Below are 52997 nucleotides of genomic sequence, written 5' to 3'. Positions count from 1 at the left end.
TGCGCGCGCCTTCGCCGACCGAGACGATCTCGCCTTCGGCAGGTTTCTCTTTCGCGCTGTCGGGGATGATCAGGCCGCCCTTGGTCTTCTCGTCCGACTGGACGCGACGGACCAGAACGCGGTCGTGCAGCGGTTTGAAAGCCATGTGAACACTCCGGTGTTACAGGTTGCTGTTTTTATTGTTGGCACTCGATCTTGGTGAGTGCCAGTGCAGCCCATCTAAGATTGCCCCCCGGCTCTGTCAACGAGATGATGGCGAAAATCCACGCCGAAGATGCTTGACGCAAAATCCCGCGGACGGCTACGCCTCGGGGACCGGACGGGCAGGAGCGGATGTTGGAACGGCGGATCAGGGCGCTTGTACTGGCCGAGGCGGCCAATCCCGAATGGGTATCGGTTCCACTGGTGGGCTGGTCGCTGGCCAGTGCCCTGCGCGAGGTGGCGGATGTCCATATCGTGACCCAGATCCGCAACCGTGACGCCTTTCTGCGCGCCGGGTTGGTCGAGGGGCGCGATTTCACCGCCATCGACAGCGAAAAACTGGCCGCACCGCTGTGGAAACTGGCCGAGCGTCTCAGCATGGGCAAGGGCGTGGGCTGGACGATGAAGACGGCGGTCACGACCCTGGGCTATGGCTATTTCGAGCGTTTGGTGTGGCGTCGCTTCGGCGCCGCGATCCGGGCGGGCGAATATGACATTGTGCATCGCGTCACGCCCCTGACGCCCACCGCCTCAAGCAGCATCGCGCCCAGATGCAAGGCGGCACGGGTGCCGTTTGTCCTTGGGCCGCTGAACGGCGGGGTGCCCTGGCCGAAGGGGTTCGATGCCGAAAGACGGCGCGAACGGGAATGGCTGTCCTATGTCCGGGGCGCCTACAAGGCGCTGCCGGGGCGTACATCGACGCTGGCCGCGGCCAGTGCGATCATCTGCGGCTCTGCCCATACGCGCAGCGAGATCCCCGCGCGGTTCCGGGAAAAGACCGTCTGGTTGCCCGAAAATGCCGTGGACCCGGCCCGCTTCACGCGGATCGCGCCCCAGCCCGGCACGCTTCCCCTGCGCGGATGCTTCATCGGGCGGCTTGTCCCCTACAAGGGCGCGGACATGGCGATCGAGGCGGCGTTGCCGCTGCTTCGCGCTGGCAGCATGACGCTCGACATCATCGGCGACGGCCCGCAGGCGGCGGACCTGCATGCGCTGGTCCAGCGCGAAGGTGTCGGCGAGCGGGTGAATTTCCACGGCTGGCTCGAACATGGCGCGGTGCAGGATGTGGCCGCGCAGGCGCAGCTTCTGGTCTTTCCCTCGGTGCGCGAATTCGGCGGCGGAGTGGTGCTTGAGGCGATGGCCTTGGGGGTCGTGCCGGTCGTCGTCGATTACGCCGGGCCGGGCGAGCTTGTCTCGGATGCGACGGGCTATCGCGTGCCCCTTGGCCAAAGGCCCCGGATCGTCGCCGCGCTGCGCGACAGGTTGCAGGCGATTGCCGCCGATCCCTCGGTCCTGCCGGCGCAGGCTCGCGCGGCGCGGACCCAGATTGCCGAGCGTTTCACCTGGGCGGCAAAGGCCGGGCAGGTCGAACGGATCTGGCGCGCGGTCCTGGACGGCAAGTCCCCGCCGCAGGAATTGCCGCCACCGGGTTAGGCCGCTGACCCGGGCAGGGGCGCGCTGCGGGCTGGCAAGGCTGCGACGCCCGTGCCATGCTTCCGCGATAATTCAAGGAATCCTGCCATGCGCCTGTCCCGCCTGCTTCCCGCCCTTCTGATCGCCGCAGGGCTTGCCCTGCCGGCCGCGGCGGAATGCGTCGGGCGCAACCTGCTTGAGGCGCTGCCCTCGAAATCGCAGGCCGAATTGCGCGCCGCGGCCGAGAGGGTGCCCTATCACCACGGGCTGTTCTGGCAGGCGGTCAAGGGCGACCAGCGGATCACGCTGATCGGAACCTATCATTTCGACGATCCCCGCCACGATCTGACGCTGGCGCAATTCGGGCCAGATCTTGATACCGCGGGCGCGCTGCTGGTCGAGGCCGGCCCGAAGGAGGAGGCGCGGCTGGCCGATGCGATGCGCAGCGATCCCGCGCTGATCATGGACGCGACCGGCCCAACGCTGCCCGAACGCATGTCCGAAGACGATTGGGAGGCGCTGTGGAAGGCGATGGAGGTCCGGGGCATTCCCGCCGTCGTGACCAGCCGGATGCGGCCCTGGTATGTCTCGGTCCTGCTCAGCATCTCGCCCTGCATGCTGAAGCAGGTGCGCCAGTCCGGCGAGACCGGGGGCCTTGATCATCTTCTGGTCCAGCGGGCCGAGAAATCCGGCGTTCCGGTCAAGGCGCTTGAGCCGTGGGACACCGTATTCTCGCTGTTCGACGGCATGTCGCCCGGGGAAGAGATCGACATGATCCGAGCCGCCATGCCCGCTGCGGAATATGCCGACGATTACGCCGTGACGCTGACCGACGCCTATTTCGCCGGTGACAGCTGGCTGATCTGGGAGTTCGGCCGCTTCGATGCCTATCGCAATTCGGGCCTGTCGAGGGCCGAGGTCGACCGGCAGGTCGAATTCGCGCAGCGGACGCTGATGGATCAGCGCAACCGCCACTGGATCGGGCCGCTGGAAAAGACCGCAGCGCAGGCGGCACGTCAGGGCAAGGGGATCGTCGCGGGTTTTGGCGCGTTGCACCTTGCAGGCGAGGGGGGCGTCCTGTCGCTGCTCGGCAAGTCGGGCTGGACCATTACTCAGATCAAGCCGCAGGGAGGGTTGGCGAATGGCGGATGAGCTTTGGCGCGAGGAACGGGACTTCTGGCTGGCCGGAGTGGCCGAGGCGGTCCGCAAGCTTGACGAAACCTGCGTCATGGCCTTCGCGCCGACCGGCATCCTCAGCCGGCGCAAGGTGGTCGAGCGGCTTGGCACGGTTCCGCGCTGGCAGGAAATCAGCATGACCGAGCGCGCCGTCGTCGAGACGAACGAGGTCTGCGTCCTTGCCTATCGCGCGACGGCGCGCCGTTCGGGGGCCGATGCCTATCGCGCGCTTTGCACGACGACCTGGATCCGGCGCGACGGCGACTGGCGGATCCTGCAGCACCAGCAGACACCCGTCTGATGCTTCACGACCTGCGGCGGCATCGGCGTTTCCTGCTGAGCTTTCTGCTGGGGCTGGTCATCGGTCTTGCCGCGCACGGATTGCAGGCGGTGGACCGGCTGCTGCTGTTCTCGGTCATCTTCTGCCTCAGCTATCTGGTGCTGACCGCCCTGCTGATGCGCCGGCTGGACGCCGAGATGCTGCGCCGCACCGCCGATGCCGATGACGAGGGCATGAGGATCATCGTCCCCCTCGCCATGATCTCGGTCGCGATCAGCCTTTATGCGATCATGCTGACTTTGCGCGCTCCCCATGCCGGGCTGGCGCTGCGGCCCGCGTTGGCGCTGGTGCTGGTCCCGCTGGGCTGGGCGATGATCCACACCGTAATGGCCTTTCACTATGCCAGCCTTTGGTATGCACGCGACCGCCATGGGGCCGAGACGCGGGGGCTTGGCTTTCCGGGACTTGGCGCGGGCGAGGATGCCGGGATCTGGGATTTCCTTTACTACAGCTTCACGCTGGGCATGGCGGCACAGACTGCGGATGTCACCACGCTGGACAGCCGGATGCGGCGCATCACGCTGGCGCATTCCGCCTTTTCCTTCTTCCACAATACGGTGCTTCTGGCGCTGGCGGTGAATGCCGGCCTGTCGCTCAGTCAATAGACATCCCTGCCGCCAAGCCCTATAAGGCCCGCGACTTTTTCCGCTCTCGTGAAGGTAGCTTCCATGATCAAGGTTCTCGGCCACAAGGCACCCGATACCGACTCGACCGGCTCTCCCGTCATCTGGGCGTGGTACCTGTCCGAGGTCCGCAAGGAGCCCGCGGTCGCCGTGCTGCAAGGCGAGCCGAACACCGAAGCCGCCTGGATGCTGTCGAAATGGGACATCGCCAAGCCCCAGATCATTTCCGACCTGGCGCCGGGCGAGAAATGCGTGATCGTCGACACCAACAACCCGGCCGAGCTGCCCGCCTCGATCAACGAGGCCGAGGTGATCGAGATCATCGACCACCACCTGCTGGCCGGCGGCATCAAGACGCGCCTGCCGATCAACATCACCATCCGTCCGCTGGCCTGCACCGCGACGATCATGCACGACCTGATCGGCGACGAGGATCTGGCGCGCGCGCCCCGCGCGATCAAGGGTGCGATGCTGACCTGCATCCTGTCGGACACGCTGGAATTCCGCAGCCCGACCACGACCCCGCATGACCGCTTCGTGGCCGAAAAGCTGGCCAAGGATCTGGGCATCTCGATCCCGCAATTCGCGGCCGAGATGTTCGCCGCGAAATCCGATGTCTCGGCCTTCTCGGAAGAGGCGCTGCTGCGCATGGACAGCAAGGAATACGAGCTGGGCGGCAAGCAGCTGCGCGTCTCGGTCCTTGAGACCACTTCGCCCAAGGTCGTGCTGGACCGCAAGGCCGCGCTGATGGCCGCCATGCCCGCCGTCGCGGCTGCCGATGGTGCCGACGAGGTGCTGCTGTTCGTCGTCGACATCCTGAAGGAAGAGGCGACGCTGCTGATCCCGAACGACTTCGTGAAAACCGTGGCTGAGAAAAGCTTCAACGCCACCGTTTCGGGCGACACGGTAGTTCTGCCCGGCATCATGTCGCGCAAGAAGCAGATCATTCCCGCCCTCTCGATCTAATCAGGCAGGCCCTCATGACGCAGATCATCAATTCGCTGGCCGATATTTCGGCCGATTACGACGTGCTGTTCTGCGACCTGTGGGGCTGCCTGCACAATGGCGTGGCGGCCTATCCGGCTGCCGTCGCAGCACTTCAGGGATTCCGCGCAAGGGGCGGGCGCGTCGTCCTGCTGACCAACGCGCCGCGCCCGTGGAAATATGTCGAGGCGCAGCTTGATCGCATGAACGTGCCGCGCGACGCCTGGGATCTGATCGTCAGTTCGGGCGATGCGGCGCAGGATGCGATGTTCGCGGGCGCGGTCGGTCACAAGGTCTGGGCCATCGCGATGGAAAAGGACGAAGGCTTCTTCGCCGACATCCCCCCCGAATGGCAGGGCGCCGAACCGATCCGCCGCGTTCCGCTGGACGAGGCCGAGGGCATCGTCTGCACCGGTCTTTTCGACGATACCACCGAGACGCCCGAGGACTATCACGCCCGTTTGATGATCGCGAAGCAACGCGGGCTGAAACTGCTTTGCGCCAACCCGGACGTGATCGTCGACCTTGGCGAGACGCGGCTTTACTGCGCCGGTGCCCTTGCCGAATATTATGAGCAGATGGGCGGCACCTCTCTTTACTTCGGCAAGCCCCATCCCCCGATCTATGACCTTGCGCGCCGCAAGCTGGGGCTGGACGCGGATGCGCGCATTCTTGCGGTGGGCGACGGGATTGCGACCGACATCCTTGGCGCGGCGGGCGAGGGGATCGATGCGATCTTCATCACCGGCGGTCTGGCCTTCGACCAGTTCGGGGTGGATGTCGAGAACCCGGAACATCCGCTGTTGCTGGACTGGCTGAACCAGCGCGGGGCTGGCCCGCGCTACAGCATGGGTCGGTTGCGCTGACGCCCCGGTAACATCTGCGACGAATTTCCTATCCTGACGTAATATCCTTGCGCGTCAACCGCGATGCTGCTATGCAGCGGAACGGAGAGGCGGAGGCGTGGATGATGCTGGACAATCAACCCCGTGGCACAATCGTCATCGAGGATCTTGAGATCGGGATGTCGCGGTACCTGCTGAAGGTGGTGACCGACGAGGATATCGAGCTGTTCGCGCAGGTCTCGACCGACCACAACCCCGTGCATCTGGACGAAACCTATGCACGCGACACCATCTTCGAGGGGCGGATCGCGCATGGGATGCTGACTGCGGGCCTGATCTCGGCCGTGATTGGTGAACAATTGCCCGGTCATGGCACCGTCTATCTGGGGCAGACGCTGAAATTCATGGCTCCCGTCCGGCCCGGCGACATGGTGCGCGCCGAAGTGACAGTCGAGGCGATCGAACATGCGCGGCGGCGCGTCACCCTTGCAACCCGGTGCCTCGTCGGCGATACGGTCGTGCTGAAGGGCGAGGCGCTGGTTCTGGCGCCAAGCCGGAAATTCGACTGACCGGGCCATCTGCTGGCCCATCGGGGGCCTGATTGCGCATCCATCACGACTGGAAGGGGCTGCCGCTTGCGGCCCGTGGTGCAACCGTCGCCATGGGAAACTTCGACGGCGTGCATCTTGGACACCGTTCGGTGATCGATGCCGCGCGCGCCGCCGCCGATGCGCCACTTGGAGTAATCACCTTTGAGCCGCACCCGCGCGAGGTCTTTCAGCCCGATTCTGCCCCATTTCGCCTGATGAACGCGGAATCGCGCGCGAACCGGCTGGCCCGGCTGGGGGTCGAGCATCTTTACGAGCTCCCCTTCGATACCGTGCTGGCGGGCCTTGCCCCCGAGGATTTCGCGCGCGAGGTGCTGGTCGACGGTCTGGGGGTCAGCCATGTCACGGTTGGCGCGGATTTCTGCTTCGGGCGCAAGCGGTCGGGCAATGCGCAGACGCTGACGCAACTGGGGCGCGAGATGGGCTTTGGCGTCACCATCGCGCCGCTGATCGGTGACGGGCAGGACGAATACAGCTCGACCGCGATCCGCACTGCGCTGACCGAAGGGCGGACCCGCGACGCGGAACGGATGCTGGGCCATTGGCACCGTATCGATGGCGAGGTGCTGCATGGCGACAAGCGCGGGCGCGACCTTGGCTATCCGACCGCGAACATGGCGGTCAGTGGCTTGCATTTGCCCCGTTTCGGCATCTATGCGGTTCAGGTCGACGTGCTGACCGGTCCCGAACGCGGCAGCTATGCCGGGGTTGCCAATCTGGGCGTGCGGCCGATGTTCGGCGAGAACCGCCCCAATCTTGAAAGCCATATCTTCGACTTCAAGGCCAACCTTTACGGCGAGCACCTGTCCGTTGCCCTGGTCGAGTTCCTGCGCCCGGAAATGAAGTTCGACAGCCTTGAGGCCCTGATCGCGCAGATGGATCAGGACAGCGCCCGCGCGCGCGAGATTCTGGCGGTGCGCTGATGAGAGAGCATTTCTGGGAGTTGCCGCTGAACCGCCTGAAGCCCGACGAATGGGAGGCGCTGTGCGACGGCTGCGGCAAATGCTGCCTGAACAAGATCGAGTATGAGGATACGGGCGAACTGGCCTTTACGCGTGTCGCCTGCAAGCTTCTGGATGGGCATAGCTGCCAATGTTCGAACTATGCCGAAAGGCACAAGTTCGTGCCCGATTGCATCGTTCTGACGCCGAAGAAGCTGAAAGAGATCGCATGGTGGCTGCCCGCAACCTGCGCCTATCGCCTGCGGTCCGAGGGGAAGCCGCTTTATCCTTGGCATTACCTGATTTCGGGCGACCGCGAATCCGTCCATCAGGCCGGGATCAGCATTCGCGACCGGACGGTCAGTGAGCTGACCGTGACCGAGGACGATTGGGACGATTACATCATCGAGGATCTGGCATGAATTTCGCATCGGACAATGTGCATGGCGTTCACCCGAAAGTCCTGAAGGCATTGTCCGACTGCAACGATGGCGCGATGGGGTCCTATGGCGCGGACCCCGTGACCGCCCGCGCCGAGGCCGCCTATCGCGAGCTTCTGGATGCGCCCGATGCGGTCGTCCGCTTTGTCGCGACCGGGACCGGGGCGAACGCGCTGGTCTGTGCGCAGCTTTCGCCCAGCTATGGCCGGATCTATTGTCACGACAGCGCCCATATCCATCGCGACGAATGCGCCGCGCCGGAGTTTTACAGCCACGGCGCAAAGCTGGTGCCGTTGGCGGGCGAAAACGGCAAGTTCACCCCCGACACCCTGGCCGAGGCGATCCGCTTTGGCGCCGCGGGCAGCCTGAACGACGGACAGAACGCGATGGTCTCGATCACCAACGCGACCGAATGGGGGACCTGCTATGCCCCGGACGAGGTCGCGGCATTGGCCGGGATCGCGCATGACGCCGGGCTGAAATTGCACATGGACGGCGCACGCTTCGCCAATGCGGTTGCCGGTCTGGGATGCGACGCCGCAGACTTGACCCTGCGCGCCGGCGTCGATGCGCTGTGCTTCGGCGGGACCAAGAACGGCGCGCTTGCCGCCGAGGCGGTCGTCTTTTTCGACCCGGCCGATGCGAAGGGGTTCGACTACCGTCGCAAGCAGGCCGGTCAAGTCTATTCCAAGCAGCGTTATCTGGCAGCGCAGATGCTGGCGCTGGCCGAGGACGGGTTGTGGATGGATCTGGCGCGCCACGCGAATGCGATGGCCAGCCGCCTGGGGCAGGGGATCGAACAGGCCGGGGGCACGCTTGTCGTCCCGGTTCAGGCGAACGAGGTCTTTGCCCGGATTCCTGCCGCGGCCCATGACCGTGCGCGGGCGCATGGCGCTGCCTATCACCTGTGGCAGGATCGCCCCCCCGCAGCCGGAGAGCCGGTCACCGTGCGTCTGGTCACAAGCTGGGCGACGCATGAGGACGATGTGGGTCGCCTGATCGACCTGCTGCGCGGGGCCTAGCCCCGCAGCGCGGCCGCCAGCAGTCGCAGCGCGTGATCGACGGTCGCGGCACGCACCTCGGCACGGCCAATGGCGCCGAATTCGACGGTCTCGGTCCGGACGCCCCAGGCATCGGCAATACCGAAGCAGACGCGACCCTCGGGCTTGTGTTCGGACCCGCCGGGCCCGGCGATGCCAGTGACCGAAACGGCAAGCCCCGCTTGGGACCGCGCCAAGGCCCCTTGCGCCATCTCGGCGGCGATTTCTTCGCTGACAGCGCCATGCGCCTCAAGCGTCTCGGGGCGGATACCCAGCATCTCGATCTTGGCGGCGTTGGAATAAGTGACGAAGCCGCGCTCGACCACGTCCGATGAACCGGCGATGTCGGTCAGCCGCCCCGAGATCAGCCCGCCGGTGCAGCTTTCGGCGGTCGCGATCATCACCCCGCGCGCGCGGGCCAGGTCCAGAACTTCGGCGGCGGTCACAGCATCGGCTCCAGCAGCCCGTGATACAGCCCGGCAAGGATCACCGATACGACGCCCGCGAACAAGCCCGCCCACAGATCGTCCAGCATCACGCCCGCGGCGTCCCCCCTGCGATCGGCGCGCCCGACCAGCCACGGCTTCCAGATGTCGAACAGCCGGAACAGCAGGAACGGCGCGACGAAGCCCGGCCACGCGTCCAAGATCGACACGCCGTGCCGCCACAGCGGGATGACGGTGAAGCACATGGCCAGCCATTGCCCGGCTACCTCGTCGATGACGATTTCGGACGGATCCTTGTCCGCACTGGCGGCGGTCACGCGGGGCACCGCCCAGAAGCCCAGCAGCGTCGCCAGGACGACACCCACGGGAACCAGCAGCGATGCACCCAACTCGCAGGCAAAGACGGCCAGCGCGACCGCCGCCGCCGATCCCCAGGTGCCGGGTGCGGGGCGCAGCAGGCCCACGCCGAAGAATGTCGCGATCTGGCGTTCCATGTTCACCCCTTGACCAGCGTGGCCGTCGCGATCGAGGCGATGCCTTCGCCGCGTCCGGTAAAGCCCAGCCGTTCCGAGGTCGTCGCCTTGACGCTGACACGGTCGGGCGTGATCCCGAGGATCTCGGACAGACGCAGCTGCATCGCGCCGGCATGGGGGCCGACCTTCGGCTGTTCACAGATCAGCGTCACGTCGGCGTTCGAAATGGTATAGCCCATCTCGCGCGCAAGCTCGCCCGCGTGGCGCAGGAAAATGTGGCTTTCCGCCCCCTTCCATTGCGGGTCCGAGGGCGGGAAGTGGCGGCCGATATCCCCCTGCGCCAGCGCGCCATAGATTGCGTCGGTCAGTGCGTGCATCCCGACATCGGCGTCGGAATGACCCAGCAGGGCCTTGTCATGCGGGATCCTGACCCCGCAAAGCCAGACATGGTCCCCTTCGGTAAAGGCATGCACGTCGAAACCGTTGCCCAGGCGAATGTCCATAGCGGCCCCCAGAATGCGTTCGGCGCGCCGGAAATCCTGCGGCCAGGTCAATTTCAGATTGTCTTCGTCCCCGGCGGTGGCGGTCACGGCCAAGCCGGCGCGCAGCGCCAGTTCGACATCGTCCGCCCCGCCTTCGGGAAATGCGCGATGCGCGGCAAGAATGCTGGCCAGATGGAAACCTTGGGGGGTCTGCGCGCGCAGCAACCCCTCGCGGCTGGCGGTGCCAGTGACATGTCCGCCCTCGGCCCGCCACAGCGCGTCGGTCACGGGCAGGGCGGGTGCCGCAGCCTCGGCCCCAGCCTCCAGCGCGGCGACGACGCCCTCGATCACATGGGGCGGGACCAGCGGGCGTGCGCCGTCATGGATCAGCACATGGGTGACGCCGCTTCCGTCCAGCGTCTCAAGCGCGGCACGGATGCTGGCGCTGCGCGTCTCGCCCCCGGCGACCAGCACGACGGGACCGGCCAGTTCGGCGACGCCGCGGGCCATGTCATCGGGCGGCAGGGTGACGACGATGCGGGGGAATTCCGCGAAAGCCGCGATGCTGCGCAGGATGACGCTTTCCCCGGCAAGGTCGCGCCATTGCTTGGCGACATCACCGCCCGCGCGCGTGCCCCGGCCCGCGGCCGTGATGACCACGGCATATGTGTCAGGTATCTTCATGCCGGCATGATTAGGCGAGCCCGCGCCCCGAGGCAATCGCGCCCACGTCGCAGGCGAGCGGCCCTTCGGGTGTTTTTTCGGCGCGCGGCAGTTGGCCCGCAGGCGGGCTTCTGCGTATAAGGATCGCGACTGCCCGCATGGGCCAATCCCTGCAACAGAATTCCCGCCTTCGGAGCTGCCGCCATGACCGACCCCGCAACCATCGATCTTTCCAAGGACGCCGCCGCCCGCGCCGCCGTACAACTGGTCGAGAACGGCATGAAGCTTGGCCTTGGCACCGGCTCCACCGCCAAGGTCTTCGTTGACCGCCTGGCCGAGCGCGTCCACGCCGAGGGGATGGACCTGCGCTGCGCCTCGACCTCGAAGGCGACGGCGGACCAGGCCCGCGAACTGGGGCTGGTGGTGATGGAGCTGGACGATCTGGGCTGGCTTGACCTGACCATCGACGGCGCGGACGAGGTCGATCCCGACCTGAACCTGATCAAGGGCGGCGGTGCCGCGCATCTGCGCGAAAAGATCGTCGCCACCGCCTCGGACCGGATGGTGGTCGTCGCCGATCAGGGCAAGGTCGTGGACTGCCTTGGCAAGTTCAAGCTGCCGGTCGAGGTGATCCCCTTCGGCTGGCAGTCGACCCGCACCCATATCGAGCGCGTGCTGGAGGAACTGGGCATGGCCGAACGCCCGGCGATCCTGCGCGAAAGGGATGGCAAACCCGTCCTGACCGACGAAAGCAACCTGATCCTCGACCTCGCGCTGGAGCAGATCCATGATGCCCGCGCGCTGGCCCGCGGACTGTCCTCGATCGCGGGGGTGGTTGAACACGGGCTTTTCCTGAATATCTGCAGCCTTGCCATCATCGGTTGTCCCGATGGCTCGGTCGTCGAGTTGCGGCGTGAGGATCTGGAATGACTTTCGATTATGATCTGTTCGTGATCGGCGGGGGGTCGGGCGGAGTCCGCGCCGCGCGGATCGCGGCCAGCGAATACGGCGCACGCGTCGGACTGGCCGAGGAAAGCCGCATGGGCGGCACCTGCGTCATCCGTGGCTGCGTTCCGAAAAAGCTGATGGTCTTTGCCTCGCAGGCCGAGGCGCTGGCGACCGAGGCGCGCGGCTATGGCTGGACCACCGCCAGCGCCGGGCCCTTCGACTGGGTGATGTTCCGCCACAAGCTGGACGCCGAACTGACCCGGCTTGAGGGGGCCTATACCGGCGGGCTGGTCGCCGCCGATGTCGAAATCCACAAGCAGCGCGCCCGCCTGCACGACGCGCATACGGTCGAGCTGGCCGATGGCACCCGCGTCACCGCCAAGCATGTGCTGGTCGCGACGGGCGGCCACCCGCAGCGCCCCGGCATTCCCGGCGAGGAGCTGGGGATGATCTCGGACGACCTTTTCCTGATGGAAAGCCTGCCGGGCCGGGTCCTGGTGGTCGGCGGCGGTTTCATCGCCTGTGAATTCGCGACGATTCTGGCCGGGCTGGGGGCCGAGACCGTGCTGACCTATCGCGGCGACGCCGTGCTGCGCGGCTTTGACGAGGAACTGCGCCGCCACGCGACCGAACAGTTGCGCGTGATCGGGGTCGAGTTGAAGCTGGAAACCACCCCTGCGGCGCTGGAAAAGGACGGCGACAAGATCCGCGTCCTGTGGCCCGATGGCAGTGCCGAGATCTATGACGCGGTCATGTTCGCGACCGGTCGCGTGCCGAACACCAAGGGCCTTGGACTTGCCGAGGCGGGCGTCAAGCTTGGCCGCAAGGGCGAGGTGCTGGTCGATGAATGGTCGCAAAGCTCGGTCCCTTCGGTCTTTGCCGTGGGCGACGTGACCGACCGCGTGAACCTGACCCCGGTTGCGATCCGCGAAGGCCACAGCTTCGCCGACACCGTCTTCGGGGCCAATCCGCGCAAGGTCGATCACCGGCTGGTCGGCTCGGCCGTCTATGTCCGCCCGCACGAGGTCGCGACCATCGGCTTGACCGAGGAAGAGGCCGCGGCAGCGGGTCCGCACAAGGTCTATCTGGCCAGCTTCCGGCCGATGCGGTCGATCTTTGCCGGATCGGATGCGCGGGCGGTGATGAAGCTGCTGGTCGATGCCGAGACGGACAAGGTCGTCGGTTGCCACATCTTCGGACCCGAGGCGGGCGAGATGATCCAGCTGGTCGCGATCCCGATGGGAATGGGCGCCAGCAAGGCCGATTTCGACGCCGCCATCGCCGTTCACCCCACCCTGGCCGAGGAAATGGTCACGATGCGGCGTCCGGTGCGGCATATCGGCGGCGCACATGCTGACAAAACCGTTGGTTCGGCTTGATTATTTGCCGCCCGGCACCAGTTTGAACCTGAAACAGTCGCAAGAGTATCAGACGAGGCAAGAGACGCATGGCGGGACAAGGCCCATGGGGCAGCGGAGGAGATGACGGCAAGGGGGGCAACGAGCCTCCCAAAGGGGGCCAGCGCCCCTGGGGCAATGCCGGCGGCAACCGGGACGAGGAGCCGCGCGGCCCCCGTCGCGGCGACCAGCAGATGCCCGAGATCGAGGAGTTGGTCCGCAAGGGCCAGGACCGGCTGCGCGTCCTGATGGGCGGCAAGGGCGGGCAGGGCGGCGGTGGCGGCCCCCGCGGCGGCGGTCCGCGCCGTTCCGGACCGCAACTGTCCATGAGCCGGGGCAGTTGGGGCCTTGTTGCCCTTGGCGCGGTGGCGGTCTGGGCATTCATGTCCTTCTATACCGTCAACCCCGAGGAACGCTCGGTCGAGCTGCTGTTCGGCCGTCCCTTCGCCACCGGTGAAGAGGGCCTCAACTTTGCCCCTTGGCCGGTCGTCAAGGCCGAGGTCGTTCCGGTTTCAGCCGAACGCACGACCGAGATCGGGACCGGCCGCGCCGGACCGATGGACAGCGGTCTGATGCTGACCCGCGACCAGAATATCGTCGACATGGCCTATCAGGTGGTCTGGAACATCTCGGACCCCGAGAAATACCTGTTCAACCTGGCCGATCCGGACGACACCATCCGCGCCGTTGCTGAATCGGCGATGCGCGACATCGTCGCGCGTTCGGAACTGGCACCGATCCTGAACCGCGACCGCGGCACCATCGGCGAGGATCTGAAGCTTTCGGTGCAGAACACGCTGGACGCCTATGAGGCCGGGATCAACGTGGTCCGGGTCAACCTTGACCGCGCCGACCCGCCGCGCGAGGTCATCGACAGCTTCCGCGAAGTGCAGGCCGCCCAGCAGGAACGCGACCGGCTGGAGAAGGAAGCGGATGCCTATGCGAACCGCGTCCTTGCCAGCGCGCGCGGCGAAGCCGCCGCCGTGATCGAACGGTCCGAAGCCTATCGCGCCGAAGCCGTGAACACTGCCCAGGGTGAAGCCGCGCGCTTCAACTCGGTCTATGACGAATACATCAAGGCGCCCGACGTGACGCGTCGCCGCATGTACATGGAAACGATGGAGAAAGTTCTGGGCCAGGCCAACAAGATCATCCTGGACGGAAATGCCGGACAGGGCGTCGTGCCCTATCTGCCGCTTGACCAGCTGCGTCCCCGCCCGACCACGAATACCACGACCACCACCACCGGCAGCGCCGGCACCGCCACCGGGGGGAACCAGTAATGCAGCGAGCGCTTTCCATTCTGGTCCTGCCCTTTGTCGCGGTCGTGGTCCTGATCGCCTCGGCCTCGATCTATATCGTCGATGTGCGCGAAAAGGCCCTTGTCATGCGCTTCGGCGAGGTGGTCGACGTGCGGGAAAATCCAGGCATGGGCCTGAAGGTGCCCTTCATCGACAACATCGTGCGCTATGATGCGCGGATCCTGGGCATCCCGACGCCCCCGATGGAGGTGACGCCCCTGGATGACCGCCGGCTTGTCGTCGACGCCTTCGCGCGCTGGCAGATCACCGATGTCGTGCAGTTCCGCCGCGCCACCGCCGCGGGCGGCATCCAGTTCGCCCAGCAGCGTCTGGCCGACATCGTGACCAACGCCATTCGCCAGGTGCTGGGTTCGGTGCCCTCGACCACGGTGCTGTCCGACGACCGCACGCCGCTGATGAACCAGATCCGCGATCTTGCGCGCGAAAACGCCAAGGATCTGGGCGTCCGCGTCATCGACGTCCGCCTGACCCGCACCGACCTGCCCGAGCAGAACCTGACCGCGACCTATGCCCGGATGCGTGCCGAGCGTGAGCGCGAAGCTGCGGACGAGATCGCCCGTGGTGGTGAAGCGGCGCAGCGCGTCCGCGCCGCTGCCGACCGGACCGTGGTCGAGCTGACCTCGGAAGCGCGCAAGAAGGCCGAGATCGTCCGTGGTGAGGCCGATGCCCGCCGGAACGCGATCTATGCGGAAGCCTTTGGCCGCGATCCCGAGTTCTTCGCCTTCACCCGCTCGATGACGTCGTATGAGCGCGCGTTGAAGGGCGAGAACAGCTCGCTTGTGATCCAGCCCGAGGGGCAGTTCTTCGACTATCTGCGCAATGACGGCGCGGATCGCGCGAACCCTGTGCCCGGTGCCAGCACCGCCGCGCTGTCGGTCGTCACCGCCAGCCCCTTGGTCGAAATCGCCGCGCCCGAGGAAGAGCCTGTGGCCCCCGACGAAACCAACCGCGAGGGCCAGCCCTTGGGCGAGAATGCGGGCGTCAAACTGACCCCGATGCCGGAATCCCTGGCCAGCCCGCCCCAACCCGAAAGCGTTGTGCCGGCGACCCCGCCAGCCAACTGAACGGGACCAGAGACAATGGAAAAGGGGCGAAGCATCGGCTTCGCCCCTTTTTCGTATGTCCAGTGTCGTCGTGCCTGCGGTCAGGCGTGGCGCCGGTCAGCGGGTGGCTTCGGTCTCAGCTACGGGTTGGTTTGCCAGCCTAAGCTCGTCCTCGGAAATCTCGCGCTGCCATTCGCGCCAGATCGAGACCAGCAGCGCCATCAGCACCGGGCCGACGAACAGCCCGACGATGCCCATGGTCTTCACCCCGCCGATCAGGCCGAAGAAGGTCGGCAGGAACGGCAGCTTGACCGGCCCACCCACCAGAAGCGGGCGGATGGTCTTGTCGACGACGAAAAGTTCGCAGGTGCCCCAGATGAACAGCGCCAGCCCCGCCACCGGATTGCCGCTGGCCGACAGATAGATCGAGACCAGCGTGAAGCACAGCGGCGCGCCACCCGGAATCAGCGCCATGAACCCCGTGATCACCCCGAACGTGACCGGAGAGGGGACGCCCGCGATCCAATAGGCGATGCCCAGCACCAGCCCTTCGCCAATGGCGATCAGGGTCATGCCGGTCACGGTCGAACTGATCGTGGCCGGGACGACGCGGGACAGGCGGTCCCAGCGCTCGGGCAGGATGCGCGCGCCGACGCGGTCAAGCTGCGCCACCAGTCTGTCGCCGTCGCGATACAGCACGAACAGCGTGATCAGCATGAACAGCAGCGTCAGCGCCAGGTTGAAGGCCAGGGATCCCGCCGTCACCGCGCCGCGATAGATCGTGCCGATATTCGAGCCCGAGATCGCCTGAACGATCTCGCTGATCCCGCCGGGATGCCCGATATAGGTGCGCCAGTTCTCGTCCAGCCAGGGGCCGATCTGCGGCAGTTCGATCATCCAGTGCGGTGTCGGTGCGCCCGCCGCGTTGACGAGGATGGCCCAGCTGATCCAGTCCCGCAATTCGCGGAAGGCATAGACCAGCGCCATCGCAATGGGGATGACAAGGAAGCAGACCAGCACCAGGACCATCACTGCCGCGGTCATCGTGCGGCCCGCGCCCAGCTGGTGCACGCCCTTGTTGCGCAGGGGCCAGCTTGCCAGCGCAATGACCGTTGCGGCCAGGACTGGAACCAGGAACCCGTGGAAGAAATAGATCGAGGCCAGGACGATCGCCAGCAACAGCCATCGCGCCGCCGAGATATTCGTCAGAAGCGGCTGTCGATGTGGTCGAAGCCCGGTTGCCCGCGTTGTCCCCGAAGGGATGCGGGCCTTGGTTGAATTTCTGTCGGCTGCCTCGGCTGTGCTCATTTATCTCGTCCGGATACGCCGTTTTACATCATAGCAGATCGCCCAGGGCTTCAAGCCCGGATTGCCCGTGCCCGCGCGCAGTCGGACGCTTCGCTTAGGGTTCGGGAAGGGCGTGACATGGCGATGACGATACCGCGAAAAGGCGTTGTTCAGGCGCTGACCGTGCTGGATGCGCCCATATGTGCTGTCGCCAGCGCAAGTCCGTCGACGACGGCGGTGAATGCCTCGGACCGCATCAGCTGGGCGGTCGGGCAAAGCTCGGATGACATCTGCGTGACCAGACCCATCAGGCTGGAACCGCCGACCAGGATCACGCTGTCGATCGCCGGGGCCGCGACGCCCGACATCTCCAGCGTCTCGGCCGCCGCCGTCAGCAGATCGGCGTGATACTGGGACAGAGCGGCGTCCAGCGTTTGCGGCGTGACCGGACGCGACAGGCCCGGTTCGATGAAGCCCATCGCGATTCGGGCCTGGCCGTCACCGCCATTGGCGGCGATCTTTCCATGCTCGACCGCGAATGCCAGTTCGTGACCCAGTTCTTCGTCCAGAACGGTGGAAAGCCGGCGCAGTGCGTCGCGGTCAACCGCAAGCTTGACCATGTCCTGAACCATGCGCCGTGTTTCGGGCGTATAAAGGAACGGGATGCGCGCCCAGGTCGCCAGTTCGGCAAATATTGCGTTCGGGACCGGCAGCAGGCCGTCCCCCATCTCGCGGCGCAATTCGCCACCATGGCCAAGGGTGGGCATGGCGTGGGTCATCGATACGCTGTGGTCGAAATCGGTGCCGCCCAGGCGGATCCCGTGATTGGCGAGGATATCGACGCTGTTGCCCGTGCTGCGGAACACAGAGAAGTCCGAGGTGCCGCCGCCGATATCGACGATCAGTCCCAGCCCCCCGCTGCGGCCCAACCCGTGCGAGGCGATTGCCGCCGCTTCGGGTTCGGGCAGGAACGCCACATCCTCGAAGCCCGCGGCCAGATAGCAGCCGCGCAGGTCCGCCTCGGCCTGTGCATCGCGTTCGGGGTCGCGGGAATGGAAATGGACCGGCCGCCCGGACAGCGCGCGCGAAAATCGCCGCCCCGTTGCCTTTTCGGCCCGCGATTTCACCTCGGCCAGGAATTCGGCGATGATTTCCGCGATGCTGCGGCGCTTGCCGCCTATCAGGCGTTTTTCATGAACAAGCGAGGTGCCCAGCACGCTTTTCAGGGCGCGCATGTAGCGGCCTTCCTCGCCATCTATCAGGGCTTCGGCGGCGGCCGAGCCGATCTTCATGGTGCCGCCCCGGACTGGAAAGAACACGGCGGTCGGCAGGGTCTCGGCCCCGTCCTCGATGCTGATGCGGCGGATGTGGCCGTCCTCGACAATGGCGGCGGCGCTGTTCGACGTGCCGAAATCGATGGCGAGAATGTCGTCCTGCATGGCGCGGCCCCTTATGTCGGAAAGCCGGGGCTGATACCGCCTTTCCTCGCGCGCGGCAAGGTCTTCGCGCCGATCGCCGTTGTGAAACCCGGATCCGCACCAAAACGAAGGCTGGACAAACGAGAAAATATGGAATAATTGCTGACCTATCCGGATTGAGCTAATTCCCTTTCGCAATCCGGCTATGCAAACGCAATTTTCTGACCGCCGCCGTGTTTTCATCCCGGCGGTGATCCGCTATGGCGCGCGATGGCCGCGTCGCGTGCGATGCTGGCACCCCCGGAAATTGCGGACAAGAACATGACAGACCAGACATACGGCGCGACGCCATCCGCGCGCGCCAAGCCCGTCAACTCTCCAGCACGCGTCCTGCTGGCCAGCCTGATCGGCACGACTATCGAATTCTTCGACTTCTACGTCTATGCCACGGCCGCGGTGCTGGTCTTCCCGACGCTATTCTTCCCGGCCGAGGATGCGACGACGGCGCTTCTTGCCTCGTTCGCGACCTTCTCGATCGCCTTCTTCGCGCGACCCTTCGGCGCGATCGTGTTCGGCCATTTCGGCGACCGTATCGGGCGCAAGGTGACGCTGGTCGCCGCGCTGCTGACGATGGGCGTTTCGACCGTGATCATCGGCCTGCTGCCCTCCTATGCCCAGATCGGCGTTGCCGCGCCCGCGCTGCTGGCGCTGTGCCGCTTTGGTCAGGGCTTTGGCCTTGGCGGCGAATGGGGCGGTGCGGTCCTGCTGGCGACCGAGAACGCGCCCGAAGGCAAGCGCAGCTGGTACGGGATGTTCCCGCAGCTTGGCGCGCCCGTCGGGCTGTTCCTGTCTTCGGGCTTCTTCTGGGTGCTGCTGCATTTCATGTCTCAGGAAGATCTGCTGGCATGGGGCTGGCGCCTGCCGTTCCTGGCCTCGATCCTGCTGATTGTGCTGGGCCTGTGGGTGCGGCTGTCGATCACCGAGACCCCGGAATTCGCCGAAGCCATCAAGCGCGACCAGCGCGTCTCGGTGCCGGTGGTCGAGGTCTTCCGCAATCACAAGCGCAGCCTGTTCCTGGGCACCTTCGTCGCGCTGGTGACGTTCGTGCTGTTCTATATCTGCTCGGCCTGGCTGCTGTCCTATAACGTCAAGGTGCTGCAGATCCCGTTCCTGGACGCGCTGAAGATCCAGATCTTCGGTTCGGTCATCTTCGGGATCGCGATCCCGCTGGCGGGCAAGGTCGCCGATGCCGTTGGGCGCCGCCCTTTCCTGATCGTGGTCACGGTGCTGATCGGGGCCTTCTCGTTCCTGCTGGCGCCGCTGATGAGCGGGGGTGAAGGTCCGCTTTACCTGTTCGTCGCGCTTGGCATGTTCCTGATGGGCCTGACCTATGGCGTCATCGGTGCCGCGTTGGCCGCGCCTTTCCCGACCAAGGTGCGCTATACCGGCTCGTCGATCACCTTCAACTTCGCCGGCATTTTCGGCGCCTCGCTTGCGCCCTATGCCGCCACCTGGCTGCAAAAGACCTATGGGCTCAGCCACGTGGGCTATTACATGCTGGCCGCCTCGGTCATCACGCTGCTCTGCATCCTGGCATCTGGCCGGGACGAGGTCTGATCCCGACCGCGGTCCGTCAGGGTCGCAGGCATGACATCGAAGGGCCCCGGCAATCGTGCCGGGGCCTTTTTGCATAGGGTCGCAAGCTCGCAGGACAAGGGCGCTGCCGGAAACGGCAGAGCGTCGGTTTGTCGATAAGGGCGAGCAGGACGTCACGGGGCGATCCCACCGGGGCGCGCGCGACGGATGGCGAAAGGGCCCCGGCTTGCTACCGGGGCCCTTTGACGCTTGGGCTTCAGTTCTTCTTCTTGTCGGCCAGCTTTTCGGGGCCGGGCAGCTCGATGTTGATTTCGAGGCTCGAAAGTTCGTTGCCGCGCTCCAGCTTGACGTCGACGGCATCGCCGTCGATCTCCATGTGCCGGCGCACGACCTCAAGGATCTCGCGCTGCAGCGTGGGTAGGAAGTCCGGGCTGGTTCCTCCGGCGCGTTCATGCGCGAGGAGGATCTGGAGCCGTTCCTTGGCGGTCTGGGCGGAGCCGTTCTTTCGCGGGCGGAAGGAGAAGCCGAACATGGTCAGGCCGTCCGTCCAAGAAGGCGCTGAAGGAAGCCGCGGCGCTCGGCCGGGTTCACGCGCAGTTCGATCTGTTCGCCCACAAGCCGGCCGACCGCGTCCTCATAGGCCTTGGCGGCGGGGGACTTGTCGTCCATCACGACCGGCATGCCAAGGTTCGATGCCTTGAGCACGGTGGTGCTTTCCGGGATGATGCCGATCAGCGGGATCGCCAGGATTTCCAGAACGTCCTCAACGCTCATCATCTCGCCATTGGCCGAACGCTGCGGGTCGAAGCGCGTCAGCAGAAGCTGTGCCTTGACCGACCGCTCACCGCCCTTTTCCGCGTGATAGGTCTTGCTGTTCAGCAGGCCCAGCACCCGGTCGCTGTCACGGACCGAGGACACTTCCGGGTTCGTCACGACCACGGCCTCGTCGGCGTAATACATCGCCAGATGGGCGCCGCGCTCGATCCCGGCGGGGCTGTCGCAGATGATGTATTCGAATTCCTCGCGCAGTTCGTCCAGGACGGCCTTGACGCCTTCCTTGGTCAACGCGTCCTTGTCGCGGGTCTGCGAGGTCGGCAGCACGAAGAGGTTCTCAAGCCGGCGATCCTTGATCAGCGCCTGCTTCAGCTTGGCGTCGCCCTGGATCACGTTGATGAAGTCGAAAACCACGCGGCGTTCGCAGCCCATGATCATGTCGAGGTTGCGCAGGCCCACGTCAAAGTCGATCACGACCGTCTTGTGGCCGCGCATGGCAAGCCCTGCGCTGATGGCGGCCGAGGAGGTGGTCTTGCCGACGCCGCCTTTCCCCGAGGTGACTACGATGACCTTGCTCACGACAGGCTTCCTTTCGATCAGGTGTTACTTGAGGGACAGGACGCGCAGTTTCTCGCCTTCCAGGCAGACCTGCACGTGTTCCCTGGGGATGTCGGCCCCCAGATTCTCGCTGGTCCGGTAAAGACCCGCGATGGCCAGCAATTCGGCGTCAAGGCTGTGGCAGAAGATCCGGGCCGAGGTATCGCCGTTCACACCCGCAAGTGCCCTGCCGCGCAGACGGCCATAGACATGGATATTGCCCGCCGCGATGATCTCGGCCCCCGAACTGACCGGACCCAGGACGATCAGGTCGCCGCGGTCGGCAAAGACCGTCTGGCCCGACCGGATGGGCTGGGTGATGGTGCGGGTGATCGGCTGCGCCGCCTCTTTCTCGACCTCGGGGGTCGTGGCGGCCGCGGCGGCATTCGCCGAGGGACGTTCGGTCCGGGTCACGCGGTCCAGGGGGACATTGCGCCCGCCGGGCAGGGCGATCAGCCCGGCCTTGGCAGCGGCTGCCACCTGCGCGGGGCTGCCGTTCTGGATGCCGAAGACCGACAGGCGGCGCGACCGCATCTCGGAGGCCAGGGCCACCATCTCGCGCTCTCCGTCCAAGCCCTGCGCGTGTTCAAGGTCGATGACCAGGGGCGCATTCTCGAAGAACAGCGGGGTCTGGTGCAACTTGGCATCCAGCGCCGCAAGGAAGTCTCGGTCCGCCGGACCCGAAAGATGCAGCGCGACCGCCGTGAAGAAGCGGCCGCGAATCTGCACCGGCTTCACCGTCGCGACCTTTTGGGTCGGCATGTGTTTGGAATCCTGTATTTGCACGCTCACTCTGCCCGGATTCTTACACGCACAGGTTGATTCCTGCGCGCGGATGTTTTGAATCATTCCTAATACGCAGAAACCCCAGCGTCCATCGGCCATGCAGGTTCCAGCATCATTCGGCGGAGAGATGCCGCCCCGTCGGCGGCAAATCGTGGGCTTTCGCCTCCAAAAGCGAGCATTCTGCCGTCTAAATCGCGCCTTGGTTGTGGCTGAAAGCCGAAAGCCGCCGATCACGGCTCGTTCGGCCGATCGTGATCGCATTGTCCCGCAAGCCATTCGCGAAAGGCGGCCAGCGGGCGACCCATCTGCCGGGTGTCGGGCCAGGCCAGCATATAGGCGCCACCCGCACGCACCGCGGGAAAGGGCAGGGCAACCAGGCGGCCTTCTCGCAATTCGTCCTCGGCCAGATATTCGGGAAGAAGCGCGACGCCCAAGCCCTGGATCGCCGCCTGAATGATCATCGAAAACTGGTCCATCATCATGCCGCCGCTGCCCAGCCGGGGGGCGTGGCCCTGCGCGCGGAACCAGTCCTCCCACGCAGTCGGGCGGTTTTCCAGATGCAGCAGGGTCAGCGCTGCGACCTCGTCCAGTCCCGAAATCCTGCGTCCTTGCAAAAAGCGGTGCGCCACGCAGGCGACATGGCTTTCGTCGAACAGTTTCTGGTGATGGGCATCGGGCCAGTCCGCGTGGCCATAATAGATGACGGCGTCGAACGGCTCGGTCCCGAAGCTGAACCGGGGCACGCGCGTCGACACGTTCAGCGAGATGCCGGGATGGCAGGACAGAAAGTCCTTGAGCCGGGGCGCCAGCCAACGCGTGCCGAAAGTCGGCAGGATTGCCAGCGACAGCGTGCCACCGGCAGGGTTGACCGCTATCTGCATGCTGGCATGCTGGATGATGTTCAGCGCCCGCGTGACTTCGGCCACATAGCCGGTGGCCAGTTCCGAGGGCCAGAGCCGCTTGCGGCGCCGGTGAAACAGCGGGCTGCCCAACTGTTCCTCAAGGCTTTGCACCAGCCTGCTGACGGTGCTTTGGGTCAGGCCCAGCTCTTCGGCGGCGGCAGTGCTGGAGCCGCTGCGCATCACGGCCTCGAAGGCAAGGAGTTGCTGTATCGACGGAAGATAGCGGCGTGGTCGCAAGTTCATTCATCCAATGCATGATCTTGCAGAAAATATGAGTTTCCGGTTCCTCGGACAATGATCTAGTGCATGACCTCAGGGCGATGGAACAGGCAGGACATGACGGACGCACCGCTGAAAGATCTGAAGGTGGTCGAGCTGGCGCGCATTCTGGCCGGTCCATGGATCGGCCAGACGCTGGCCGATCTGGGGGCGACGGTCATCAAGGTCGAGGCACCCGAGGGGGATGACACCCGCCGCTGGGGGCCGCCCTTCATCCAGCGCCCGCGCCCGGATGGCGGGTCCGAGACGGTCGCCGCCTATTTTCACGCTGCGAACCGGGGCAAGACCTCGGTCATCTGCGACTTTGGGAATGCCGATGATCTTGACCGGCTGAAAGACCTGATCGATCAGGCCGATGTCGTGATCGAGAACTTCAAGCTGGGCGGGCTGAAACGCTTCGGATTGGATTATGACAGCCTCGCGGCCCGCAATCCGGGGCTGGTCTATGCCTCGATCACAGGCTTTGGGCAGACCGGGCCGCGGGCGGCGCAGCCGGGCTATGACTTCCTGATCCAGGGCATGAGCGGCATCATGGACCTGACCGGTGACCCCGAGGGGGAGCCGCAGAAGATCGGGGTCGCCTGGATCGACATCTTCACCGGGCTCTACGGCGTGATCGCGGTGCAGGCAGCGCTGGCCGAACGCGCCCGCACGGGGCTGGGCCAGCATCTGGACCTGTCGTTGCTGGACAGCGGTGTCGCGGTCCTTGCCAATCAGGCGACGAACCATCTTTTGGGCGGGACCGAACCGCGGCGGTTGGGAAATGCGCATCCGAATATCGTGCCCTATCAGGTCTTTCCCGCGCGGGATGGTCATTTGATCATCGCTTGCGGCAACGACCGCCAATTCGCCGCGCTCAGCGAGGTGCTGGGGATGGCAGAACTGGCGACGCGGCCCGAATATGCGACCAACCCTGAACGCGTCGCGCACCGGGACAGCCTGACCCCGATGCTGGCCGAGGCGACCGGGCGGCGCGCGCGGGACGAGCTTCTGGCCGCGCTTGAGCGGGTGGGGGTCCCGGCCGGACCGATCAACAGCGTCTCGCAGGCTTTGGCCGAACCGCAAATCCAGCATCGTGGGCTGCGTATCGCGCCCGAGGGGATTGCCGGCTTGCGCACCCCCATCGTCTTTTCCCGCAGCCGGATGGTCACCGACAAGGCCGCGCCGGCGCTGGGTTCGGGAAAATGGTCCTTTGACGCGGACTGACCCCGGACCGATAACCACATTTGCAGCCAAGGAGCCTAACGCCATGTCCGAACCGAGCAGGCAGAAACCGAAGGATGCCCCGGATCTGGGCCGCTTCGACTGGGAAGATCCGTTCCGCATGGAACTGCAACTGACCGAGGAAGAGCGGATGCTGCGGGACGCCGCCCGCGCCTATGCGCAGGATCGTCTGCAACCCCGCGTCATCTCCGCCTATCGCGACGAGATCACCGACCCCGAGATCTTTCGCGAGATGGGCCAGATGGGCCTGCTGGGTGTCACCATCCCCGAGGAATTCGGCGGGCTGGGCGGTTCGTATGTCGCCTATGGCCTTGTCGCGCGCGAGGTCGAGCGCGTCGACAGCGGCTATCGCAGCATGATGTCGGTGCAGTCATCATTGGTGATGTATCCGATCCACGCCTACGGCTCGGACGAGCAGCGCCGGAAATACCTGCCGAAGCTTGCCTCGGGCGAATGGATCGGCTGCTTCGGCCTGACCGAGCCTGATGCCGGATCGGACCCTGCGGGCATGAAGACCGTCGCGAAGAAGACTGCCGGGGGCTACGTGCTGTCGGGATCGAAGATGTGGATCTCGAACGCGCCCATCGCCGATGTCTTCGTCGTTTGGGCGAAATCCGAGGCGCATGGCGGCAAGATCCGTGGCTTTGTGCTGGAAAAGGGCATGAAGGGGCTGAGTGCGCCCAAGATCGGAGGCAAGCTGTCCCTGCGCGCCTCGATCACCGGCGAAATCGTGATGGAGGGGGTGGAAGTCCCCGAGGATGCGCTTCTGCCCGGAGTCGAGGGGCTGAAAGGTCCCTTCGGCTGTCTGAACCGCGCGCGCTATGGCATCAGCTGGGGCGCGCTTGGCGCGGCCGAATTCTGCATGCATGCGGCGCGGCAATATGGCCTTGACCGCCAGCAGTTCGGGCGGCCGCTTGCCAATACGCAGCTTTTCCAGCTGAAGCTTGCCAATATGATGACTGACATCGCGCTGGGGCTGCAGGCCAGCCTGCGGGTCGGGCGGCTTCTGGACGAGGCGCAGGCTGCGCCCGAGATGATTTCGATCGTCAAGCGCAACAATTGCGGCAAGGCGCTGGAAATCGCGCGCATCGCGCGCGACATGCATGGCGGGAACGGCATCCAGGAAGAATACCAGGTGATGCGCCATGCCGCGAACCTGGAGACGGTGAACACCTATGAAGGGACGCATGACGTTCATGCGCTGATCCTGGGCCGCGCGATCACCGGCCTGCAGGCGTTCTTCTGAATGCAGGCGGCGGGCGCATTGACTGCGCCCGCCGCTGTCTGTCGATGGCTTCCCGTCAGACCATCCGCGCCAGCGCCACCACGATCGGCCCCATCAACGGCAGCAGCACGTTCGCGATGGCATAGGTCACGGTATAGCCGATGACCGGCGTCCCGTTCCCCGCCTGACTGACAAGCGAGCTGACCGCGGGCGTGCTGCAATGCTGCCCGGCAATCGCGCCCAGCAGGATCGGCAGGGGCAGCTTCATCAGCCACAGGCCAACCATCAGCGAAATGAAGGCCGGCGCCAGTGACAGCACGATGCCCAGGACCGGGAACAGCAGCCCGTATTCCTTGATAAGCGCGATCGCATCCGGCCCGGCGCTAAGGCCGATGGCCGCGATGAAGGTCGCAAGGCCGAAATCCTTGGCGAAATGCGCCGCCGCGCCGGGCAGGGCGCCGTGCCGCGGAAAGCGCATGTTCAGCCAGCCGAAGACCAGCCCGGAAAGCAGCGCGCCCCCGCCCAGCCCCAGCGTAAGGTCCACCGCCCCGACCCGCAGGCTGAGATGCCCGATGATGAGCCCGATGACGATGCCAAGGCCAAGGACTGCGAAGTCGGTGCTGTCCTCGGGTGGAAGCGGTGAGCCGAGTTCGTCGGCGGCACGCATCACGTCTTCCTCGGGGCCGTAAAGGGTGATCACGTCGCCTTCTTGCAGGATCGTCTTTGGCAGGGGCGGCACGGCATGGCCCATGCGGCGGATCTGGGTGATGAAGATGCCGCGCTGCTGCTCGGCCGAGACCAGTTGGCGAAGGTCGCGCGCCTCGTGCCCGACCGCTTCGTCGCGGGTCAGGACGATGTCATGCGAGATCAGAGCGAGCCCTGAATTCTGCGGGACCGGAACCTCCTTGCCCAGCACCTTGCCGGCTGCAAGAATCGTATTCCGGCGACCGCGCAGCAGCAGGATGTCCCCCTCGACCAGGACAGAATCCAGATCGACGGGAATGATGCCGCCATTGCGCAGCACCCCTTCGATCACCACGGTCCAGTGGCGCGTCTCTTCGAATTCTCGGACGGAATGACCGGCCAGTTGCCCGACCTCGAAGGCGCGCTGGACGACGACCGGCAGCTCATAGACCCCTTCTTCCCCCGCGCCCAGCTTGTCGGCCAGCAACTCGGCCTCTTTGCGCAGGTTCTTGCGGGCGATGACGGGGGCGATCTGGGTCACGAACAGCACGATCGAGATCAACCCGAACAGATAGGTCAGGCTGTAGGCGGTGGCGATGTTGGCCTGAAGCTGGGTGTTGATCTCGGGCGCAAGGCCAAGTTTCGCGATCGCCTCGGACGCGGTGCCAAGGACGGCAGATTCCGTGGCAGAACCGGCGAAAAGCCCGGCTGCGGTCCCCGCATCCAGCTTGAGCCACATGACCGCCAGCAGGGTCAGCGTCAGCGATACCGACACCTCGATGACGGGAAACACGGCAAAGCGCGCGCCCCCCCGGATATTGGCGAAGAATTGCGGCCCGGCCGTAAAGCCGAGCGCATAGATGAACAGCGCAAAGGCTGCGTTCTTCAGCTCGTCAGGGACGCGTACGCCAAGCTGGCCAAGTGCCAGCGCGACGAAAAGGGTCCCGCAGACGCCGCCAAGCGCCACGGGACCGATACGCAGGCGGCCGATCAGGTGACCCACGGCCAGCGAGACAAAGAGCGCAACGACGGGGTCGGTCAAAAGGGACATGCCGGACCTATCGAAGCAAGGGGTTCAGGAACCATCTGGTTTCAGCGTTTCTTGTACTCGTCATGTAGTTCATCGGCCATCTTGCGCAGCAGCCGCCCGATCGCCGCATATTCGTACTCGTTCAGGTTCGCGAGCGAGATGCGCCCCGACGCACGGTCGGACCCGAAGCCTTTGCCGGGCAGCATCACGATCCCGGTTTCGTCTGCGATGCGGAACAGCATGTCGCCCGCGCTGGCCCTTTCCGACATCCATTCGGCGAAGTCGTCGCCGTAAAGCTTGCGCGAAATTCCCTGCAGGTCGAGCAGCGTGTAATAGTCGACCGAGTTCGCCTCGTGCTCGACCGGCAGGCCCAGTTCGCGGTAAAGGGTCGCCTCGCGCCGGCGGATCAGCTTCTTCAACTCGGCCTTGTAGCTGTCCGCTTCGTCCATCAGCGCGAAAAGCGAGAACAGGACCATCTGCACCTGCTGGGGCGTCGAAAGCCCGGCCGTGTGGTTCAGCGCGACGACGCGGCTGTCGGCCACGACGCGGTCGATGAAGGACAGGCCGCGAATGTCCGGCGTCAGCGAGGCATAGCGCGCATCCAGTTCGACCTTGGTCTTCTCGGGCAGGTCCGCCAGCGCGCGGTCCATGACGTTGTCGTCATGGGTGGCGATCACGCCCAGCCGCCAGCCGGTTGCGCCGAAATATTTCGAGAAGGAATAGACAAGGATCGTGTTCTGCGGGCAGACCGAGAACAGCGAACGGAAGTCGTCGGCAAAGGTGCCATAGACATCGTCGGTCAGGATCATCAGGTCGGGGCGGTGATCCTTGACGATGCTGGCGATCTGCTCAAGCCCGGCATCGTTGATCTTGACCGACGGCGGATTGCTGGGATTGACGACGAAGAAGATCTTGATCGCCGGATCCTTCAGCTTCTCAAGCTCGGACGCGGGATATTGCCAGTCGTTTTCCGGGTCGGCGTGAATGGCGACCTGCTCCAGTCCGAATTCCGCAAGCTCGGGAATTTCCAGATAGGGGGTGAATACCGGCGTGCCGATGGCGCATTTGTCGCCCTTTTTGACCAGGCCGTTCATCTGCAGCGAATGGAAAAGATAGGCCATCGCCGCCGTTCCCCCTTCGACCGCGAAAAGGCGGACCGCATCCGACGAAATCGGGCCGCCCACCATTTCCTTGAGGATATAGTGGCGAACGATTTCTTCGCTGATGGTCAGCATGCGCGGCGGGACGGGGTAATTGATCCCAAGCACGCCCTCGACCATTTCATGCAGGAATTCCGAGGCCGGAAGCCCAAGCTGATCGCGGACATAGGAAAGGGCGCGGGCCAGGAAAACGACGCCCGGTTTGTCGCGATTGTCGGCGGTGAAGCGTTCGAAGCGGCCTTCGATCCCATCGATCTTGGGCATCCCGCCGACCGCCACGCTCATGTAGGAATAAGACAGTTCCGCCTCGGTCGTGGCGAACAGCCCAAGCTGGAAAAAGGCCCGGCGCGGCAGGGTGGCCAGGAAGTTCGGGTTACCCCGGCCCGCGTTCAGCATGGTCCGGTTCGCCTTGCCCGAGGCCAGCTTGATCAATTCGTCCTTGAGTTCAAATGGGCTCAACTTGGCATATTTGCTGTAGTCCGTCGCCATCGCGACCTCCAGTCTTCAATGTCAGGTGAAGGCCACGACAAGTGGCCCAAGAAGCGTCAGGAAAACGTTTGCCAATGCATAGGTGATTGCGAAGGGCGTGGTCGGAACCGAGTTGCCGGCCTTGTCCAGCACCTCGCCAAAGGCGGGGTTGGCGCTGCGCGATCCGGAAAGGGCGCCGGCAAAGACCGCGGTATTGTCGTATTTCAGGACGTAGCGACCGAAGAGCATGGTCAGGATCATCGGCAGCAGGGTGACGACGACGCCGATCATGAACAGCTGGATGCCGCTGTCGCGGATCGTGGTGATCGCCTGCAGGCCCGATTGCAGTCCGACGACCGCAACAAAGCCCGCAAGACCAAGGTCGCGCAGCAATGTCGAGGCCGCGATGGGCATGTTCCCATGAGCATAATTTCGCGTCCTGAGCCAACCGAAGACCAGGCCTGACAGCAGCGCGCCGCCCCCGCTGCCCAGCGTCAGCGGGATGGACCCGATCCGCAGCACGGCCAGCCCGATCAGCAGGCCGACCGAGATGCCGATGCCGTGGAATATCCAGTCCGTCTTGTCGCTGGGCAGGATCGAGGTGCCGGTGGCGCGTGCGATCCGCTGCACATCCTCGGACGTGCCGCGCACGGTGACCAGATCGCCCGCCTGGACGACCGTCGCGTCGGTCATCTTGACCGGCACGCCCGCGCGGCTGACCGACAGGACATAGATCCCGTGGCGCAGCGCATCGCCCACGCTGGAGCGGATGACGCCCATCGTCTTGCCGATGAAATCGGGATTGGTGACTGCGACTTCGCGCGTGATCATCACCAGTTCCATGTCGGCGTCGGGCAGGACTTCTTCGCCAAAGCTTCTTCCCACGACCTCTTCCCGGCGGCCGACGATCAGCACGACATCGCCCGGTTGCAGGATCAGCGATGGCTCAACCCCGATCAACGCGCCATTGCGCTTGACGCGTTCAACCGTCAGGCGATGTCCGGCGCTGTTTTCCAGATCAAGGACCGATCCCAGCGCGCCACTGCCCAGCCGATAGACGCGGCCGACCAGTTCCGGCAGGGCGGGCGATTCGCCCGGTCCATAGACCTGCGCACCCGCCAGCAGCGCGGCTTCGGCCTTCATCGCGTCATCGCGGATGCCGCGCTTCATCAGCCAGGGCAGGATGTTGACACAGACGATGATCGCCCCGAACGAGCCGAAGATATAGGTCACGGCATAGCCCACAGCGACATTGCCCTGCAGGCGCTGCACCTCTTCCGCAGCAAGGCCGAGCTTCGAGATGGCCGAGCTTGCCGTGCCGATGATCGCGGATTGCGTCAGGCCGCCAGCGGCGACCCCCGCCGCAAGGCCCTTGTCCAGCCCGAACATGCGCGCCAGCACGATGACGGTCAGAAGCCCGCTGATCGCAAGGAAAGCGGCCAGGGCGATTTCCCGCAGGCTTTGCCGGCCCAGCGAGCGAAAGAATTGCGGCCCGCTTTCATAGCCGACCGCATAGATGAACAGCGCGAACAGAAGCGATTTGACGCCGTTGTCGATATGGACGCCGAAAAGACTGATCAGAACGGCGACAAGAAGCGAACCCGCGACGCCGCCAAGCTGGAATTTACCGAACCGGAACGAGCCGATCCAATAGCCCCCGGCCAGCGAAAGGAACAATGCGATTTCCGGCGACTGCGAGAGGATGGACGAAATCCACGTCATGACAACCTCGGGATGTATCGGATGGGGCGAGCTTTGCCCGATTGACAATTTCAGTCAACGGGATTTGAAACCCGAGGTGCAAATATCCGTTTTTGATCCATAATTGGAACTTGCCCTTGCTTTGGGCGGTCAATTCGAAATGGCCCCATCTTCGTGGCGAATTGATGACAAGGCCCATGCGAATTTCGCTGGCCGAACCAAGTTCGGGACGTCACAGATATTCCGGCCACCCAACACGAAAGACAGCTGCGATGACCGATGCGATCCGACGCCCGGTGGTAATCTCGTCCTCGGATGCAGTGGGCCGCATCGACTGGGGTGGCGCGGTCGAGGCATTGCGGGCGGGTCATCTCCTGCCTCCTGCGCAGATCCGCGACGTGTTCCTTGGGCCCGCGCAGGGCACGATGATGAGCCGCTCGGCCTATATCGAGGGGCTGGGCTATGGCGCGAAGTCGTTCACCGTCTTTGACGCCAATGCCGCGCGCGGCCTGCCGACGGTGCAGGGGGCGATGCTGGTCTTTGATCCCGACGACGGCGCGCTTGCCGCAGTCATCGACAGTGCGCTGGTGACAGGCGTCAAAACGGCGGCGGATTCGGTGCTTGGCGCCAGCCTGTTGGCCCGCCCGGACAGCCGCCATCTGCTGGTCGTCGGTGCGGGCACGGTCGCGGCCAGTCTGATCCGGGCCTATACCACGGTTCTGGCGGGGATCAAGCGCGTGTCGGTCTGGGCGCGGCGTCCCGAACAGGCGCAGGCGCTGGTCGCGGGTCTGGCCGGGATCGGGGCCGAACTTGCCGTCGTCGCCGACCTGCGCGATGCGGTCGGTCGGGCGGATATCGTCTCGACCGCGACGATGGCGCGCGAGCCGGTCATTCTTGGCGACTGGCTGCGACCCGGTACCCATGTCGACCTGATCGGCGCGTTCAAGTCCGACATGCGCGAGGCCGATGATGCGCTGATCGCCCGCGCGGCGCTGTTCGTCGACAGCCGCGCCACCACCATTGGCCATATCGGAGAGTTGCGATCGCCTCGGGTGCGATCACACCGGGGGACGTGCTGGGCGATCTTTACGACCTCGTGCGCCCGGACGCCCGCAAGCGCGTCACGGATGACGAGATCACGGTCTTCAAGAACGGCGGCGGCGCGCATCTGGACCTGATGATCGCCGTTTATATCGCCCGGATGATGGCGGGCTGAACCCTTCAGCCCAGATTGAAGTTCTGTTCCACCACCGCCTCCATCGAGACGTGGCTGGAGGTATTGCTGATATGGGGCAGGGACGAGATCTTGTCGGCAAGGATCTGGCGGAAATGGTTCATGTCGCGCGAACGGACCTTCAGCAGGTAATCGCAACCGCCCGCGATCATGTAGCATTCCTCGACTTCGGGGATGGCGCGGACGGCGGTGTTGAACTGCTGAAGCGCGTGTTCGCGCGTGTCGTTCATGCTGACCTCAAGATAGGTCACGTTGGTCAGGCCCAGCTTCATCGGCGACAGGATCGCGCGATAGCCGGTGATCAGGCCGATCTCCTCAAGATGGCGGATGCGCAGTGCCACGGGGGTCTTGGACAACCCCACCTTGCGCGCCAGTTCGGCAACCGGAATGCGGGCGTTCTCGGTCAGTTCGGCCAAGATCTTGCGGTCGATGGCGTCAAGTTTCTCTTCCATCCGTTTTCCGCCCCGATTTTGTTCCTTCGGACTATGGATTAACATGCATTCAGACACATGGACCAGAACCTTTCTGCTATCTCTCCCGCATCGAATAAGGAGATCGGCATGGCGCATGTCAGCCCCACAGTGTTTTCAACCGACGCGAAATTCGCGGATGAAGCGGCGCTTCTGACCGGGCTTGTGCAGCAGGCCGGGCTGGATGCCGACACGCGCGCCGCGATCACCACGCGCGCCGCCGATCTTGTCCGCCGCATCCGGGTCGAGGCGAAGCCGACGATGATGGAGCATTTCCTGGCGGAATACGGGCTGTCCACGCGCGAAGGCGTGGCGCTGATGTGCCTGGCCGAAGCGATGCTGCGCGTGCCCGACCGCCAGACCATCGACGCGCTGATCGAGGACAAGATCGCGCCCTCGGACTGGGGCAAGCATCTGGGCGAGGCCAGTTCGTCGCTGGTCAACGCCTCGACCTGGGCGCTCATGCTGACCGGCAAGGTGCTGGATGATGACCAGGCCGGGACGTTGCGCCGCATGGTGCGCCGCCTGGGCGAACCGGTGATCCGCTCTGCCGTCGGCCGCGCCATGAAAGAGATGGGCCGCCAGTTCGTTCTGGGCCAGACCATCGAAGGTGCGCTGGACCGCGCCCGAAAGCGCGAGGCGCAGGGTTTTACCTACAGCTATGACATGCTGGGCGAGGCGGCGATGACCGGCGCAGACGCGGTGCGCTATGACCGCGCCTATTCCGACGCGATCGCGGCCATTGCCAAGGCCTGCGACAAGGGCTCGGTCGAGGCCAATCCAGGCATCTCGATCAAGCTGTCGGCGCTGCATCCGCGCTATGAGGTCGCGCAGGAAGAGCGCGTCATGGCCGAACTGGTGCCGGTGGTGCTGAAGCTGGCGCAGCAGGCCAAGGCCGGTGGCATGGGCATGAACATCGACGCCGAGGAACAGGACCGGCTGGTCCTGTCGCTGAAGGTGATCGAGGCGGTGCTGTCCGATCCCTCGCTGGCCGGGTGGGACGGCTTCGGCGTTGTCGTGCAGGCCTATGGCAAGCGCGCCGGGCAGGTGATCGACTGGCTTTACCAGACCGCGACGCGGCTTGACCGCAGGATCATGGTTCGACTGGTCAAGGGCGCCTATTGGGATACCGAGATCAAGCGCGCGCAGGTCGAGGGGTTCGAGGGCTTCCCGCTGTTCACCAGCAAGGTCGCCACCGATGTCAGCTATATTTCCAACGCGAAGAAGCTGATCGGCTATGCCGACCGCATCTATCCGCAATTCGCGACGCATAACGCCCAGACCGTGGCTGCCGTCCTTGAGATGGTCGGCGGCATCCGCTTCGAATTCCAGCGCCTGCATGGCATGGGCGAGCGGCTGCATGACATCGTGCTGAACGAAACCAAGGGCCGCTGCCGGATCTATGCCCCCGTCGGGGCGCATCGGGACCTGTTGGCCTATCTGGTCCGCCGCCTGCTGGAGAACGGGGCGAACTCGTCCTTCGTTCACCAGATCGTCAACGAAAGCGTATCCCCCGAAGAGGTCGCGCGCGACCCGTTCGAGGCGCTGGCGACGGCGCATGCACCGCGTTCCCTGCTGGCCCCCGCCGCGCTTTACGGAGACGAGCGGCGGAACTCGGTCGGGTTCGACCTGAACGATGAAGAGACGCTGGCCCGGATCCGGGCCGCGCGCGACCTGCCGATTCCCGATGCGATGCCGCAGACCGTCTCGCCGCCGACCGGGGCGATGCAGGATGTCCTGAACCCGGCGACGGGCGCGGCGATTGCGCAGGTGATGATGGTCGACGCCGAAACTGCCGCGCGCGCCATCGACGACGCCCGCACCTGGGATGTTCCGGCCGCCGAACGTGCCCGCATCCTGCGCCGTGCCGCAGATCTTTACGAGGCGGATTTCGGTCGCATCTTCGCTGTGCTTGGACGCGAGGCGGGCAAGTCGCTGGCCGATGCCGTGGCCGAACTGCGCGAGGCGGTGGATTTCCTGCGCTATTACGCCGCCGAGGGCGAGGCGAGCCCGCAGGCGCCGCGCGGCGTTGTCGGCGCGATCAGCCCGTGGAACTTTCCGCTGGCGATCTTCACCGGCCAGATCGCTGCGGCGCTGATGGCCGGGAACGCCGTCATCGCGAAACCGGCCGAGGCGACGCCCGTCATCGCGATGCTGGGCGTCCAGCTGCTGCATCAGGCGGGCGTTCCGAACACCGCGCTGCAACTGCTGCCCGGTCGTGGCAGCGTGGTCGGGACCGCGCTGACCTCGGACCCGCGGATCGCGGGTGTGGTCTTTACCGGCTCGACCGCGACGGCGCAGACGATCTCGCGCACCATGGCCGAGCATCTGCACCCCGGAACTCCGCTGATCGCCGAGACCGGCGGGCTGAACGCCATGATCGTCGATTCCACCGCGTTGCCGGAACAGGCGGTCCGCGATGTCGTGGCATCCTCGTTCCGGTCGGCCGGTCAGCGCTGTTCGGCGCTGCGCTGCCTTTACGTGCAGGAGGATATCGCCCCGCACCTGATCGAGATGATCAAGGGCGCGATGGACGAGCTGGTCTTGGGCGATCCGTGGGCTTTGCAGACGGATGTCGGCCCGGTGATCGATCCGAACGCACAGAAGGACATTGCCGATTACATTGCCGCCAACGGCAAGCGCGTGATCCACAAGCTTGACGCGCCGGCGCAGGGCTGGTTCATCCCGCCGACCCTGCTGAAGGTCCGCGGCATCGCCGATCTGGAACGCGAGATCTTTGGCCCGGTCCTGCATGTCGCGACCTTCAAGGGCGACGAGCTGGGCAAAGTGATCTCCGACATCAATGCGCGCGGCTTCGGGCTGACCTTTGGACTTCACACCCGCATCGACAGCCGCGTGCAGGAGGTCACCGACGCGATCCATGTCGGCAACATCTATGTCAACCGCAACCAGATCGGCGCGGTTGTCGGCAGCCAGCCCTTTGGGGGCGAGGGGTTGTCGGGCACCGGGCCGAAGGCGGGCGGCCCGCGCTATGTCCCGCGTTTCTTCGCGCCGGGCGAGCCTTCGGCCATCGGGATGGAATGGAAGGGCCCGGCCGACGAGGCGCGGTTGCGCGCCGCTCTGTCGAGCGCGAACCCGAAGAAGATCGAGGAGCGCCTGATGCCCGGTCCGACAGGGGAATTGAACCGCCTGTCCTCGCATACCCGTGCGCCGGTTCTGTGCCTTGGTCCGGGCCGGGCCGCGGTCGCGGCGCAAGTCACGGCGGTCCAGCGGCTGGGCGGGGTGGCGGTCGCCGCGGATGGCGATCTTTCGCCCGAGGCGCTGGGCCGCCTGCCGCAGCTTTCGGCCGTGCTGTGGTGGGGGGACGAGATGCAGGGCCGGGCCTATGCCGCGGCGCTGGCCGAACGCGAGGGCGAAATCGTCCAGCTGGTCACGGCCATGCCCGATCTGGCCCATGTCGCGCATGAACGCCACCTTTGCGTCGATACGACGGCGGCTGGCGGAAACGCCGCGCTGCTGGCGGGCTGAAAACGAAAGGAGATCCGCAAGGGTCTCCTTAAATGCCGAAGGGCGGGCTTGGACAGGCGGCCGGTTCGCCGGTAAGGATCAGCCCGTTTGACCGGACTCCGCCGCGCGCCTGAAGCCCCCCCCTGTGGGGGCGGGGTTGATCCTTGCCACCTCATCGTGGAAGTCGCGCAACTCGGCGTGCCGGCGGTCCTCGGTCCAGTCTTTGGCCGCGGCAAGGGCATGGGACAGTTCCTCGGCCCGGTCCAGCCCCAGGTCGGGGCCAAGCCCGTCGGGCAACCGTCGCCGGATCAGGTCGCCCAGCCGGATGACATGTTCCCGGTGCACCAGCGCCGTCAGCCCTTCGGCCGTCTGCGGCGGCTCTGGCTTCACGATGGGGCCGTGGGGGCCGTCGGCGCGTATGCCAAGCCGTTCTTCGACCGCGCGGGCCACCATGCGAGCGGCGTGGCGGTGCAGCATGATCGTGGAACCCGTCACGGCAAGCAGCTGTGGCGTAGCCGGATCTGCGACGACGCGGACCGGCAGGACAGGCGATCTGCCGTCCAGGGTCGAGGTCGGGCGCACCCCGCACCACGCGTGCAGCACATCGCAACGATCCAGGCGCAGGCGCGGGAACAGCTGGTTCGCCTCGGCCAGGATATAGTCGATCTCGGCATCCTCGACCCTGATCTCGTCTGGATCTTCCGAGACGACGGTCTCTGTGGGACCCATGAAGTGCAGGTCGCGCCAGGGAAATACATAGAAGGGCTCACCCTTGCTGGAAAAAGCCTCAAGCCCCAGCCCGCGGAACCCTTCGGGCAGGCGGACCATGACGTTGACGCCCTTGACGCCAAGGACGCGGGGGCCGCGCCCTGCACCCGGAACCATGTCGATCCAGGGACCGGCCGCATTCACGACCAGGTCGGCGGTGAGGTTTGCAATGCCCGTCGCATGGGGTTCGCGTTCCTCCAGTGTCACCTGCCACCGGTCGGCGGTCCGTTGAAGCCCGGTCACTGCGGTATAGGTGCGGATGATCGCGCCCCGACGTTCCGCATCCAGCGCGGTATCGACGCAGATCCGCTCGGGCCAGGCATACATGTATTCTTCGAAATGGCCGACCCCGGTCAGGGAACCGCCAAGCTCGGCTGCAAGCGGGCTGATGCCGGCGGCATCGGCCCGGTTCTTGCGACGGTAGGAGAGCGGGAATTCCCATTCGCCCAAGGCGTCGGCCAGGCGGAAGCCGATGCCGACCAGCCATGCCGGATAGCGATCTCCGCGCCGGAACGGATAATGGAAGGAATGCCGCGTCAGGTGCCCCGGCATCAGCCGGACCAGTTCGGCCCGGCACCGCATCACCTGCCGCGTATAGCGCAGGCGTTCCAGCATGTCGCGCGGGTGCAGCACCATCTGCCACAGCGGATAACGCGGGGCGAGATAGCCGACGCCCGAATAAAGCATCCGGCTGGAACGGGCCGAGGTGCCCGCGCCGATGTCCCCGCGATCGACCAGCAGCGTGCGATAGCCGCGCTCGGCCAGTTCGCGGGCGGTGGCACAGCCGACGGCGCCGGCGCCGATGATGACGACCTCGAAATGGCTGCCATCAAGATCTGCAAGGGGCGGCCGCGCCATCTCAGGCCCCTGCCGAGACCGAGATCGCGCGTTGCAGGGACAATTGCCCCACGGGCCGTCCGCTGCCATCCTCGACCCCAAGGCACTGAACGCCCCGTCCCATCATGTCGCGCAGCGCCTCGGTCAGGGTGATGTCCGAACGGATCATCGGCACCCCGCCCGCGTCCGGGGCCAAGGGCTCCATCACCGAGGCGACCTGCACGACCTTGCCGCGATCGACATGCTGGACGAAATTCGCGACATAATCGTCGGCGGGGTTCAGCACGATGTCCTGCCCCGTGCCCTGCTGGATGACCGAGCCGTCGCGCAAAAGCGCGATCCGGTCGCCGATGCGCAGCGCCTCGTCAAGGTCATGGGTGATGAAGACGATGGTCTTGCGCACCTCTTTCTGCAGGTCCAGCAAAACGGTCTGCATGTCATAGCGGATCAGCGGATCCAGCGCGGAATAGGCCTCGTCCATCAGCAGGATCGGCGCGTCATTCGCCAGCGCGCGGGCCAGTCCGACGCGCTGCTGCATGCCGCCTGAAAGCTGGCTGGGATATTTCGCCTCGTATCCGGACAGGCCGACACGTTCGATCCAGCGCATCGAGGTCTTGTTGCGTTGGGCGGAATCGACGCCCTGCACCTCAAGCCCATAGCCCACGTTCTCGATCACCGTGCGGTGCGGCAGCAATCCGAACTTTTGGAACACCATCGCGGTCCTGTGGCGCCGGAAGCTGCGCAGCGCCTCGGGGGACATCTGCACGACATCCTGCCCTTCGACCAGGATCTGTCCGGCTGTGGGATCGATCAGCCGGTTGATATGGCGGATCAGCGTCGACTTGCCCGAGCCGGACAAGCCCATCACGACCTGGATCGCGCCCGCGGGAATGGTGATGTTGATGTCGCGCAGGCCCAGCACGTGGCGATGGTTGTCGTTCAGTTCCTGCTTGGTCATGCCGCCATTGATGGCGTCGATGAACTCGGCGCCACGCGCTCCGAAAATCTTGTAGAGGTTTCTGATCTCGATCCCGATGGGTTCAGACATGGCCGCCTCCGCGATGTTTCTGCAGCCGGTGGCCCCAGGCCTGGCTGATGCGATCGAACAGGATCGCGATGCCGACGATGGCCAGACCGTTGAACAGGCCAAGCGTGAAATACTGGTTCGAGATCGCCTTCAGCACCGGCTGGCCCAAACCCTGCACCCCGATCATCGATGCGATGACGACCATGGCCAGCGCCATCATGATCGTCTGGTTGATCCCCGCCATGATGGTCGGCAGGGCCAGAGGCAGTTCCGCCTTGACCAGCCTTTGCCAGCGAGAGGAACCAAAGGCATCCGCCGCCTCCAGCACCTCGCGGTCGACCTGCCGGATGCCAAGGTTGGTCAGACGGATCATCGGGGGGATGGCATAGATCACCACCGCGATCAGGCCGGGCACCTTGCCGATCCCAAGCAGCATCACGACCGGGATCAGATAGACGAAGGACGGCATCGTCTGCATGATGTCCAGAACCGGATTGACCACCGACTGCACCCGGTCCGACCGCGACATCAGGATGCCGATGGGCAGCCCGACCGCGATGGCCAGCAGGGTCGAGGTCAGGATCATAGAGATCGTCTTCATCGTGTCATCCCACATCCCGAACGCGCCGATCAGGCACAGGGTCACGATGCTGGCGATGACGATGCGGATGCTGCGGCTGGCCCCCCAGGCAAGAGCCGCGACGGCCAGCAGGATGATGGGCCAGGGCGTATTGGTCAGAAGGTTCTCGGACCAGACCAGGAAATGGCGCAGCGGTTCGAACAGGCCTTCGATGGCATCGCCATAGGCGCGGGTGAAGGACCGGAAGCCATCGTCGATGACTTTCTTCAGATCACGGAGAAAACCGTCATCCAGCTGTGGAAACTTGTTGAACCAAGTCATCGCGACCTCGTCATTGGGCAGTAGCTACCGACAGGGCGAAGGGCAGGGGGGCAGAACGCCGCCCCCTTCGGCTTCAGAGGGCGGACTTGATCTTTTCGGCCGCTTCCGGCGTGACCCATGCGGTCCAAAGATCCTCGTGGGTCTTCAGGAACTCGCGCGCGCCATCCTCGCCAGTGGCCTGGTTGTCGGTCATCCACGCCATCAGCGTGTTGACGGTGTCGTTGGTCCAGCTGCGCTTCGAGAGATAGTCGATGACAGCCGGATCGGTCTTTTCGGCGAAGCTTTTCGACACCAGCGTGAAGACGTTGTCACGCGGGAAGGCGTTCTGCTTGGGATCGGCGCATTCCGAGACCGAGGTGCAGCGCTTCCACTCTGCCATGTCGTTCGGCATTCCGAAATCGACCGGCACCATATCGTACTTGCCCAGCATCGAAGTGGGCGACCAGTAGAAGCCCAGCCACGGCGCCTTCTGCTCGTAGGCCTTCGCCATCGAGCCGTCGAGGCCTGCGGCCGAGCCGGTATCGACCAGCGTGAAGCCCTTGCCCTCGATATCGAAGGCTTTCGCAAGCTGGGTGGTGACGACGGTGCCGCCCCAGCCCTGCGGACCGTTATAGACCGCGCCCTTGGAGGCATCCTCGGGGGCGGGGAAAAGTTCGGGATGGGCGAGGATTTCCTCGATCTTGTTCAGGTTCGGGTGCTCGTCCAGCATGTAGCGGGGGATGAACCAGCCCTGCTGGCCGCCATCGGACAGCGAGCGCGACAGTTCGACGATCTTGCCGTCCTTCAGGCCCCCGGCCACGACTTCGGGCATCAGGTCGACCCAGGATTCCGGCACCACCTCGGGCTGGCCCTTTTCCACAAGCGAGGTGATCGCGGGGACGGTGTCGCTGGTCGTGATCTCGGCATCGCAACCATAGCCTTCGTTCAGGATGAACTGGTCCAGGTTGGCCAGTACCTCGGCACTTTGCCAGTTCATGCTTGCGATGGTGAAGGAACCGCAATCGGCGCTGGCGGCGCCTGCGAAGGCCGCAGCGGGAAGACCGGCTGCAAGGGCGAGTGCAAGTTTGTTCATTATGGTTTTCCCTGTTGCGGCTATTTGATGTCGATGCATGCGAACCGCCGCGAAGCTCGCTGCATTCCCGGTATGGCTAGGTCTGGAAAGCCGCGCCCATCTGGCGCGCCTTTTCGGTGGCTGCTTCGAGAGCGCGCGAGATGGCCAGCGAAAAGCCCTCCGCCTCGGCTGCATCAATTCCGGCGGCGGTGGTGCCGCGATAGTCGCGATAGGCTTCTACAAGCGTTTCCGCCTGATCTATACGCCCTGATAGCATGGCCGCGCCGCCGCAGACCGCGGCCTCGGTCGCGCGCCATGCGATTTCCGCGGGCACACCGCGCTCCTGCATGAAGCGCGCCATCGCCATGGCCATCAGCGCGGGATAGGCCGCGCCAGATCCGGGCAGGGCCGTCATCAGGTCGATCTGCGCTTCGTCCGGCAACTCATCGGTGGTGCCAATGGCCGAAAGCAGTCGCGCGGCGGTCGCACGGTCCTGCGGGGTTGTGCCGGCATCGGCCCAGAAGGGGGAATAGGAGGCCCCGATCTCGGCCGCTGCATTGGGCATGGCCCGCACGATCCGGCCACCGCATTTCGCAAGCACGCCCGAGCCGACCCCCGCCATGAACGAGATGACAAGCTTGCCTTCGGCTTGAAGTTTCAGGCTCGCCCAGTCTTCGGGGCGGACAGATACGACGATCACATCGGCCGCCGCCGAAAGTGCGTCCGCGTCGGAGGCCCATTCCACGCGGTGGCCGTGATAATCGGCGCGCGGGCCGCTGCGGTTCAGAAGGACAAGATCGCTGGCAGGGACAACACCCCGCGTCAGCAGGTGTCCCCCCAAGGCCGATCCCAGCCACCCCGTAGCGCCAATGATCCCCACTCGCATGTCGTCGATCCTCGTCCGTAACCGGCGTCATTGCAACTTGGCTAGCAGACTCATCCCGCAGCTGGCAACAAAATGTTCATGACTGTCATACTATGGTTCATGTGCGCGCATTTCACATGCACTGTGGAACTTGCAACGGACTTGACTGAACAGATCGAATTTCAAGCGCTTAGGGCTCCGCAAGGCGGCGGCACCGTAAAAATGGGCGCGCCAATGCGTAGACAAAATATGCATGTGACCCGGCGCCTGCGGGGTGTCTGGTGGGGCAGGATCAGGCGTTCGGCCGACGAAAACGGGCGTTGAATCGCGCGATTTCCCGTGGCTCGGGTTCCTGGTCGGCATAGATGCGGACATACATCGGGATGCGGGCAAGCCGCGTCTCGGTATCCTCGTTGGTCTGGGTCGAGATATAGCCGATCTGCACCAGATAGATGGTGCGGGCGCGGATATCCGCCTCCATCGGGGGAACGTCCCAGCTTTCCATCAGGCGAGTCAGCGCCGCCAGCCGCAGTTCATCCGCCTCTTTCACGCGGGCAGCGACTTTTTCGTCCTGCAAGGCCCAACTGCGGACCGCAAATTCAAGACGGGAATCAAAGGCATCCGGCGACAGGAAGCAGGTCATCAGGTTCAGCATCGCCTCGGCGCGGCTTTCGGCGTAATGCGTCGTCGCATCGACCAGCGGCTTCGTGGTCTTCTGCTCCCACCCCTCCAGTAGTGCCGAAAGCAGCGCCTCGCGATCTTCGAAGAACCAGTAGAAGCTGGTGCGCGACAGGTTGAGTCCCTTGGCCAGCGGCAGGATCTTTACCGCGTCGATGCCGTTTTCGATCAGGGCCTGGTAGCCCGCTTCCAGCCAGCCTTCGCGCGACCCGCGCCAACCCGTTTCTGATGCGCCCGTGCGTTCCATAGGCCGTTGATAGGCTGTCGGACAGGGTGCGGCAAGCCAAATGTTCAATTTTGGGCGCGGGGTGTTCATTGATGATTTTTGAATTGACATGAGTGAACAGTTTTCGGATTTTCGGGACAGCAACAACCTCATCCGCAGGCAAAGCCATGTCGAACGATCCCCTTCTTCAGCCGTTTCAGTTGAAGCACCTGACGCTTCGCAACCGGATCATGATCACCAGCCACGAACCGGCCTATCCCGAGGACGGGATGCCGAAGGATCGCTACCGCGCCTATCACGTCGAACGCGCAAAGGCGGGGGTGGCGCTGACGATGACGGCGGGTTCGGCCTCGGTCGCGCGGGACAGTCCGCCGGTCTTCAACAACATCCTAGCCTGGAAGGACGAGGTCGTCGGCTGGATGAAGAAGCTGGCCGACGAATGCCACGATCACGGGGCCGCGGTGATGATCCAGCTGACGCATCTGGGCCGCCGGACCCGCTGGGACAAGGCCGACTGGCTGCCTGTCGTCTCGCCGGGGCATGAACGCGAAGCTGCGCACCGGTCCTTTCCGAAAAAGATGGAAGACTGGGACATTGCCCGCATCATCGAGGATTACGCCGATGCCGCCGAGCGGATGAAGGCTGCGGGCCTCGACGGGATCGAGCTTCAGGCCTATGGCCACCTCATGGACCAGTTCTGGTCGCCGCTGACCAACGATCTGGACGGCCCCTATGGCGGCAACCTGGACAATCGCCTGCGCTTCACCTTCGATATCCTGCGCGAGATCCGCAAGCGTTGCGGCGACGATTTCATCGTCGGCGTCCGCTATACCGGGGACGAGGATCTGCCGGGCGGAATCACCCCGCAGGACGGGATCGAGATCTCTCGCCGGTTGCGCGACAGCGGCATGGTCGATTTCCTGAACGTGGTGAAAGGCCATATCGACACCGATGCCGGGCTGACCGACCTGATCCCGGTGCAGGGGATGCGGAACGCACCGCACCTGGAATTCGCGGGGGCGATCCGCAAGGCCACGAATTTCCCGACCTTCCACGCCGCCAAGATCCCCGATGTACCGACCGCGCGCCATGCCATCGCGGCGGGGCTGCTTGACATGGTGGGGATGACCCGCGCCCACATGGCCGACCCGCATCTGGTCCGCAAGATCGTCGAAGGGCGTGAGGACGACATCCGCCCCTGTGTCGGTGCGAACTATTGCCTTGACCGCATCTATCAGGGCGGCATGGCCTTCTGCCTGCACAATGCCGCCACGGGCCGAGAGGAGACGATGCCCCAGACCATTCCGGCGGCCGCGGCGAAAAAGCGCATCACGATCGTCGGCGCAGGTCCCGGCGGCATGGAGGCGGCTCGCGTCGCCGCCGAGCGCGGCCATGCCGTCACCGTTTTCGAGGCCGCCGACCGGCCCGGCGGCCAGATCCGCCTGACCGCCCTGCAGGAGCGTCGGCGCGAGATGATCTCGATCATCGCGTGGCGGCAGGCGATGTGCGAAAAGCATGGCGTGACCTTCAACTTCAACACCTTCGCGGATGAGGCGGACGTCCTTGCGACGAACCCGGACGAGGTCATCATCGCAACCGGGGGCCTGCCCCATACCGAAGTGCTGGAGGCGGGGGACGAGCTTGTCTCGTCCGCCTGGGACATCCTCGCGGGGGATGTGAAGCCGGGACAGAACGTCCTGATCTTCGACGACGCGGGCGATCACGCCGCGCTGCAGGCGGCTGATGCAATCGCGGCGACCGGCGCCAAGGTCGAGATCGTGACGCCGGATCGCAGCTTCTCGCCCGAAGTAATGGCGATGAACCTGGTGCCCTATATGCGCAGCCTGCAGCGGCGCGACGTCACCTTTACCGTGACCTGGCGGCTGAAATCGGTGACGCGCGATGGCAATCAGCTGCGCGCCGTGCTGGGCAGCGACTACGGCGACATGACCCGCGAACGGCTGGTCGATCAGGTCATCGTCAACCATGGTACGCGTCCGCTGGACGATCTGTATTTCGACCTGAAGCCGCTGTCCTCGAACCTGGGCGAGGTTGATTACGAAGCGCTGAGCACCGGCGGGATGCAGGAGGTCCGCAAGAACCCCGAGGGCAGGTTCCGCCTGTTCCGTATCGGCGATGCGGTCGCGGCGCGGAATACCCATGCGGCGATCTATGACGCATTGCGACTGGTCAAGGATCTGTAACCGAAACGGGCGCGCGGCATGGTCGCGCACCCATCGATTCCAAGGGAGGGGAAAGACATGACGCGACCGCAGGCCTTGCAGGAGTTTATCGATATCGCCTTGCCCGCGATGCAGGCGCGGGCACATGACGGCGGTTCGCCGGCCTCGCTTCAACGCATCGCCGAAGCTGTGACCGCCCCCGGCGACAGCGGTGCGGCCCCGGCCACCCTGCCAGTCGTGGGCGAATGGCTGGATTCGGCGCTGGATCGACGGCCGGAATACGAGGATCTGGCGGATCTGCTGCAGGCGATCCGCGCGCTTTCGCCGCTGCTTTGCTGGCGGAAAAGGACCGGGGACGCGACAGCCAGCGCCAATTTCCAGTCCAGTCACGCCAATGCCATGCTGCTGGGTCCGGGCGGGATCGAGGAGCGCCGGGACATGTGGATCGGGCTGAGCCTGCTGGCCCCGCAGACCCGCTATCCCGACCACCAGCACGCGCCCGAGGAGACCTATCTGGTCCTGTCGCCGGGCAGTTTCCGCAAGCCGGGTCGCGACTGGTTCCAGCCCGGTCTTGGCGGCAGCTTCTTCGTGCCGCCGAACGCCGTCCACGCGATGAGGTCCGAGGACGAGCCGCTGTTCGCCCTGTGGGCGCTGAGAGTCTGAAGGCGGAGATGTTGCAGGGGCCGGCGGGAGCCGTTCCCGGAAACGAGAAATGGCACCCAAGTGGGTGCCATTTTCTTGCCATCATCAAAGGCTTTCTTTGATTTTGGCTCCGGCGGTAGGGATCGAACCTACGACCAATTGATTAACAGTCAACTGCTCTACCGCTGAGCTACGCCGGAACACGGGGCGGTGTATAGCCGCGGCTTTCGGGGTCGTCCAGAGGGGTGTAGCACTTTTTTCTGAAAACTTTACAAGTCGATGAAAATAAATGGCAAATACCTGTCAGGAGGCGCTGAATACGGTGGTCGCGGACAGCGCGGCGGCGGGTGTGACGACGCCAAGTTCGGCCAGCGCGATCAGGTGTGCCAGCACGTTGCGGGTCGCGGCAGGCAGCAGTTGCGGGGGAATGTCATAGATTCGCGCCGCAAGTGCCGCCGCATCCGCCGGTGCGTCCCGCAGCGCCGCAAGAATCTGGGCCGTGCGCTCGCGCCGATGGGTGGCAAGTTCCGCCAGTCGCGTTGCAGGCGCCTCGATCGGGTCGCCATGCGCAGGCAGAAGCCGAGCCGGACTTTCGGCTCCCAGGCGCGACAGCGAACGGAAGTAGTCGCCAAGATCGCCGTCCGGCGGTGAGATCAAGGTCGAGGACCAGCCCATCACGACATCCCCGCAAAAGATCACGTCGTCCCAGCGGAAACTGAGATGGCCCGCGAAATGGCCGGGGGTGTGCAGCGCGGTCAGCGTCCATTCCCGCTCCTCGACCGAGTCGCCGTCGCGCAGCAGGATGTCGGGCTGGAAGCTGCGGTCCAGCCCCTCGCCCCCGTTCAGCCCGCCTTCCAGCGCCAGGCGCTGCATCAGGGGCGAGCGCCCGGCCTCGGGCGGGCCGAAGCCCAGGATTGGGGCGCCGGTGTCGTGCGCCAGCGCCGCGGCACCGCCGGAATGATCCAGATGGGCATGGGTGACGAAGATATGGGTGATCCTGCCACCTGCCGCCGCCTCCCGAATCGCCGCGCGATGTTCGGGCAGGTCGGGGCCGGGGTCGATCACCGCGATCCGGTCGCGGCCCAGCAGGAAAGTATTGGTTCCCGGTCCCGTCAGGGGCGAGGGATTTGCAGCGGTGATGACCCGCAGGGCTTTCGAGGCATGTGTCATGGCGCTAACCTAGCCCGCGTCCGGGCGGCAGGCAAAGGTCCGGCGCAGATCCTGTCGGAAGGTGGCGGAATGGAATTCGAATGGCTGAAGAAGGTGATGCCGCGCGGGCTTTACGGCCGCGCCGCGCTGATCCTGTTCCTGCCGGTGGTGGCAGTGACCGTCGTCGTCACGGTGATGTTCCTGCAGCGCCATTTCGAGGACGTCACGCGGCAGATGACCGTCGGGATGACGCGCGAGCTTGCCCTGATCGCACGCCGGATCGACGAGGCGCCCGATATCGACGCCGCGCGCCAGTCGGCGCAGCGCGAGGCGGGGCCGCTGGAACTGCAGCTGATCCTGCCCGCGACCGAACCGGCGCGGGACTGGCGGGTCTTCTATGATCTGTCCGGCCGCGTGGTCATCAGCGAGCTGAATTCTCGCGTGGCGCAGGTCCGCGGCGTCGACCTGAGCAACCGGCGCGAGGTGCGGGTGACGCTGGACAGCAAGTTTGGTCCCTATCAACTCGTATTCCCGCGCGAGCGTGTCAGCGCCTCGAACCCGCACCAGTTGCTGGTGCTGATGGTTGGAACCTCGCTTCTCATGACGGCCATCGCCACGATCTTCCTGCGCAACCAGTTGCGCCCGATCCGTCGTCTGGCGCGCGCGGCCGAGGAATATGGCAAGGGACGGATCATCCCTTATCGTCCGGTCGGCGCGACCGAGATCCGCAGCGCCGGCACCGCATTCCTGGAAATGCGCTCGCGGATCGAACGGCAGAACGAACAGCGCAAGCTGATGCTGTCCGGGGTCAGCCATGACCTGCGCACGCCATTGACGCGGCTGCGGCTGGGCATCTCGATGCTGTCGCCGGACCTGCCGCCCGAGCCCGAGGAGATTGCCGCCCTGGAGGGCGACGTGACCGCGATGGGCCGGATGATCGACACCTTTCTGGTTCATGCGCGCGACGCGGCGCAGGATGCGCCACCGGCCCCGGTTCCGGCCCTGGAATTCGTGCGCAACATCGTCGCGGATGCACAGCGCGGCGGGCAGGAGGTGCAGCTGGGCGAAATGCAGGGCGATCAGGCCGGGCAGGCGACCTTTCGGCAGGACAGCCTGCGCCGCGCGGTCGAGAACCTGATCGGGAACGCCGTCCGCTATGGCGACCAGGTCGAGGTCGAGGCGGCGCTGGGGCCAAGCTATTTCCGCGTCTCGGTCGAGGATGACGGGCCGGGCATCCCCGCCGAGCGACGTGAGGAGGCGCTGAAACCCTTCACGCGCCTGGACCCCGCGCGCAACCAGAACCAGGGGCAGGGCGTCGGGTTGGGCCTGTCGATCGCGGCCGATATTGCGCGCGCGCATGGCGGGCAATTGCGCTTGGTCAACGGCACCAGGCTGGGCGGTTTGCGGGCCGAAATCGTCATTCCACGCTGATGCAGCGCAGTTGCCGTCGGGTCCGCCAGCCGTTAAGGCTGTTCGGAAATAACAACGGAAGGACTGCAGGATGCGGGCATTCGTATTTCCCGGCCAGGGCGCCCAGGTCGTCGGCATGGGGCGCGAGCTGGCCGAGGCCTATCCCGCCGCGCGCGAGGTGTTTGCCGAGGTCGATGAGGCGCTTGGCGAGAAACTGTCCGATCTGGTCTGGAACGGCGATATCGAGACGCTGACGCTGACGCAGAATGCCCAGCCCGCGCTGATGGCAACCTCGGTCGCGGCTTTCCGCGCGCTTGAGGCCGAGGGCTACGGGATCCAGGATGCGGCCTTTGTCGCGGGCCATTCGCTGGGCGAGTATTCGGCGCTTTGCGCGGCCGGGGCGCTGTCCCTTGCCGATACCGCCCGGCTGCTGCGCCTGCGGGGCCGCGCGATGCAGGATGCGGTGCCGGTCGGGCAGGGCGCGATGGCCGCGATCCTGGGGCTGGATTTCGCGGCCGTCGATCAGATCGCGCGCGAAGCCGCTGGTGACGAGGTGTGCCAGGCCGCCAATGACAACGATCCGGCCCAGGTGGTCATCTCCGGGAACAAGGCCGCCGTCGAACGCGCGGCGGCGATTGCGAAGGAGCGGGGCGCGAAGCGAGCGCTTATGCTGCCGGTCTCGGCCCCCTTCCATTCGGCGCTGATGGAACCCGCGGCCGCCGTGATGGCCGAGGCTTTGGCCCGCGTCGAGATTACGGCCCCCGCCGTGCCGGTCGTCGCCAACGTGCGCGCCGCGCCAGTCACCGACCCGGCGATGATCTGTCAGTTGCTGGTCGAGCAGGTCACCGGATCGGTCCGCTGGCGCGAGTCCGTTGCCTTCATGGCCGGGGCCGGCGTCACCGAGTTCTGGGAGATCGGTTCGGGCAAGGCGCTGTCGGGCATGATCAAGCGGATCGCGAAGGATGCGGTGACGCGCAACATCGGCACGCCTGCCGATATTGCCGCGCTGAAGGGCTGAAGCCAGAACGGGGGCTCTGCCCCCATCCCTGCGGGATTCCCCCGGGGTATTTCGAAAACAGTGAAGAGGCTTGGGATGTTTGATCTGACCGGCAAGAATGCCCTGATCACGGGCGCATCGGGTGGGATCGGCGGTGCGATCGCCGAGGCATTGCACAAGGCGGGCGCGACCGTTGCGCTGTCGGGCACGCGCGAAGCGCCGCTGCAGGAGTTGGCTGCGAAGCTGGGCGAGCGCGCCCATGTGGTCACCGCCAATCTTGGCGATGCCGAGGCGGTCGAGGCGCTGCCGAAATCCGCCGCCGCCGCAATGGGCAGCGTCGATATCCTGGTGAACAATGCCGGGATCACCCGCGACAACCTGTTCATGCGCATGTCCGACGAGGAATGGGCGCAGGTGCTGGACGTGAACCTGACCTCGAGCTTCCGGCTGTGCCGGGGCGTGCTGCGCGGCATGATGAAGGCGCGCTGGGGCCGGATCGTGAACATCACCTCGGTCGTCGGGGCCACGGGCAATCCGGGGCAGGGCAACTATGCTGCCGCCAAGGCCGGGCTGGTCGGCATGTCGAAAAGCCTTGCCTATGAGGTCGCGTCCCGCGGGATCACGGTGAATTGCGTGGCACCGGGCTTTATCGAAACCGCGATGACCGACAAGCTGAACGACGAGCAGAAGGGGCGTATCCTTGGGCAGATCCCGGCCGGGCGCATGGGGAATGCACAGGAAATCGCCGCAGCGGTCCTGTATCTTGCCAGCGGCGAGGCAGGCTATGTCACCGGAGCCACCCTGCATGTTAACGGGGGGATGGCGATGCTGTGATCTACGGTTTATCCGGTTGCAAGATCACGTTCGCGTGCTATATCCCGCGAATAAGGCCGCAGGGGAACCGCCCTGGGCTGTCGTCGGCGCAAGCCGTCACATTTTGGGCGGATGCCCGCGAAAATGAGGAAGAGACATGAGCGATATTGCTGATCGCGTGAAGAAAATTGTCGTCGAGCATCTTGGCGTTGACGAGGACAAGGTGACCGAGAGCGCCTCCTTCATCGACGATCTGGGCGCCGATTCTCTGGATACCGTCGAACTGGTCATGGCCTTCGAGGAAGAATTCGGGATCGAGATTCCGGACGACGCCGCCGAGACCATCCAGACCTTCGGCGATGCCGTGAAATTCATCCAGGGCGCGGTCTGATCAGACCATCGCTTTCTGGCGGATCGAAGGCGGTGCTTTCCACGGGGAAAGCACCGCCTTTTTCGTTTTGTTTCAATCAGGCTTGCGAGATGGAACCGGGCGCGCGCGCGCCGTGTTGACAGGGCGGACCCGATAGCAAGAGGAACCGTCATGGCCGTCAATCTTCAAGGCCTTACCGACAATGCCCGCAAGACCGCGATCGCCGAGCTGAATGCCCGGCTTGCCGATGCCGTCGCCCTTTCGGCGGCGATCAAGCAGGCGCATTGGAACGTGAAGGGCCGCAACTTCATCGCGGTGCACGAACTTTTCGACACCGTCTTTTCCAACCTCCAGGTCCATGTCGACGAGATGGCCGAACGCGTGCAGCAGTTGGACGGCGTGGCCGTGGGCACGGTCGAGAAGGTGGCCAAGGCCAGTTCGCTGAAGGAATACCCGACCGATCTGACCAAGGCCGAGGATCACATCAAGGCGGTCTGTGAACGGATGCGGGACTATGGCGCCAAGGTCCGTGCCGCCATCGATACGACCGACGAGGCGGGCGATGCCGATACGGCAGACCTGTTCACCGGCGCGTCGCGCACGGCCGACAAGGATCTGTGGTTCATGGAAAGCCACCTGGAATAGGCGGTCTTCGCGCTGCATGAACCGGGGCCTGTGGCCCCGGTTTTTCGTTTCGGCGATGGCTTACTTCGGCATCGGGGCGGTGATGCCCTCGACGTAGAAGTTCATGCCCGAAAGCTCTTCGTCCGTGGCCTTCTGTCCGTCGGCCAGCCAGGCGCTGCCATCCTGCTTTTTCAGGGGGCCGGTGAAGGGGTGATGCTCGCCCGAGGCGATGCTGGCCTTCAAGGCCTCGGCCTCGGCCTTGACCTCGGCGGGGACGGCGTCGGTGATCTCGCCGATCACGACCTCGCCGTCGCCGATGCCCAGCCACACGCCCTGTGACTGCCAGCTGCCGTCCAGCACCTGACCCACGCGCTTGATGTAATAGGGTGCCCAGTTGTCCACGATCGACGAAATCCGCGGCTTCGGCGCAAAGGCCGACATGTCGGAGGCCTGCCCGAAGCCGAGCGCGCCCGCCTCCTGCGCCTTGGCCAGCGGCGCGGTCGAGTCGGTGTGCTGCATGAAGACGTCCACGCCCTCGGCGATCAGGGCGGCGGCGGCATCGGCCTCTTTCGCGGGGTCGAACCAGCTATAGACCCAGACCACCTTCATCTCGACATCCGGGTTCACCTTCTTGGCGTGGATATAGGCCGAGTTGATGCCCTGCACGACCTCGGGGATCGGGAAGGAGCCGATATAGCCGATCTTGTTCGACTTGGTCATGCGGCCCGCGATGGTGCCGATGACGGCGCGGCCTTCATAGAAGCGGGCGTCATAGGTCGCGAGGTTGTCGGCGCGCTTGTAGCCGGTCGCGTGCTCGAACTTGATGTCGGGGAATTTCTTGGCGACGTTCACGGTCGCGTCCATGAAGCCGAAGCTGGTCGCGAAGATCAGCTTGTTGCCGGCCAGCGCAAGCTGGGTCAGGGCGCGTTCGGCATCGGCGCCTTCCGGCACGCTTTCGATGAAGGTCGTCTCGACCTTGTCGCCATATTCCGCCTCAACCGCCTTGCGGGCCAGATCGTGCTGGTAGGTCCAGCCGCCATCGCCGACCGGGCCGACATAGATGAAGCCGATCTTCAGCTTTTCGTCCTGCGCAAAGGCGGGCAGGGCCGAAGCCGCCATCAACGCGGCGGCGCTGCCAAGAAGGGTTCTGCGTTTCATGTCTTCTCTCCTGTTGGAAACCGCCGCCCTAGCGCAGCGTGTGGAAGGGCCTGCCCAATGAGCCGGGCGCGGCACCGCCGGCCGAGCGGCCGAATTTCTGCCGGGCCGAGATCAGCACCAGCACGATGATCGTGGCGAGATAGGGCGCCATGCTGAGCAACTGGACCGGCACCGCCACCCCCGCCGCCTGAAGGCGCAGCTGCAGGACGGTGACGCCGCCGAACAGCCAGGCCCCCGCCAGCGCGCCCCATGGGTTCCATTGCGCGAAGACGACGATCGCCAGCGCGATCCAGCCTGCGCCTGCGGTCATGCCCTCGGTCCATTGCAGGACGGTCGCGATCGAGATGTAGGCCCCACCCAGCCCCGCCATCGCGCCGCCGAAGGCAAGGGCGGCGATGCGGACCTTACGGACGGGATAGCCAAGCCCGTGGGCGGCGTCGTGATTTTCCCCCACGGCGCGCAGGATCAGTCCCGCGCGCGATCGCGCAAGGAACCACCAGATCGCGGGGACAAGCGCGATCCCCAGCCAGATCATCAGGTTCAGGCCCAGTGGTCCCGCCATCATCGCGGGTGCCTTGACCCCTTCATAGGGCTTGCCGAACATTGCCGTCAGGCCAAGGCCGAACAGGGTCAGGGCAAGCCCGGTCGCGACCTGGTTCGACAACAGGAACTGGGTCAGCAGCGCGAAGATCATCGACAGGGCCATTCCCGCCACCGCCGCCGCGGCAAAGCCAAGCGCGGGGCTGCCCGTCGCATGGGCGATGGCAAAGCCCGCCAGCGCGCCGCCAATCATCATGCCCTCGACCCCCAGGTTCAGGACGCCAGCGCGTTCGACCACCAGCTCCCCCAGGGCGGCGAACAGGATGGGAGTGGCGGCGCCAAGAAGCAGGATGAATACCGTGACCGGATCGATCATGTGCGCCTCCGGATGCGGTAGCGGGTGAGCAGGTCGAAGCCGAGCAGGAAGAACAGCAGCATCCCCTGGAACACCTGCACTGTCGCGGCGGGCAGTTGCAGCATCATCTGCGCCAGCTCGCCCCCAATATAGGTCAGCGCCAGCAACAGGCCCGCCAGCAGGATGCCCAGCGGGTGCAGCCGTCCCAGGAACGCGACGATGATCGCGGTGAAGCCGTAGCCAGAGCCGAAGTTCTCGGTGATCTGGCCGGCGGGGCCCGCGGCCTCGAACAGGCCGGCAAGACCTGCCATCGCCCCCGAAAGGCCAAGACACAGCGCGACCAGCCTCTCGGGGCGGACCCCGGCGAAGCGGGCGGCGCGCGGGGCGGCCCCCGCGGTGCGGATGTGAAAGCCCAGCATGTGGCGCGACATGACCAGCCAGATGACCAGCAGGGCCAGCACCGCGGCAATGACGCCCCAATGCAACCCGGTATTCGCGATCAGTTCGGGGTTCGAGGCGGGGGGATATTGCTGCAGGTTGCGCGAGCCGGGAAAGTTGAACCCCTCGGGGTTCTTCAACGGGCCAAAAGCCGCCCAAGCCGCGACCTTTTGCGCGACATAGACCAGCATCAGCGAGACGAGGATCTCGGACGCGCCGAACCAGTTGCGCAGCATCGCGGGGATCATCCCCCAGGCCCAGCCGCCAAGTGCACCGG

The 52997-nt window shown here is 65.2% G+C and carries 48 protein-coding genes, 1 tRNA gene and 2 pseudogenes (1 of these 51 running past the window's edge); 26 read left to right on the top strand and 25 right to left on the bottom strand.

Annotated features, from left to right (window positions below; translation table 11 throughout):
- Positions 1 to 145, bottom strand: a pseudogene (locus ACO2Q4_RS11145) (co-chaperone GroES); the annotation flags it as partial.
- A 188-nt stretch (positions 146 to 333) separates the two neighbouring features.
- Between ACO2Q4_RS11145 and ACO2Q4_RS11140 the strand changes: the two are divergent.
- From ACO2Q4_RS11140 to ACO2Q4_RS11095, 10 genes are all read left to right on the top strand, one after another.
- A complete protein-coding gene (locus tag ACO2Q4_RS11140) occupies positions 334 to 1635 on the top strand; it encodes a glycosyltransferase family 4 protein (protein ID WP_311758150.1) in 1302 nt (433 codons plus the stop codon).
- 87 nt (positions 1636 to 1722) lie between these two features.
- Positions 1723 to 2766, top strand: a complete 1044-nt coding sequence (locus ACO2Q4_RS11135; protein WP_423319272.1) for a TraB/GumN family protein — start codon at positions 1723 to 1725, stop codon at positions 2764 to 2766.
- Positions 2756 to 3091 (top strand): DUF4440 domain-containing protein, encoded by a 336-nt coding sequence (locus ACO2Q4_RS11130; protein ID WP_423319270.1) that lies wholly within the window; start codon positions 2756 to 2758, stop codon positions 3089 to 3091. Before ACO2Q4_RS11135 ends, ACO2Q4_RS11130 begins: the two co-directional genes overlap by 11 nt.
- Positions 3091 to 3735, top strand: coding sequence for a DUF1345 domain-containing protein (locus ACO2Q4_RS11125; RefSeq protein WP_311758153.1), 645 nt, complete (start codon positions 3091 to 3093; stop codon positions 3733 to 3735). The genes ACO2Q4_RS11130 and ACO2Q4_RS11125 overlap by 1 nt, the downstream gene beginning before the upstream one ends.
- A 63-nt stretch (positions 3736 to 3798) precedes the next feature.
- Positions 3799 to 4719: a manganese-dependent inorganic pyrophosphatase gene (locus ACO2Q4_RS11120; RefSeq protein ID WP_423319268.1), complete on the top strand. Its 921-nt coding sequence runs from the start codon at positions 3799 to 3801 to the stop codon at positions 4717 to 4719.
- Between the two features lie 14 nt (positions 4720 to 4733).
- Positions 4734 to 5603, top strand: a complete 870-nt coding sequence (locus ACO2Q4_RS11115) for a TIGR01459 family HAD-type hydrolase (protein ID WP_423319266.1) — start codon at positions 4734 to 4736, stop codon at positions 5601 to 5603.
- A gap of 104 nt (positions 5604 to 5707) precedes the next feature.
- A complete protein-coding gene (locus ACO2Q4_RS11110) occupies positions 5708 to 6151 on the top strand; it encodes a MaoC family dehydratase (protein ID WP_311758156.1) in 444 nt (147 codons plus the stop codon).
- Positions 6152 to 6183: 32 nt separating this feature from the next.
- A complete protein-coding gene (locus tag ACO2Q4_RS11105; protein WP_311758157.1) occupies positions 6184 to 7113 on the top strand; it encodes a bifunctional riboflavin kinase/FAD synthetase in 930 nt (309 codons plus the stop codon).
- On the top strand, positions 7113 to 7553 hold the full coding sequence (locus ACO2Q4_RS11100) for a YcgN family cysteine cluster protein (protein WP_395132259.1): 441 nt from the start codon (positions 7113 to 7115) through the stop codon (positions 7551 to 7553). The genes ACO2Q4_RS11105 and ACO2Q4_RS11100 overlap by 1 nt, the downstream gene beginning before the upstream one ends.
- On the top strand, positions 7550 to 8593 hold the full coding sequence (locus ACO2Q4_RS11095; RefSeq protein ID WP_423319263.1) for a threonine aldolase family protein: 1044 nt from the start codon (positions 7550 to 7552) through the stop codon (positions 8591 to 8593). Before ACO2Q4_RS11100 ends, ACO2Q4_RS11095 begins: the two co-directional genes overlap by 4 nt.
- Here the strand turns inward: ACO2Q4_RS11095 and ACO2Q4_RS11090 are convergent.
- The 3 genes from ACO2Q4_RS11090 to ACO2Q4_RS11080 are packed head-to-tail and all read right to left on the bottom strand — an operon-like array spanning position 8590 to position 10696.
- Positions 8590 to 9057: a CinA family protein gene (locus ACO2Q4_RS11090; RefSeq protein ID WP_423319261.1), complete on the bottom strand. Its 468-nt coding sequence runs from the start codon at positions 9055 to 9057 to the stop codon at positions 8590 to 8592. The two genes, ACO2Q4_RS11095 and ACO2Q4_RS11090, sit on opposite strands and share 4 nt — an antisense overlap.
- Entirely contained in the window at positions 9054 to 9551 is a 498-nt protein-coding gene (locus tag ACO2Q4_RS11085) for a phosphatidylglycerophosphatase A (protein ID WP_423319259.1), read from the bottom strand. Before ACO2Q4_RS11085 ends, ACO2Q4_RS11090 begins: the two co-directional genes overlap by 4 nt.
- A gap of 2 nt (positions 9552 to 9553) precedes the next feature.
- The gene (locus ACO2Q4_RS11080; RefSeq protein WP_423319257.1) at positions 9554 to 10696 is read right to left on the bottom strand and encodes a bifunctional 2-C-methyl-D-erythritol 4-phosphate cytidylyltransferase/2-C-methyl-D-erythritol 2,4-cyclodiphosphate synthase; all 1143 of its coding nucleotides are present in this window, start codon (positions 10694 to 10696) and stop codon (positions 9554 to 9556) included.
- Between the two features lie 183 nt (positions 10697 to 10879).
- Between ACO2Q4_RS11080 and rpiA the strand changes: the two genes are divergently transcribed.
- From rpiA to hflC, 4 genes are all read left to right on the top strand, one after another.
- Entirely contained in the window at positions 10880 to 11605 is a 726-nt protein-coding gene (gene rpiA / locus ACO2Q4_RS11075) for a ribose-5-phosphate isomerase RpiA (RefSeq protein WP_311758163.1), read from the top strand.
- Entirely contained in the window at positions 11602 to 13002 is a 1401-nt protein-coding gene (gene gorA, locus ACO2Q4_RS11070; RefSeq protein ID WP_311758164.1) for a glutathione-disulfide reductase, read from the top strand. The genes rpiA and gorA overlap by 4 nt, the downstream gene beginning before the upstream one ends.
- 68 nt (positions 13003 to 13070) lie before the next feature.
- Positions 13071 to 14303: an FtsH protease activity modulator HflK gene (gene hflK, locus ACO2Q4_RS11065; RefSeq protein ID WP_423319255.1), complete on the top strand. Its 1233-nt coding sequence runs from the start codon at positions 13071 to 13073 to the stop codon at positions 14301 to 14303.
- Positions 14303 to 15406: a protease modulator HflC gene (gene hflC / locus ACO2Q4_RS11060; RefSeq protein WP_423319254.1), complete on the top strand. Its 1104-nt coding sequence runs from the start codon at positions 14303 to 14305 to the stop codon at positions 15404 to 15406. The genes hflK and hflC overlap by 1 nt, the downstream gene beginning before the upstream one ends.
- 96 nt (positions 15407 to 15502) lie before the next feature.
- On the opposite strand, the gene ACO2Q4_RS11055 is transcribed toward hflC, so the two are convergent.
- Both ACO2Q4_RS11055 and ACO2Q4_RS11050 read right to left on the bottom strand, forming a co-directional pair.
- On the bottom strand, positions 15503 to 16693 hold the full coding sequence (locus ACO2Q4_RS11055; protein ID WP_395132276.1) for an AI-2E family transporter: 1191 nt from the start codon (positions 16691 to 16693) through the stop codon (positions 15503 to 15505).
- A 149-nt stretch (positions 16694 to 16842) separates the two neighbouring features.
- Complete coding sequence (locus tag ACO2Q4_RS11050) at positions 16843 to 18111, bottom strand: Hsp70 family protein (RefSeq protein ID WP_423319251.1); 1269 nt, start codon at positions 18109 to 18111, stop codon at positions 16843 to 16845.
- A 300-nt stretch (positions 18112 to 18411) separates the two neighbouring features.
- Between ACO2Q4_RS11050 and ACO2Q4_RS11045 the strand changes: the two genes are divergently transcribed.
- The gene (locus ACO2Q4_RS11045; protein ID WP_311758169.1) at positions 18412 to 19707 is read left to right on the top strand and encodes an MFS transporter; all 1296 of its coding nucleotides are present in this window, start codon (positions 18412 to 18414) and stop codon (positions 19705 to 19707) included.
- 235 nt (positions 19708 to 19942) lie between these two features.
- On the opposite strand, the gene minE is transcribed toward ACO2Q4_RS11045, so the two are convergent.
- From minE to ACO2Q4_RS11025, 4 genes are all read right to left on the bottom strand, one after another.
- The gene (gene minE / locus ACO2Q4_RS11040) at positions 19943 to 20218 is read right to left on the bottom strand and encodes a cell division topological specificity factor MinE (protein ID WP_311758170.1); all 276 of its coding nucleotides are present in this window, start codon (positions 20216 to 20218) and stop codon (positions 19943 to 19945) included.
- 2 nt (positions 20219 to 20220) lie between these two features.
- Positions 20221 to 21039: a septum site-determining protein MinD gene (gene minD, locus ACO2Q4_RS11035; RefSeq protein ID WP_311758171.1), complete on the bottom strand. Its 819-nt coding sequence runs from the start codon at positions 21037 to 21039 to the stop codon at positions 20221 to 20223.
- 24 nt (positions 21040 to 21063) lie between these two features.
- Positions 21064 to 21819, bottom strand: a complete 756-nt coding sequence (gene minC, locus ACO2Q4_RS11030; protein ID WP_311758172.1) for a septum site-determining protein MinC — start codon at positions 21817 to 21819, stop codon at positions 21064 to 21066.
- Between the two features lie 254 nt (positions 21820 to 22073).
- Positions 22074 to 22988: a LysR family transcriptional regulator gene (locus ACO2Q4_RS11025; RefSeq protein ID WP_423319248.1), complete on the bottom strand. Its 915-nt coding sequence runs from the start codon at positions 22986 to 22988 to the stop codon at positions 22074 to 22076.
- 93 nt (positions 22989 to 23081) lie between these two features.
- Here ACO2Q4_RS11025 and ACO2Q4_RS11020 point away from each other — a divergent pair, with 93 nt between their 5' ends.
- Both ACO2Q4_RS11020 and ACO2Q4_RS11015 read left to right on the top strand, forming a co-directional pair.
- Entirely contained in the window at positions 23082 to 24230 is a 1149-nt protein-coding gene (locus tag ACO2Q4_RS11020) for a CaiB/BaiF CoA transferase family protein (RefSeq protein WP_423319246.1), read from the top strand.
- A gap of 43 nt (positions 24231 to 24273) precedes the next feature.
- A complete protein-coding gene (locus ACO2Q4_RS11015; RefSeq protein WP_423319244.1) occupies positions 24274 to 25494 on the top strand; it encodes an acyl-CoA dehydrogenase in 1221 nt (406 codons plus the stop codon).
- 55 nt (positions 25495 to 25549) lie between these two features.
- Here ACO2Q4_RS11015 and aspT (ACO2Q4_RS11010) read toward each other — a convergent pair whose 3' ends face one another.
- Genes aspT (ACO2Q4_RS11010) through aspT (ACO2Q4_RS11000) form a run of 3 tightly spaced genes read right to left on the bottom strand, consistent with a single transcriptional unit; the run spans position 25550 to position 30537 of the window.
- A complete protein-coding gene (gene aspT / locus ACO2Q4_RS11010) occupies positions 25550 to 27208 on the bottom strand; it encodes an aspartate-alanine antiporter (protein WP_311758176.1) in 1659 nt (552 codons plus the stop codon).
- Positions 27209 to 27249: 41 nt separating this feature from the next.
- A complete protein-coding gene (locus tag ACO2Q4_RS11005) occupies positions 27250 to 28836 on the bottom strand; it encodes a bifunctional aspartate transaminase/aspartate 4-decarboxylase (protein WP_423319242.1) in 1587 nt (528 codons plus the stop codon).
- 21 nt (positions 28837 to 28857) lie between these two features.
- Positions 28858 to 30537 (bottom strand): aspartate-alanine antiporter, encoded by a 1680-nt coding sequence (aspT, locus tag ACO2Q4_RS11000; protein ID WP_395132299.1) that lies wholly within the window; start codon positions 30535 to 30537, stop codon positions 28858 to 28860.
- Between the two features lie 251 nt (positions 30538 to 30788).
- Here aspT (ACO2Q4_RS11000) and ACO2Q4_RS10995 point away from each other — a divergent pair.
- A pseudogene (locus ACO2Q4_RS10995) lies at positions 30789 to 31732 on the top strand (ornithine cyclodeaminase family protein).
- Positions 31733 to 31737: 5 nt separating this feature from the next.
- Here ACO2Q4_RS10995 and ACO2Q4_RS10990 read toward each other — a convergent pair.
- Positions 31738 to 32202, bottom strand: coding sequence for an Lrp/AsnC family transcriptional regulator (locus ACO2Q4_RS10990; RefSeq protein WP_423319240.1), 465 nt, complete (start codon positions 32200 to 32202; stop codon positions 31738 to 31740).
- A 108-nt stretch (positions 32203 to 32310) separates the two neighbouring features.
- On the opposite strand from ACO2Q4_RS10990, the gene putA reads away from it, so the two are divergent.
- The gene (gene putA, locus ACO2Q4_RS10985) at positions 32311 to 35709 is read left to right on the top strand and encodes a bifunctional proline dehydrogenase/L-glutamate gamma-semialdehyde dehydrogenase PutA (protein WP_423319238.1); all 3399 of its coding nucleotides are present in this window, start codon (positions 32311 to 32313) and stop codon (positions 35707 to 35709) included.
- 78 nt (positions 35710 to 35787) lie between these two features.
- On the opposite strand, the gene ACO2Q4_RS10980 is transcribed toward putA, so the two are convergent.
- From ACO2Q4_RS10980 to ACO2Q4_RS10955, 6 genes are all read right to left on the bottom strand, one after another.
- Positions 35788 to 37314 (bottom strand): FAD-dependent oxidoreductase, encoded by a 1527-nt coding sequence (locus ACO2Q4_RS10980; protein WP_423319237.1) that lies wholly within the window; start codon positions 37312 to 37314, stop codon positions 35788 to 35790.
- 1 nt (position 37315) lies between these two features.
- Positions 37316 to 38341: a quaternary amine ABC transporter ATP-binding protein gene (locus tag ACO2Q4_RS10975; protein WP_311758183.1), complete on the bottom strand. Its 1026-nt coding sequence runs from the start codon at positions 38339 to 38341 to the stop codon at positions 37316 to 37318.
- The gene (locus ACO2Q4_RS10970; protein ID WP_311758184.1) at positions 38334 to 39221 is read right to left on the bottom strand and encodes an ABC transporter permease; all 888 of its coding nucleotides are present in this window, start codon (positions 39219 to 39221) and stop codon (positions 38334 to 38336) included. The genes ACO2Q4_RS10975 and ACO2Q4_RS10970 overlap by 8 nt, the downstream gene beginning before the upstream one ends.
- Positions 39222 to 39294: 73 nt before the next feature.
- Positions 39295 to 40293 carry an ABC transporter substrate-binding protein gene (locus ACO2Q4_RS10965; protein WP_311758185.1) on the bottom strand — a complete coding sequence of 333 codons (999 nt, stop codon included), beginning with the start codon at positions 40291 to 40293 and terminating at the stop codon, positions 39295 to 39297.
- Positions 40294 to 40369: 76 nt separating this feature from the next.
- A complete protein-coding gene (locus ACO2Q4_RS10960; protein WP_423319233.1) occupies positions 40370 to 41158 on the bottom strand; it encodes a pyrroline-5-carboxylate reductase family protein in 789 nt (262 codons plus the stop codon).
- Positions 41159 to 41429: 271 nt separating this feature from the next.
- Complete coding sequence (locus tag ACO2Q4_RS10955; protein WP_311758187.1) at positions 41430 to 42062, bottom strand: TetR/AcrR family transcriptional regulator; 633 nt, start codon at positions 42060 to 42062, stop codon at positions 41430 to 41432.
- A 146-nt stretch (positions 42063 to 42208) separates the two neighbouring features.
- On the opposite strand from ACO2Q4_RS10955, the gene hpbA reads away from it, so the two are divergent.
- On the top strand, positions 42209 to 44245 hold the full coding sequence (gene hpbA / locus ACO2Q4_RS10950; protein ID WP_423319231.1) for an N-methyl-L-proline N-demethylase HpbA: 2037 nt from the start codon (positions 42209 to 42211) through the stop codon (positions 44243 to 44245).
- Between the two features lie 57 nt (positions 44246 to 44302).
- A complete protein-coding gene (locus ACO2Q4_RS10945; protein ID WP_311758189.1) occupies positions 44303 to 44887 on the top strand; it encodes a dimethylsulfonioproprionate lyase family protein in 585 nt (194 codons plus the stop codon).
- Positions 44888 to 44991: 104 nt separating this feature from the next.
- Here ACO2Q4_RS10945 and ACO2Q4_RS10940 read toward each other — a convergent pair.
- Positions 44992 to 45066 (bottom strand) — tRNA-Asn (locus ACO2Q4_RS10940).
- A 103-nt stretch (positions 45067 to 45169) separates the two neighbouring features.
- Positions 45170 to 46036, bottom strand: a complete 867-nt coding sequence (locus tag ACO2Q4_RS10935) for an MBL fold metallo-hydrolase (protein ID WP_395132318.1) — start codon at positions 46034 to 46036, stop codon at positions 45170 to 45172.
- Positions 46037 to 46105: 69 nt separating this feature from the next.
- On the opposite strand from ACO2Q4_RS10935, the gene ACO2Q4_RS10930 reads away from it, so the two are divergent.
- From ACO2Q4_RS10930 to dps, 5 genes are all read left to right on the top strand, one after another.
- Positions 46106 to 47446 (top strand): ATP-binding protein, encoded by a 1341-nt coding sequence (locus ACO2Q4_RS10930; protein WP_311758191.1) that lies wholly within the window; start codon positions 46106 to 46108, stop codon positions 47444 to 47446.
- A gap of 70 nt (positions 47447 to 47516) precedes the next feature.
- Entirely contained in the window at positions 47517 to 48443 is a 927-nt protein-coding gene (gene fabD, locus ACO2Q4_RS10925) for an ACP S-malonyltransferase (protein ID WP_423319228.1), read from the top strand.
- Positions 48444 to 48518: 75 nt separating this feature from the next.
- The gene (gene fabG / locus ACO2Q4_RS10920; RefSeq protein WP_311758193.1) at positions 48519 to 49256 is read left to right on the top strand and encodes a 3-oxoacyl-ACP reductase FabG; all 738 of its coding nucleotides are present in this window, start codon (positions 48519 to 48521) and stop codon (positions 49254 to 49256) included.
- Positions 49257 to 49392: 136 nt separating this feature from the next.
- Positions 49393 to 49626: an acyl carrier protein gene (locus tag ACO2Q4_RS10915; protein ID WP_028720942.1), complete on the top strand. Its 234-nt coding sequence runs from the start codon at positions 49393 to 49395 to the stop codon at positions 49624 to 49626.
- Between the two features lie 150 nt (positions 49627 to 49776).
- On the top strand, positions 49777 to 50250 hold the full coding sequence (dps, locus tag ACO2Q4_RS10910; protein ID WP_311758194.1) for a DNA starvation/stationary phase protection protein Dps: 474 nt from the start codon (positions 49777 to 49779) through the stop codon (positions 50248 to 50250).
- Positions 50251 to 50310: 60 nt separating this feature from the next.
- Here the strand turns inward: dps and ACO2Q4_RS10905 are convergent, their stop codons facing one another.
- The 3 genes in view from ACO2Q4_RS10905 to ACO2Q4_RS10895 are tightly spaced (at most 28 nt apart) and all read right to left on the bottom strand, a layout consistent with a single transcriptional unit that may run on beyond the window.
- On the bottom strand, positions 50311 to 51387 hold the full coding sequence (locus tag ACO2Q4_RS10905) for a BMP family ABC transporter substrate-binding protein (protein WP_423319225.1): 1077 nt from the start codon (positions 51385 to 51387) through the stop codon (positions 50311 to 50313).
- A 28-nt stretch (positions 51388 to 51415) separates the two neighbouring features.
- Positions 51416 to 52303 carry an ABC transporter permease gene (locus ACO2Q4_RS10900; RefSeq protein ID WP_423319223.1) on the bottom strand — a complete coding sequence of 296 codons (888 nt, stop codon included), beginning with the start codon at positions 52301 to 52303 and terminating at the stop codon, positions 51416 to 51418.
- A protein-coding gene (locus ACO2Q4_RS10895; protein WP_423319221.1) for an ABC transporter permease crosses the window boundary here: on the bottom strand, positions 52300 to 52997 show its 3' portion. 373 nt of this gene lie beyond the right edge of the window; the window shows 698 of its 1071 coding nt (coding positions 374–1071); the start codon falls outside the window, past its right edge; the stop codon is at positions 52300 to 52302. Before ACO2Q4_RS10895 ends, ACO2Q4_RS10900 begins: the two co-directional genes overlap by 4 nt.

Origin of the sequence: Paracoccus sp. KR1-242 (assembly GCF_049446195.1) — a bacterium.
GTDB classification, from domain to species: Bacteria; Pseudomonadota; Alphaproteobacteria; order Rhodobacterales; family Rhodobacteraceae; genus Paracoccus; species Paracoccus broussonetiae.
This window is presented reverse-complemented; position numbering and strand designations above follow the sequence as displayed.

Excerpts from the sequence above, each read along its gene's own strand:
- ACO2Q4_RS11140 (WP_311758150.1), top strand. The coding sequence starts at position 334 with ATGTTGGAACGGCGGATCAGGGCGCTTGTACTGGCCGAGGCGGCCAAT.
- ACO2Q4_RS11135 (WP_423319272.1), top strand. The coding sequence starts at position 1,723 with ATGCGCCTGTCCCGCCTGCTTCCCGCCCTTCTGATCGCCGCAGGGCTT.
- ACO2Q4_RS11130 (WP_423319270.1), top strand. The coding sequence starts at position 2,756 with ATGGCGGATGAGCTTTGGCGCGAGGAACGGGACTTCTGGCTGGCCGGA.
- ACO2Q4_RS11125 (WP_311758153.1), top strand. The coding sequence starts at position 3,091 with ATGCTTCACGACCTGCGGCGGCATCGGCGTTTCCTGCTGAGCTTTCTG.
- ACO2Q4_RS11120 (WP_423319268.1), top strand. The coding sequence starts at position 3,799 with ATGATCAAGGTTCTCGGCCACAAGGCACCCGATACCGACTCGACCGGC.
- ACO2Q4_RS11115 (WP_423319266.1), top strand. The coding sequence starts at position 4,734 with ATGACGCAGATCATCAATTCGCTGGCCGATATTTCGGCCGATTACGAC.
- ACO2Q4_RS11110 (WP_311758156.1), top strand. The coding sequence starts at position 5,708 with ATGCTGGACAATCAACCCCGTGGCACAATCGTCATCGAGGATCTTGAG.
- ACO2Q4_RS11100 (WP_395132259.1), top strand. The coding sequence starts at position 7,113 with ATGAGAGAGCATTTCTGGGAGTTGCCGCTGAACCGCCTGAAGCCCGAC.
- ACO2Q4_RS11095 (WP_423319263.1), top strand. The coding sequence starts at position 7,550 with ATGAATTTCGCATCGGACAATGTGCATGGCGTTCACCCGAAAGTCCTG.
- ACO2Q4_RS11085 (WP_423319259.1), bottom strand. The coding sequence starts at position 9,551 with ATGGAACGCCAGATCGCGACATTCTTCGGCGTGGGCCTGCTGCGCCCC.
- ACO2Q4_RS11080 (WP_423319257.1), bottom strand. The coding sequence starts at position 10,696 with ATGAAGATACCTGACACATATGCCGTGGTCATCACGGCCGCGGGCCGG.
- rpiA (WP_311758163.1), top strand. The coding sequence starts at position 10,880 with ATGACCGACCCCGCAACCATCGATCTTTCCAAGGACGCCGCCGCCCGC.
- gorA (WP_311758164.1), top strand. The coding sequence starts at position 11,602 with ATGACTTTCGATTATGATCTGTTCGTGATCGGCGGGGGGTCGGGCGGA.
- hflK (WP_423319255.1), top strand. The coding sequence starts at position 13,071 with ATGGCGGGACAAGGCCCATGGGGCAGCGGAGGAGATGACGGCAAGGGG.
- hflC (WP_423319254.1), top strand. The coding sequence starts at position 14,303 with ATGCAGCGAGCGCTTTCCATTCTGGTCCTGCCCTTTGTCGCGGTCGTG.
- ACO2Q4_RS11055 (WP_395132276.1), bottom strand. The coding sequence starts at position 16,693 with ATGAGCACAGCCGAGGCAGCCGACAGAAATTCAACCAAGGCCCGCATC.
- ACO2Q4_RS11050 (WP_423319251.1), bottom strand. The coding sequence starts at position 18,111 with ATGCAGGACGACATTCTCGCCATCGATTTCGGCACGTCGAACAGCGCC.
- ACO2Q4_RS11045 (WP_311758169.1), top strand. The coding sequence starts at position 18,412 with ATGACAGACCAGACATACGGCGCGACGCCATCCGCGCGCGCCAAGCCC.
- minE (WP_311758170.1), bottom strand. The coding sequence starts at position 20,218 with ATGTTCGGCTTCTCCTTCCGCCCGCGAAAGAACGGCTCCGCCCAGACC.
- minC (WP_311758172.1), bottom strand. The coding sequence starts at position 21,819 with ATGCCGACCCAAAAGGTCGCGACGGTGAAGCCGGTGCAGATTCGCGGC.
- ACO2Q4_RS11025 (WP_423319248.1), bottom strand. The coding sequence starts at position 22,988 with ATGAACTTGCGACCACGCCGCTATCTTCCGTCGATACAGCAACTCCTT.
- ACO2Q4_RS11020 (WP_423319246.1), top strand. The coding sequence starts at position 23,082 with ATGACGGACGCACCGCTGAAAGATCTGAAGGTGGTCGAGCTGGCGCGC.
- ACO2Q4_RS11015 (WP_423319244.1), top strand. The coding sequence starts at position 24,274 with ATGTCCGAACCGAGCAGGCAGAAACCGAAGGATGCCCCGGATCTGGGC.
- aspT (WP_311758176.1), bottom strand. The coding sequence starts at position 27,208 with ATGTCCCTTTTGACCGACCCCGTCGTTGCGCTCTTTGTCTCGCTGGCC.
- ACO2Q4_RS11005 (WP_423319242.1), bottom strand. The coding sequence starts at position 28,836 with ATGGCGACGGACTACAGCAAATATGCCAAGTTGAGCCCATTTGAACTC.
- aspT (WP_395132299.1), bottom strand. The coding sequence starts at position 30,537 with ATGACGTGGATTTCGTCCATCCTCTCGCAGTCGCCGGAAATCGCATTG.
- ACO2Q4_RS10990 (WP_423319240.1), bottom strand. The coding sequence starts at position 32,202 with ATGGAAGAGAAACTTGACGCCATCGACCGCAAGATCTTGGCCGAACTG.
- putA (WP_423319238.1), top strand. The coding sequence starts at position 32,311 with ATGGCGCATGTCAGCCCCACAGTGTTTTCAACCGACGCGAAATTCGCG.
- ACO2Q4_RS10980 (WP_423319237.1), bottom strand. The coding sequence starts at position 37,314 with ATGGCGCGGCCGCCCCTTGCAGATCTTGATGGCAGCCATTTCGAGGTC.
- ACO2Q4_RS10975 (WP_311758183.1), bottom strand. The coding sequence starts at position 38,341 with ATGTCTGAACCCATCGGGATCGAGATCAGAAACCTCTACAAGATTTTC.
- ACO2Q4_RS10970 (WP_311758184.1), bottom strand. The coding sequence starts at position 39,221 with ATGACTTGGTTCAACAAGTTTCCACAGCTGGATGACGGTTTTCTCCGT.
- ACO2Q4_RS10965 (WP_311758185.1), bottom strand. The coding sequence starts at position 40,293 with ATGAACAAACTTGCACTCGCCCTTGCAGCCGGTCTTCCCGCTGCGGCC.
- ACO2Q4_RS10960 (WP_423319233.1), bottom strand. The coding sequence starts at position 41,158 with ATGCGAGTGGGGATCATTGGCGCTACGGGGTGGCTGGGATCGGCCTTG.
- ACO2Q4_RS10955 (WP_311758187.1), bottom strand. The coding sequence starts at position 42,062 with ATGGAACGCACGGGCGCATCAGAAACGGGTTGGCGCGGGTCGCGCGAA.
- hpbA (WP_423319231.1), top strand. The coding sequence starts at position 42,209 with ATGTCGAACGATCCCCTTCTTCAGCCGTTTCAGTTGAAGCACCTGACG.
- ACO2Q4_RS10945 (WP_311758189.1), top strand. The coding sequence starts at position 44,303 with ATGACGCGACCGCAGGCCTTGCAGGAGTTTATCGATATCGCCTTGCCC.
- ACO2Q4_RS10935 (WP_395132318.1), bottom strand. The coding sequence starts at position 46,036 with ATGACACATGCCTCGAAAGCCCTGCGGGTCATCACCGCTGCAAATCCC.
- ACO2Q4_RS10930 (WP_311758191.1), top strand. The coding sequence starts at position 46,106 with ATGGAATTCGAATGGCTGAAGAAGGTGATGCCGCGCGGGCTTTACGGC.
- fabD (WP_423319228.1), top strand. The coding sequence starts at position 47,517 with ATGCGGGCATTCGTATTTCCCGGCCAGGGCGCCCAGGTCGTCGGCATG.
- fabG (WP_311758193.1), top strand. The coding sequence starts at position 48,519 with ATGTTTGATCTGACCGGCAAGAATGCCCTGATCACGGGCGCATCGGGT.
- ACO2Q4_RS10915 (WP_028720942.1), top strand. The coding sequence starts at position 49,393 with ATGAGCGATATTGCTGATCGCGTGAAGAAAATTGTCGTCGAGCATCTT.
- dps (WP_311758194.1), top strand. The coding sequence starts at position 49,777 with ATGGCCGTCAATCTTCAAGGCCTTACCGACAATGCCCGCAAGACCGCG.
- ACO2Q4_RS10905 (WP_423319225.1), bottom strand. The coding sequence starts at position 51,387 with ATGAAACGCAGAACCCTTCTTGGCAGCGCCGCCGCGTTGATGGCGGCT.
- ACO2Q4_RS10900 (WP_423319223.1), bottom strand. The coding sequence starts at position 52,303 with ATGATCGATCCGGTCACGGTATTCATCCTGCTTCTTGGCGCCGCCACT.